This is a genomic window from Caldisericum sp. (assembly GCA_022759145.1).
Lineage (GTDB): Bacteria > Caldisericota > Caldisericia > Caldisericales > Caldisericaceae > Caldisericum.
In genome coordinates this window covers 1,864-59,534 of the sequence record JAEMPV010000016.1, presented here as the reverse complement: position 1 = coordinate 59,534, position 57,671 = coordinate 1,864, and the positions used below count along the sequence as shown (strand labels likewise).

The 57,671-nt window shown below is 36.9% G+C and carries 52 protein-coding genes, 5 tRNA genes and 3 pseudogenes (1 of these 60 running past the window's edge); 40 read left to right on the top strand and 20 right to left on the bottom strand.

Annotated elements, in window-relative coordinates:
* From JHC30_00950 to JHC30_00920, 7 genes are all read left to right on the top strand, one after another.
* Nucleotides 1-858, top strand: the 3' portion of a protein-coding gene (locus JHC30_00950) for a DUF763 domain-containing protein (GenBank protein MCI4462721.1). 207 nt of this gene lie to the left of the window's left edge; 858 of the gene's 1,065 nt are visible here — the last part of the coding sequence; its start codon lies beyond the left edge, outside the window; its stop codon occupies nt 856-858.
* On the top strand, nt 855-1,448 hold the full coding sequence (locus tag JHC30_00945; protein ID MCI4462720.1) for a YigZ family protein: 594 nt from the start codon (nt 855-857) through the stop codon (nt 1,446-1,448). Before JHC30_00950 ends, JHC30_00945 begins: the two co-directional genes overlap by 4 nt.
* Nucleotides 1,449-1,516: 68 nt before the next feature.
* Entirely contained in the window at nt 1,517-1,789 is a 273-nt protein-coding gene (gene rpsP / locus JHC30_00940) for a 30S ribosomal protein S16 (protein ID MCI4462719.1), read from the top strand.
* Nucleotides 1,786-2,034 (top strand): KH domain-containing protein, encoded by a 249-nt coding sequence (locus JHC30_00935; protein MCI4462718.1) that lies wholly within the window; start codon nt 1,786-1,788, stop codon nt 2,032-2,034. Before rpsP ends, JHC30_00935 begins: the two co-directional genes overlap by 4 nt.
* Before the next feature lie 16 nt (nt 2,035-2,050).
* Nucleotides 2,051-2,470 carry a YlqD family protein gene (locus JHC30_00930; GenBank protein MCI4462717.1) on the top strand — a complete coding sequence of 140 codons (420 nt, stop codon included), beginning with the start codon at nt 2,051-2,053 and terminating at the stop codon, nt 2,468-2,470.
* Nucleotides 2,471-2,488: 18 nt separating this feature from the next.
* Nucleotides 2,489-3,241, top strand: a complete 753-nt coding sequence (gene trmD, locus JHC30_00925) for a tRNA (guanosine(37)-N1)-methyltransferase TrmD (protein MCI4462716.1) — start codon at nt 2,489-2,491, stop codon at nt 3,239-3,241.
* Nucleotides 3,238-3,822, top strand: a complete 585-nt coding sequence (locus JHC30_00920) for an RNA methyltransferase (GenBank protein ID MCI4462715.1) — start codon at nt 3,238-3,240, stop codon at nt 3,820-3,822. The genes trmD and JHC30_00920 overlap by 4 nt, the downstream gene beginning before the upstream one ends.
* Here the strand turns inward: JHC30_00920 and JHC30_00915 are convergent.
* Nucleotides 3,794-4,687 carry an EamA family transporter gene (locus JHC30_00915; GenBank protein ID MCI4462714.1) on the bottom strand — a complete coding sequence of 298 codons (894 nt, stop codon included), beginning with the start codon at nt 4,685-4,687 and terminating at the stop codon, nt 3,794-3,796. The two genes, JHC30_00920 and JHC30_00915, sit on opposite strands and share 29 nt — an antisense overlap.
* Nucleotides 4,688-4,805: 118 nt before the next feature.
* Between JHC30_00915 and rplS the strand changes: the two genes are divergently transcribed.
* From rplS to JHC30_00895, 4 genes are read left to right on the top strand one after another with little or no spacing between them, the layout of a single operon-like run.
* Nucleotides 4,806-5,198 (top strand): 50S ribosomal protein L19, encoded by a 393-nt coding sequence (rplS, locus tag JHC30_00910; protein ID MCI4462713.1) that lies wholly within the window; start codon nt 4,806-4,808, stop codon nt 5,196-5,198.
* A gap of 3 nt (nt 5,199-5,201) precedes the next feature.
* Nucleotides 5,202-5,735, top strand: a complete 534-nt coding sequence (lepB, locus tag JHC30_00905; protein ID MCI4462712.1) for a signal peptidase I — start codon at nt 5,202-5,204, stop codon at nt 5,733-5,735.
* Nucleotides 5,719-6,327 carry a ribonuclease HII gene (locus JHC30_00900; GenBank protein MCI4462711.1) on the top strand — a complete coding sequence of 203 codons (609 nt, stop codon included), beginning with the start codon at nt 5,719-5,721 and terminating at the stop codon, nt 6,325-6,327. The genes lepB and JHC30_00900 overlap by 17 nt, the downstream gene beginning before the upstream one ends.
* Nucleotides 6,320-6,562, top strand: a complete 243-nt coding sequence (locus tag JHC30_00895; protein ID MCI4462710.1) for a YraN family protein — start codon at nt 6,320-6,322, stop codon at nt 6,560-6,562. The genes JHC30_00900 and JHC30_00895 overlap by 8 nt, the downstream gene beginning before the upstream one ends.
* A gap of 93 nt (nt 6,563-6,655) precedes the next feature.
* On the opposite strand, the gene JHC30_00890 is transcribed toward JHC30_00895, so the two are convergent.
* Nucleotides 6,656-6,730, bottom strand: a tRNA-Gln gene (locus JHC30_00890).
* A gap of 41 nt (nt 6,731-6,771) precedes the next feature.
* On the opposite strand from JHC30_00890, the gene JHC30_00885 reads away from it, so the two are divergent.
* Together JHC30_00885 and JHC30_00880 are read left to right on the top strand one after the other, a co-directional pair.
* Nucleotides 6,772-8,436, top strand: a complete 1,665-nt coding sequence (locus tag JHC30_00885) for a ribonuclease J (GenBank protein MCI4462709.1) — start codon at nt 6,772-6,774, stop codon at nt 8,434-8,436.
* Between the two features lie 6 nt (nt 8,437-8,442).
* Nucleotides 8,443-8,526: transfer RNA gene (locus tag JHC30_00880), tRNA-Leu, on the top strand.
* A 370-nt stretch (nt 8,527-8,896) separates the two neighbouring features.
* On the opposite strand, the gene JHC30_00875 is transcribed toward JHC30_00880, so the two are convergent.
* Nucleotides 8,897-9,697 (bottom strand): metallophosphoesterase, encoded by an 801-nt coding sequence (locus JHC30_00875; GenBank protein ID MCI4462708.1) that lies wholly within the window; start codon nt 9,695-9,697, stop codon nt 8,897-8,899.
* 275 nt (nt 9,698-9,972) lie between these two features.
* On the opposite strand from JHC30_00875, the gene JHC30_00870 reads away from it, so the two are divergent.
* The 3 genes from JHC30_00870 (at nt 9,973) to lexA (ending at nt 13,277) form a co-directional block, all read left to right on the top strand.
* On the top strand, nt 9,973-11,310 hold the full coding sequence (locus JHC30_00870) for a TrpB-like pyridoxal phosphate-dependent enzyme (GenBank protein MCI4462707.1): 1,338 nt from the start codon (nt 9,973-9,975) through the stop codon (nt 11,308-11,310).
* On the top strand, nt 11,303-12,598 hold the full coding sequence (locus JHC30_00865) for a DUF1015 domain-containing protein (GenBank protein ID MCI4462706.1): 1,296 nt from the start codon (nt 11,303-11,305) through the stop codon (nt 12,596-12,598). Before JHC30_00870 ends, JHC30_00865 begins: the two co-directional genes overlap by 8 nt.
* An 85-nt stretch (nt 12,599-12,683) precedes the next feature.
* A complete protein-coding gene (gene lexA / locus JHC30_00860; protein ID MCI4462705.1) occupies nt 12,684-13,277 on the top strand; it encodes a repressor LexA in 594 nt (197 codons plus the stop codon).
* Here the strand turns inward: lexA and JHC30_00855 are convergent.
* From JHC30_00855 to JHC30_00825, 7 genes are read right to left on the bottom strand one after another with little or no spacing between them, the layout of a single operon-like run.
* Nucleotides 13,270-14,046 (bottom strand): PD-(D/E)XK nuclease family protein, encoded by a 777-nt coding sequence (locus tag JHC30_00855; protein MCI4462704.1) that lies wholly within the window; start codon nt 14,044-14,046, stop codon nt 13,270-13,272. The two genes, lexA and JHC30_00855, sit on opposite strands and share 8 nt — an antisense overlap.
* On the bottom strand, nt 14,027-16,009 hold the full coding sequence (locus tag JHC30_00850) for an ATP-binding protein (protein MCI4462703.1): 1,983 nt from the start codon (nt 16,007-16,009) through the stop codon (nt 14,027-14,029). Before JHC30_00850 ends, JHC30_00855 begins: the two co-directional genes overlap by 20 nt.
* Nucleotides 15,988-16,674 carry a hypothetical protein gene (locus JHC30_00845; GenBank protein MCI4462702.1) on the bottom strand — a complete coding sequence of 229 codons (687 nt, stop codon included), beginning with the start codon at nt 16,672-16,674 and terminating at the stop codon, nt 15,988-15,990. The genes JHC30_00850 and JHC30_00845 overlap by 22 nt, the downstream gene beginning before the upstream one ends.
* 9 nt (nt 16,675-16,683) lie before the next feature.
* Nucleotides 16,684-17,196, bottom strand: a complete 513-nt coding sequence (locus JHC30_00840; GenBank protein MCI4462701.1) for a cysteine hydrolase — start codon at nt 17,194-17,196, stop codon at nt 16,684-16,686.
* 4 nt (nt 17,197-17,200) lie between these two features.
* Complete coding sequence (gene bcp / locus JHC30_00835; GenBank protein ID MCI4462700.1) at nt 17,201-17,665, bottom strand: thioredoxin-dependent thiol peroxidase; 465 nt, start codon at nt 17,663-17,665, stop codon at nt 17,201-17,203.
* Nucleotides 17,666-17,686: 21 nt separating this feature from the next.
* Nucleotides 17,687-18,637: a P1 family peptidase gene (locus tag JHC30_00830; protein MCI4462699.1), complete on the bottom strand. Its 951-nt coding sequence runs from the start codon at nt 18,635-18,637 to the stop codon at nt 17,687-17,689.
* A complete protein-coding gene (locus JHC30_00825; protein MCI4462698.1) occupies nt 18,637-20,223 on the bottom strand; it encodes an OPT/YSL family transporter in 1,587 nt (528 codons plus the stop codon). Before JHC30_00825 ends, JHC30_00830 begins: the two co-directional genes overlap by 1 nt.
* A 130-nt stretch (nt 20,224-20,353) precedes the next feature.
* On the opposite strand from JHC30_00825, the gene JHC30_00820 reads away from it, so the two are divergent.
* The 8 genes from JHC30_00820 to htpX are packed head-to-tail and all read left to right on the top strand — an operon-like array spanning nt 20,354 to nt 28,753.
* Nucleotides 20,354-21,523, top strand: coding sequence for a hypothetical protein (locus JHC30_00820; GenBank protein ID MCI4462697.1), 1,170 nt, complete (start codon nt 20,354-20,356; stop codon nt 21,521-21,523).
* A gap of 23 nt (nt 21,524-21,546) precedes the next feature.
* Nucleotides 21,547-23,577 (top strand): NAD-dependent DNA ligase LigA, encoded by a 2,031-nt coding sequence (gene ligA, locus JHC30_00815; protein MCI4462696.1) that lies wholly within the window; start codon nt 21,547-21,549, stop codon nt 23,575-23,577.
* A 5-nt stretch (nt 23,578-23,582) separates the two neighbouring features.
* A complete protein-coding gene (gatC, locus tag JHC30_00810) occupies nt 23,583-23,864 on the top strand; it encodes an Asp-tRNA(Asn)/Glu-tRNA(Gln) amidotransferase subunit GatC (GenBank protein ID MCI4462695.1) in 282 nt (93 codons plus the stop codon).
* A 1-nt stretch (nt 23,865) separates the two neighbouring features.
* Nucleotides 23,866-25,290, top strand: a complete 1,425-nt coding sequence (gatA, locus tag JHC30_00805) for an Asp-tRNA(Asn)/Glu-tRNA(Gln) amidotransferase subunit GatA (protein MCI4462694.1) — start codon at nt 23,866-23,868, stop codon at nt 25,288-25,290.
* Complete coding sequence (gene gatB / locus JHC30_00800; protein MCI4462693.1) at nt 25,283-26,731, top strand: Asp-tRNA(Asn)/Glu-tRNA(Gln) amidotransferase subunit GatB; 1,449 nt, start codon at nt 25,283-25,285, stop codon at nt 26,729-26,731. Before gatA ends, gatB begins: the two co-directional genes overlap by 8 nt.
* The gene (locus JHC30_00795) at nt 26,728-27,240 is read left to right on the top strand and encodes a nitroreductase family protein (GenBank protein MCI4462692.1); all 513 of its coding nucleotides are present in this window, start codon (nt 26,728-26,730) and stop codon (nt 27,238-27,240) included. The genes gatB and JHC30_00795 overlap by 4 nt, the downstream gene beginning before the upstream one ends.
* Before the next feature lie 41 nt (nt 27,241-27,281).
* On the top strand, nt 27,282-27,830 hold the full coding sequence (locus tag JHC30_00790; GenBank protein ID MCI4462691.1) for a LemA family protein: 549 nt from the start codon (nt 27,282-27,284) through the stop codon (nt 27,828-27,830).
* Nucleotides 27,831-27,853: 23 nt separating this feature from the next.
* On the top strand, nt 27,854-28,753 hold the full coding sequence (gene htpX / locus JHC30_00785) for a zinc metalloprotease HtpX (GenBank protein ID MCI4462690.1): 900 nt from the start codon (nt 27,854-27,856) through the stop codon (nt 28,751-28,753).
* A gap of 45 nt (nt 28,754-28,798) precedes the next feature.
* Here the strand turns inward: htpX and surE are convergent, their stop codons facing one another.
* Genes surE through JHC30_00765 form a run of 4 tightly spaced genes read right to left on the bottom strand, consistent with a single transcriptional unit; the run spans nt 28,799 to nt 32,594 of the window.
* Complete coding sequence (gene surE / locus JHC30_00780) at nt 28,799-29,578, bottom strand: 5'/3'-nucleotidase SurE (GenBank protein MCI4462689.1); 780 nt, start codon at nt 29,576-29,578, stop codon at nt 28,799-28,801.
* Entirely contained in the window at nt 29,575-30,288 is a 714-nt protein-coding gene (locus JHC30_00775) for a glycosyltransferase (GenBank protein ID MCI4462688.1), read from the bottom strand. The genes surE and JHC30_00775 overlap by 4 nt, the downstream gene beginning before the upstream one ends.
* Before the next feature lie 43 nt (nt 30,289-30,331).
* Nucleotides 30,332-31,657 carry a type I glutamate--ammonia ligase gene (gene glnA, locus JHC30_00770; GenBank protein MCI4462687.1) on the bottom strand — a complete coding sequence of 442 codons (1,326 nt, stop codon included), beginning with the start codon at nt 31,655-31,657 and terminating at the stop codon, nt 30,332-30,334.
* Between the two features lie 55 nt (nt 31,658-31,712).
* A complete protein-coding gene (locus JHC30_00765; protein MCI4462686.1) occupies nt 31,713-32,594 on the bottom strand; it encodes an asparagine synthetase in 882 nt (293 codons plus the stop codon).
* A 284-nt stretch (nt 32,595-32,878) separates the two neighbouring features.
* On the opposite strand from JHC30_00765, the gene JHC30_00760 reads away from it, so the two are divergent.
* Entirely contained in the window at nt 32,879-33,883 is a 1,005-nt protein-coding gene (locus JHC30_00760; protein ID MCI4462685.1) for a hypothetical protein, read from the top strand.
* On the opposite strand, the gene JHC30_00755 is transcribed toward JHC30_00760, so the two are convergent.
* The 5 genes and pseudogenes from JHC30_00755 to JHC30_00735 form a co-directional block, all read right to left on the bottom strand.
* Entirely contained in the window at nt 33,884-34,900 is a 1,017-nt protein-coding gene (locus JHC30_00755) for an AI-2E family transporter (GenBank protein ID MCI4462684.1), read from the bottom strand.
* 1 nt (nt 34,901) lies between these two features.
* Nucleotides 34,902-37,337 carry a DNA gyrase subunit A gene (gene gyrA / locus JHC30_00750; GenBank protein ID MCI4462683.1) on the bottom strand — a complete coding sequence of 812 codons (2,436 nt, stop codon included), beginning with the start codon at nt 37,335-37,337 and terminating at the stop codon, nt 34,902-34,904.
* Between the two features lie 8 nt (nt 37,338-37,345).
* Nucleotides 37,346-37,750, bottom strand: a pseudogene (locus JHC30_00745) (DNA topoisomerase IV subunit B).
* A pseudogene (locus JHC30_00740) lies at nt 37,751-39,346 on the bottom strand (hypothetical protein).
* Nucleotides 39,332-40,861: pseudogene (locus tag JHC30_00735) on the bottom strand (DNA topoisomerase IV subunit B). The pseudogenes JHC30_00740 and JHC30_00735 overlap by 15 nt, the downstream one beginning before the upstream one ends.
* Nucleotides 40,862-41,050: 189 nt before the next feature.
* Here JHC30_00735 and JHC30_00730 point away from each other — a divergent pair.
* The 3 genes from JHC30_00730 to hemW are packed head-to-tail and all read left to right on the top strand — an operon-like array spanning nt 41,051 to nt 46,425.
* Nucleotides 41,051-43,495, top strand: a complete 2,445-nt coding sequence (locus JHC30_00730) for an ATP-dependent Clp protease ATP-binding subunit (GenBank protein ID MCI4462682.1) — start codon at nt 41,051-41,053, stop codon at nt 43,493-43,495.
* Nucleotides 43,488-45,284, top strand: a complete 1,797-nt coding sequence (gene lepA, locus JHC30_00725; GenBank protein MCI4462681.1) for an elongation factor 4 — start codon at nt 43,488-43,490, stop codon at nt 45,282-45,284. The genes JHC30_00730 and lepA overlap by 8 nt, the downstream gene beginning before the upstream one ends.
* The gene (gene hemW, locus JHC30_00720) at nt 45,265-46,425 is read left to right on the top strand and encodes a radical SAM family heme chaperone HemW (GenBank protein MCI4462680.1); all 1,161 of its coding nucleotides are present in this window, start codon (nt 45,265-45,267) and stop codon (nt 46,423-46,425) included. The genes lepA and hemW overlap by 20 nt, the downstream gene beginning before the upstream one ends.
* On the opposite strand, the gene JHC30_00715 is transcribed toward hemW, so the two are convergent.
* Nucleotides 46,422-47,183 (bottom strand): DUF4388 domain-containing protein, encoded by a 762-nt coding sequence (locus JHC30_00715; GenBank protein ID MCI4462679.1) that lies wholly within the window; start codon nt 47,181-47,183, stop codon nt 46,422-46,424. The two genes, hemW and JHC30_00715, sit on opposite strands and share 4 nt — an antisense overlap.
* Nucleotides 47,184-47,273: 90 nt before the next feature.
* Here JHC30_00715 and rapZ point away from each other — a divergent pair, with 90 nt between their 5' ends.
* From rapZ to JHC30_00655, 12 genes are all read left to right on the top strand, one after another.
* Nucleotides 47,274-48,158, top strand: a complete 885-nt coding sequence (gene rapZ, locus JHC30_00710) for an RNase adapter RapZ (protein MCI4462678.1) — start codon at nt 47,274-47,276, stop codon at nt 48,156-48,158.
* A complete protein-coding gene (gene yvcK / locus JHC30_00705; protein ID MCI4462677.1) occupies nt 48,142-49,452 on the top strand; it encodes a uridine diphosphate-N-acetylglucosamine-binding protein YvcK in 1,311 nt (436 codons plus the stop codon). Before rapZ ends, yvcK begins: the two co-directional genes overlap by 17 nt.
* A gap of 104 nt (nt 49,453-49,556) precedes the next feature.
* Entirely contained in the window at nt 49,557-50,279 is a 723-nt protein-coding gene (gene whiA / locus JHC30_00700; protein MCI4462676.1) for a DNA-binding protein WhiA, read from the top strand.
* On the top strand, nt 50,269-51,507 hold the full coding sequence (gene rpoN / locus JHC30_00695) for an RNA polymerase factor sigma-54 (protein ID MCI4462675.1): 1,239 nt from the start codon (nt 50,269-50,271) through the stop codon (nt 51,505-51,507). Before whiA ends, rpoN begins: the two co-directional genes overlap by 11 nt.
* A gap of 123 nt (nt 51,508-51,630) precedes the next feature.
* Nucleotides 51,631-52,641, top strand: coding sequence for a type I glyceraldehyde-3-phosphate dehydrogenase (gene gap / locus JHC30_00690; GenBank protein ID MCI4462674.1), 1,011 nt, complete (start codon nt 51,631-51,633; stop codon nt 52,639-52,641).
* 17 nt (nt 52,642-52,658) lie between these two features.
* Nucleotides 52,659-53,849 carry a phosphoglycerate kinase gene (locus JHC30_00685; GenBank protein MCI4462673.1) on the top strand — a complete coding sequence of 397 codons (1,191 nt, stop codon included), beginning with the start codon at nt 52,659-52,661 and terminating at the stop codon, nt 53,847-53,849.
* A 137-nt stretch (nt 53,850-53,986) separates the two neighbouring features.
* Entirely contained in the window at nt 53,987-54,220 is a 234-nt protein-coding gene (secG, locus tag JHC30_00680) for a preprotein translocase subunit SecG (GenBank protein ID MCI4462672.1), read from the top strand.
* A gap of 10 nt (nt 54,221-54,230) precedes the next feature.
* A tRNA-Leu gene (locus JHC30_00675) sits at nt 54,231-54,315 on the top strand.
* Between the two features lie 3 nt (nt 54,316-54,318).
* Nucleotides 54,319-54,393, top strand: a tRNA-Val gene (locus JHC30_00670).
* 3 nt (nt 54,394-54,396) lie between these two features.
* Nucleotides 54,397-54,472, top strand: a tRNA-Phe gene (locus tag JHC30_00665).
* 285 nt (nt 54,473-54,757) lie between these two features.
* A complete protein-coding gene (locus JHC30_00660) occupies nt 54,758-55,246 on the top strand; it encodes a DUF2726 domain-containing protein (protein ID MCI4462671.1) in 489 nt (162 codons plus the stop codon).
* 367 nt (nt 55,247-55,613) lie between these two features.
* The coding region (locus JHC30_00655; protein MCI4462670.1) for an AAA family ATPase at nt 55,614-57,671 on the top strand (2,058 nt) is incomplete at its 3' end.

Below are 57,671 nucleotides of genomic sequence, written 5' to 3'. Positions count from 1 at the left end.
ACTACAACGACAACTGGTGCAATAATTTCAGGATTTGGAGAGGAAAGCAAAAATTATGGCGTATTTTTTGCAGGGGGGAAAGGGGCAAGGGCTTTAGATACACCAGTAGATATTGATTTTATATTAGAGAAGGGCTATGTAAGTGAAAATATTGCAAATACCTTAAAGAGGACTTCTCGTTTAGTTGCAAAGATTGACTCTTCCTGTGTGCAGGATGGTTATAAACTTTATCATCATTTCGTTGTATTTGATAAATTTGGAAACTGGACAATTGTGCAGCAGGGAATGAAAGAGGAAAATCGTTATGCACGGAGGTACCACTGGAACTCTTTTGGGCTTAAGAGTTTTGTAAAAGATCCGCATAAAGGAGTTATTACTGTAAAGTTTGAAAAGCCTCTGAACCTTGTTGATGCTACTATCGGAGAAACACAGGAGAAGATGGTTTTCCTTGCAAATGATGGTAATTTTGTAAATGAAATAAAGAAAATAAAATTTCCTTCACACCATCCTATTTATGAAAGTGATTTTGATAGAGAGCGTCTTTCTAAGATTTTTAGTTTTGTAAAAGATGTAAATCCTAAAGACTTTGAAGAATTATTGCTTGTTAAAGGGCTCGGAGAAAAGAGTTTAAGGGCATTAGCACTTTCCTCGCACCTTCTTTTTGGAACGCCTCTTTCCTACAAAGATCCTGCGACATTTTCCTTTGCGCACGGTGGAAAAGATGGCTATCCCTATCCTGTTATGAGAGATATTTACGATAAAACTATCGAAGTTTTTGAAACATCAATTAAGAAGGCAAAACTTGATGAATTTGAGAAGGAAAAACTGCTTACAAAGTTAAAAAGCCTTGCAATATGAAATTTAATACAGTAGAAAAAGATATCGTAGTAAAAAATGTTATTAAAAGGTCAATTTTCATAGGGACCGTAAAGAAGGTTTCGAATTTAAAAGAGGTGGAAGCTTTTTTGGATGTTATAAAAGAAAAATACAAAGATGCGAACCACAACCCGTATGCATACAGGCTTGTAACGCGTGAACAGTATTATTCGGATGATGGGGAGCCAAGTGGTTCTGCAGGAGTTCCTATTTTTAATGCGATAAGACATTTTGATGTTTACAATATTTGTGTTGTTGTAACACGTTACTTTGGTGGTGTAAAACTAGGCATCCCTGGTTTAATAGAGGCGTATGGATCGACTGCGGAATTTGCAATAAAAAGTGCAAATATTGTAGAAGAGAAGACAACTAAAACTTTAGAGGTTAGGTTTCCATACTCCTCCTTCAATTTTGTGAACTACGCTTTGAGTAAGATACCGCACAAAATTGTAAAAAGGGAATTCACAGAGGATGGTTTAATAGTAGTACAAATTGATGAAGATCTATTGGATGAATTTTCTTCACTTCTTAAAAAAGATGTAAGAATAAATTTTTCTGTTTTAAATTTTTAACTTGCAAACGATTTTGATTTTTGTTATAATAAATTGATTTAGACGAAACTGATTTTAGGAGGCGAAAGTTGGCTACAAAAATTAAGCTTGCAAGAGTTGGAGCACCTCATCGAGCATTCTACAGGGTTATAGTTTCCGACTCGCGTTTTGCAACTGATAGCAAGGTTATTGAAATTGTTGGACACTGGAATCCAGTTGTGGAACCAGAAGAACTTGTTTTCGACAAGGAAAAGGTTCTTGAGTGGTTAAAGAAAGGCGCGCAGCCTACAGAAAGCGTATTGAATCTTCTCAAAAGAGCAAAAATTTGGGACGAGTACCTAAAACTCAAAGGAGGTAAGTGATGAAAGAACTTATTGAAACCATTGTTAAAGCATTAGTTGATAACCCAGAAGAAGTTAAGGTTACAGAAGTTGCAGGTGAAACTGCAGTTATTTACGAAATAAAGGTTGCAGATTCCGATATCGGTAAGGTTATCGGAAAGCAGGGTAAAACCGCAAACGCACTAAGAACTATTGTAAAAGCAGCATCCTCTAAGATTGGAAAAGCAGCAAGCATTCAGATCAACTCCAAGCCAAGAGGAGCATAACCTAAAGGAGTGCTCGATGAGTGTGCTTCACCTTAAGCAAAATGTAATAGTCAAAGTTATAGTAACCGAAAAGTTTAAAGAAGATTTTAAAAAAGAAATTTCAAGACAATTGGAAGCAGCAGAGGGCAAGGCGCGTGAGTTAAAATCGTCGCTTGCGCGCCTTGTTATTGAGAGTGCAGGCATTCAAAATCCAACCTATGTTGAAAGTTTAAAAGCAAGAATTGAAGAAGAAAGGATGCTTCAAGAGGCTATTGCTGCCGATTTAAGAGAAAAGATCAAAGAAATAGAAGCATTACCGCTTGAAAGCATTTATCCGTATACGGTTATTGAGGGCCTTGTGGATGTTGATGTGGGTGACAATCTCTTCAAGAAGATTGCAGGTGTTGAGGTCCTCGTTAAAGACGGTGTTGTAGTAGAGATTAAAGAAGGCACCTAAGGGTGCCTCTTTTACTTTATGGAAGCTCATTTTCTCACCATATTCCCTGAGTTTTTCGAATGTGCAAGGTCCTTTGGTTTGTTTAGAGTTGGAATAGAAAGAAATATTCTTTATTACTATGTTCATAACCTTAGGGACTTTACAAAGGACAAGCATAAAACAACCGACGACACGCCTTATGGTGGTGGAGCGGGTATGGTAATGCTTGTAGAACCAATCGTGAAAGGGGTAGAGTATATTGAAGAAAACTATGGTAAACAATTCAAAATACTTACCTCTCCACAAGGCATAAAACTCGATCAGACACTTGCAAAAGAATTATCTTCCAAGGAGAAAATCCTTTTCATACCAACCCATTATGAAGGTGTTGATGAAAGGGTTATGAATTTTGTCGATATGGAAGTTTCAATTGGGGATTATGTTTTAAGTGGTGGTGAAATAGCTTCACTTGTTATCCTTGATGCAGCATTAAGGTTAGTTGAGGGATTACTTCACAACAAGGAATCTCTATCGGAAGAAACTTTCGAAAGTAACCTCCTTGAGTATCCTCAATATACACGCCCGTTTGATTTTAGAGGGGAAAGTGTTCCAGAGGTTTTACGGAGCGGAAACCACAAGGAAATTGAAAGATTTAGAAAAAAGGAATCTCTTAAAAGGACTTTACTTAAGAGACCAGATTTGCTTTTAAAGCACGAATTTACCAAAGAAGAAAAAGAACTCTTAAAAGAAATCGGATTGGAAATTGAGGAGTTAATAAGGAGAATAACATGATTAAACTTTATATGGCTCTTCTTCATTACCCAGCATATAACAAAAATAGAGAAATTGTTGCAACAAGTATCGTTATCCATGACCTTCATGATATGTCGAGAGCAGCAAGAACCTATGGAGTTAAAACCTTTTATGTAGTGCAACCTATGGAAGAGCAGAAGAAGGTCGTGTCCAGGATTGTCCGGTTCTGGCAAACTGTTGGCTATGAATACAATCCTAATCGATTAGAGGCAATTTCAGTAATGGATGTTAAGGATTCACTTTTCGATGTAATTAAGGATATAGAATCAAAGGAAAAAGAAAAGCCTTTCATTATCGGAACATCTGCAAAAGAGCGTAAAAACAAGGTTGATTATGACTTTATTGCAAAGAGGCTCATAGAAGACAAGCCTGTGCTTGTTTGCTTCGGGACTGGCTGGGGAATACCTGAGGACTTTGAAGTAAACTTTGATGGCTTTTTACCGCCAATAGTAGGCATTACGGACTTCAATCACCTCTCGGTGAGGAGCGCTGCATCAATCGTTCTTGATAGAATTATTCTTTCTTTTAAGGCTATTTCTTCTGCATCTTCAACGGATTAACAAAGAACAAGCCAAGAATTATTGTAATTCCACCTATTATCATTGTTATATTCATTGGTTCTTTGAGGAATATTACACCGCTTAAACTTCCTATTATTGGGTTTAAATATATAAATGTTGCGGTTGTCGAAGCTTCTTTATATTCGAGTGCTTTAAACCAGACTGCATAACCTATAAGGATACACAGCACTCCAAGATACAAGACAGCGATAAGAGTTTGCGTATTCATGCTTAGAATCTGTTCAATGTAGCTTCTTTTTATGAAAGGTGTTAGTGCAAGAGTCCCAAAGAAAAGGCCGAGTGTATTAACTTCAATTGGCTTAAACTTGTTGTAAAGGGACTTCGATGTAACTGTTGCAAGAGCCCAAGATGTAACTGATGTCAAACTTAAAATAACGCCTAATGTATTCTTGATTTCAAATTTGTGGGAAATACCATAGGTAAGAAGTATAACTCCTAAAAGAGAAATAAAAAGACCTAAGATTCTTTTTCTTTCAAGTTTCTCTTTGAGTATCAATGATGAAAAAACGCCAGTAATAACGGGGCTAAAACCAGCAACAAGTGCTGCAACTGATGCGTTAATCATTGTTTCAGCGGTATTTAGAAATATGTGGTATGAAGGAACTATGAGGAGCCCAACTAAAAATATCTTTAAAAAGTCGTTAATTGAATTTATCTTTTTTAAACCGGAATAAAAATCTTTAAAAAGAAATAAGAAAGGGAAAATTATAAAAAATCTTGCTATAACAAGTGCAATTGGTTCAAGTTGTCTTTCTGCAATTTTAATAAATGTGTAGGAGTTTGCCCACACAAGAAAAAGAAGAAAAAGACTAAGGTTTACAATTAATCCAGTTTTCTTTTCCATAAGTGCCTCCGGAAGTTTTTAAATTATTATAGCAAAAAGCTTTAAAATTTGTTGCAAAAGTATTCGAAATCTGTATAATATTTTGGTATATTTGAAAATGTGAAAGGGGTTGATTGATATGAAGGAAATTTTGAAGGAAATTGAGAAGGAATACCTTAAGGAAAGGCCCGACTTTAGTGTTGGCGATACAGTCAGAGTCCACGCAATTGTAAAAGAAGGTGGAAAAGAAAGAGTCCAGGTCTTCGAGGGTATCGTTATAGCAAAGAATGGCGGCGGCATTAACGAGACTTTTACTGTTAGGAAAGTCTCCTATGGTGTTGGTGTAGAGAGGGTTTTTCCGTTGCACTCACCTCTTGTAAAAAAAATTGAAGTAAAGAGAAAAGGTGATGTTAGAAGGGCAAAACTCTACTATCTTAGAGAAAGACTTGGTAAAGCCCAGAATGTAAAAGAAAAAGTTGAAAATACCGAGAAGGTAGAAACTACTAATAACTCAGAGGAAAATAACGCTTAATAAATGAGTGATTTTCAGAAAGAACTTAAAAGCTGGATTGTTTTAATAGTAGTTGCTTTTGCTATTTCTTTCTTGCTCAGGGCTTATGTTATTCAGCCCTTCAGGGTTCAAATGACCTCAATGGTTGCAACCCTTGAGCCGAACGACCTTGTGCTTGTAGAGAAAATTACTTACAGGTTTTCGAAGCCCCACAGGGGGGATGTGGTTGTGTTTATCCCCCCTAATAATCCAAATGATAAATACATAAAGAGGGTAATTGGACTTCCAGGAGAAACTGTTTCAATCCAGAATGGCGTTGTTTATATTAATGGCAAACCTCTTAAAGAGCCTTATGTAGATTCTCCAATGTCTGATATGCCTGAAGTGAAAGTCCCTTACGACTCTGTTTTTGTAATGGGTGACAATAGGTCTGTTAGTCTTGATTCAAGGGCATTTGGTCCTATAAAAATTTCAAGCATTATTGGACGTGCTGTACTTGTTTACTGGCCTATAAATCATATACAGAGTCTTATTGCTTACAGTGGGGAAAATCCTTAAAATAGGGATTGATGAAGCGGGAAGAGGACCTCTTGCAGGTCCAGTTGTATCGGCTGCTGTAATCATAGAGCACAGAATAGAAGGCGTAAAGGACAGTAAAAAACTTATCCCAAAGAAAAGATTTTTACTTTTTAACGAAATTATAAATCACGCAATTGCCTTTGGTGTAGGTACCGCATCCGTTGAAGAAATAGAATCCTTAAATATTTTGAATGCAACTTTTCTTTCAATGAGAAGGGCTATTGACAGCCTTCTTCTGAGTTATACAAAACAATTTGGAGAAATCTATCCAGAGGATTTCATTGTCCTTGTTGATGGTAACAAACCTATTCCTGATATCCCCTTTAAAGTAAAGGCTATCGTGAATGGCGACAACCTCATATATGAGATAAGTTGCGCTTCTATTATTGCAAAAGTTTACAGGGACAATATTATGGTTGCTCTTGCAAATGCATACCCTCAATACGGATTTGAAAAAAATAAAGGATATGGAACAAAGGAACACTTTGAAGCTTTGAAAAAATTTGGGATAAGTCCTGTCCACAGAAAAAAATTTGTTAGGGGTCTTGAGAATGTCACGCTCTTTGGGTAAAGAAGGGGAAGATATTGGCGCAAGATATTTGCAAAACAACGGTTTTAAAATTGTTGAAAGAAATTTTAGGACTCCTTTTGGCGAAATCGATATAATTGCAAGAAAAGGTAAAAAACTCTATTTTGTCGAAGTGAAAACAAGGACTTCCTCTGAATATGGAAGAGGAGTTGAAGCGGTAAATAAAAGAAAAAATAAGCCATATAGTGAATTCTATCAATTTTTACTTAGGAAATAAAAATGTTGATTACGAAATTGGAATTTTGGATATACTTAAAGTGGGAGATGAATTTGAAATTACTTATATTAGAGATATTTTTTAATTATTTGCTGGCTGGGGCGGAAGGATTCGAACCTTCGAATGACGGATCCAAAGTCCGTTGCCTTACCGCTTGGCTACGCCCCAATGCCTTTATATTTTAATGATTTTTAAGGAGAAGTCAAGAGATGAAAAACGAATTTAAGATTATTCCGTTAGGCGGAATTGGTGAAATTGGCAAGAACTCTACAATGCTTGAGTACAAAGGGGATATTGCTGTTATTGATTTTGGATTTAAATTTCCACCACCTGATTTGTTTGGTGTTGATTTTATAATCCCAGATTATAGTTATTTATTAAAGAACAAGAATAAGATTAAGGCAATCGTGCTTACACACGGACACCTTGACCATATTGGTGGGCTAAGGTTCCTTCTTGAAGAAGTAAAACCCTCAGTTATATTAGGTTCTGATTTAACCTTAGGACTTGTTAAAGAAAATCTTCCACCAAAACTAAAGAGTGCTTTGAAGTTTGAGGTTGTTAAGCCAAGAGAAACTATTAAAGTTGGTAATTTTGAATTTACCTTCATAACCGTTACTCACAGTATTCCTGCAAGTTTTGGAGTTGTAGTAAAGACAGACGAAGGAAGGGTGTTTTTTACGGGAGATTATAAATTCGATGCAACTCCAATAGATGGAAGGCAGATGGATATAGAGAAACTTGAAGAACTTTCCAAAGATGGCTTTGATGTGCTTTTCTCTGATTCCACAAACGCAGATGAAAGTGGACTTACTGGGTCTGAAGCAATAGTAGGGCAAAGTTTGTTCAAAATAATGGAGTCTGCGCCAGGCAGGGTTATTGTTGCAACATTCTCAACAAACATCCATAGAATACAACAGGTTGTTGATATTTCCGAAAGGCTTGGAAGAAAAGTTGCATTCGACGGAAGAAGCATTATAGAATCAGTGAAAATTGCCTCTAAACTTGGTTATCTCAAAGTTAAGGATGAGAGCGTTATCGAACTTTCCGATATAAGTGCACTTCCAAAGAAAATGGTAACAATAGTAACAACCGGAACACAAGGCGAGCCAATGTCTGGTCTTGTAAGGATTTCAAATGGAGAGCATAACGGCATTAAAATAACAAAGGGCGATATCGTAATAATTTCAGCGGATCCAATACCTGGGAATGAAAGATTGGTTTCGGAGGTTGTTAACAAACTCTTTAAGTTAGGTGCTTTTGTTTACTATCGAAAAGAGGACGGAATCCATGTTTCGGGGCACTGTTCTCAGGAGGACATTCGCTTTATGATAGATGTTGTGAAACCTAAATATTTTGTTCCTGTTCATGGCGAGTACAAGCACCTTGTCTATGCAAAGAAAATTGGAGAAGAAGAGGGTATTCCAAAAGAGAATATTTTTATTGTAGAAAACGGTTTGGGAGTTGCTCTATTAAACGGAAAATTGAGAAAATTGCCAAAGATTTCAACTGGCGAAGTGCTTGTAGAAGGCAATATGAAATTCCCCGTTAAAAGCGAGGGAGATTTAACTCATATTGGCGAGAGAAAAGAACTTGCAACAAAAGGCATACTTCTTATAATTGTTTTCTTAAAGAAAAATAGAGAGTTTGCACGTCCTATACACATTGAGACTCGTGGCTTTGTTTTGCCCAGGGGGCAGGAGGGCGAAATCTTGCGAGAAATAAAGGCAGAGGTTGAAAAAATAGTAAAAACCTTTGCAAAAAAGGGAGATTTTGGTAATATATCTAATGAAATTGAGCGGAGCGTGAAAAGCATTCTCAAAAAGAGTGTAAAGCCTCCGATGGTAATATCTTCTGTTTTAACAGAAAAATAGTTTCTTGCGGGAGTGGCGGAACGGCAGACGCGCTGGATTCAGGTTCCAGTGGGGCGACCCGTGAGGGTTCAAATCCCTCCTCCCGCACCAAATTGCCATTCCTATAAACCGGACTTTTCATGCCGTTTTTGAATTTTTATTGCTCAAAAACCACCCCTTTAAACCACGCATTTTTTCGTAGAGACTGCATCAATACTTATCTAAAACCGTGCATTTAAAGCGTCGTAGAGCGTCAATTTTACCTCAAAATGGGTATTAGTACCTACGAACAAAATTTTGTCTCTCTAAACTCAAAATCTCAAGGGTTTATAAAAATTTAAGAAACAGCCTTTTAAAAGGGTTCTGTTAGTATAATTAACCCCTTATTTAATTGGTTGTTTTTGTCATTTTTTATCTCATGAATTCCTTATTATTGTTAATAAGAGTTATCTTCTTTGAAATTATGCGAAAAATCCAATTTTTAATCTTGTTTCTTTAGTTTAATAACTGTAAGTTCAGGCGGACAAAATAATCTTAAAGGTATAATAGTTGTTCCTACTCCTCTATTCACATACATTGTCCCAAATTCTGTATTATATAAACCTCTTATATAATCTGTTGATGTTGGTGCCAATTTCCTTGCTATAAATGGGATACCAATTTGACCGCCGTGCGTATGTCCTGTTAGTATCAGGTCAAACTTTGTCCCATTTTGAAACTTGTTTACTATATCAGGTGCGTGTACTATTAGCAAATTGAATAAATCTTGGTTAACTCTGAAAAGTGCTGCATCAAGATCATCATGCCCTGTAATGGGGTCGTCAACTCCTATTATGTAAAACTTGTTGTTTCCGTACTCGTAGTAGATATTTTTGTTTTTCAATACTTTTATGTCGTAATTATCTAAAAGTTTTATAACTTCGTCAGGCTCAGTGTTATAATCCCAGTTTCCCAAGACTGCAAAGGAGTCACCTTCATAAGATGCTCTAAATGCTTTTAGAAAATCATTTAAAGTATTAATATCGTTTTTGTTGTCTATGAAGTCTCCTGTAAAAACTACCAGATTAGGCTTTATTGTTAAAAGTGATTTTACTACAAATTGCTCTTTTATGCCGTATTCCTTTATGTGCAAGTCCGAAATCTGAACTATTGTGAAATTGTTTATGGTTTCGTCAAATTTTGAAGAGGCGATTTCTATATTTGAGATTTTAACCATATTAGGTTCAATCCAGAATCCGTAAACAGCTATCAAAATTAAAAGCAAAATTATAATATATTTCATACTTAATTATACAATTGTTAACATTAAAAACAAATTGCAAATACTTGACTGAAAATATTATTTTTGTATAATTGCCCAAAATGGAAAAGAAAGTTCATATTGAAGTAAGGTTTGTTGGTTGGGCTTGGTGGTGGCGCTCTGGAAACGGGTTTACCCTCCAGGGCGGATATGACTTTCTTATGAAAAGTTAATCCGTAATTATAGATAAATCCTGATAGGAGCCCTGGAAGGGGCTCCTATTTTTATTTATAAAAATAATTTTTAAGGAGGTAAAGATGAAAAAAGTAGTAGTAAGCGAAGAAGAACTACCGAAGTACTGGTACAATGTACTTCCCGATTTACCCGAACCTGTTCCACTTCCCCTTGATCCAGTAACCAACGAGCCGGTAAAACCTGAACAACTTGAGGCTATTTTTCCTAAAGAAAGCGTTGAACAGGAAATGGCTTTCGAAAGATTCATTGAAATTCCTGAAGAGGTAAGAAATGTCTATGCAACATGGAGGCCTACCCCACTTGTAAGAGCGGAAAATTTAGAAAGAGCTATTGGCACGAAGGCAAAGATCTTTTACAAGAACGAGTCCGTCTCCCCTCCTGGTTCTCACAAACCTAATACAGCAGTTGCACAGGCTTATTATGCTAAAAAAGAGGGCGTAAAAAACCTCGTAACTGAAACTGGCGCAGGACAGTGGGGTTCAGCCCTATCATTTGCAGGTGCCCAATTTGGGCTGCAAGTAAAAGTTTATATGGTTAAGGCAAGTTATGAGCAGAAGCCTTATAGAAGATTACTTATGGAGGCCTGGGGAGGAAAGTGTTATGCGTCTCCAACCGAAATGACTGAAGTTGGAAGAAAAATTAGAGAGCAATTTCCTGATACAACTGGAAGTCTGGGTATTGCAATTTCAGAGGCAGTAGAAGATGCATTGACTCACAAAGATACAAAATATGCTATTGGAAGTGTATTAAATCATGTCTTACTCCATCAGACGGTTATTGGGCTTGAAACAAAGATGCAATTACAGAAAATTGGAGTTAAGCCGACGATTATGATAGGTTGTGTGGGTGGAGGAAGTAATTTTGGTGGGTTCATGCTTCCATTCCTTGAAGACAAATTGGAGGGGAATAATATTCGGTTCATAGCAGTGGAGCCGACTGCTTGTCCAACATTCACGAGAGGAAAATACCGATACGATTACGGAGATACAGGAAAAGTAACACCACTTCTTAAAATGTTTACACTTGGCAGTTCATTTATTCCATCGCCAATACATGCTGGTGGTTTGCGTTATCATGGGGATTCTCCTATTTTGAGTCTTCTTTTGAAGCATCAACTTATAGAGGCACAAGCATACTTCCAGCGAGAAGTTTTTGAGGCAGGTATACTTTTTGCAAGAACCGAAGGTATTTTACCTGCACCGGAGACAAATTACGCAATAAAAGCGACAATAGAAGAAGCAAAAAAGGCAACAAAGGACGATGTTATCGTGTTCAACTTTTCTGGTCATGGGCATTTTGACCTTGCGGCATATGATGCCTTCTTCCAAAATAAATTGCAGGATTACGAATATCCAGAAGAGGAGATAGAAAAAGCAATGAGAGAACTCCCCAATGTATAAAATCGAGAAAGGACCGCCTGAAATGGCTCTTATAAAACCATTTAAAGCATTTTATTACAATTTAGATATTGTAAAGGACTTTAGTAATGTTGTAACTCAGCCTTTTGATGAGATTACTTTACGGATGGAAGAAGAGTATAGAAAAAGGAGTCCTTTTAATGCTGTAAGAATTATAAAAGGGGACTTTAATTACACGAATAGAGTTTTAAATGAATGGATTAAAAAAGGTGTCTTTGTTCAAGAGACGGAGGAAAGTATTTACGCTTACGACAGGATTTATTCTTTAAGGGGAGAGCTGAAAGTCCAGAAAGGCTTTATAGCGCTGGGGAGGCTCTCCCCTTATAATACAGGGATTATACGACCTCATGAAAAGACTTTCCCGGATGCTGTTAAACTTCAATTTGATTTTCTAAAGTCTACACATGCACATTTAGGACCAATTTTCACGCTTTACAAGGATGAAAGCTACTCAGTTGAATCCCTTATTGAGCCTTTTAAGAAAGTTTCTCCAGTTATTGAGGCAGAAGATTGGTATGGAAATATTCATAAAATCTGGCGAGTAAGCGATTTGAAAGTTATTTCAAAAGTACAAAAAATAATGAAAGATAAATATCTAATTATCGCTGATGGCCATCACAGGTATGAAGCATCTCTAAGGTACGCAGAGTATAATAACTTTGATGAGGTTTTTAGTTTTCGCATGATGGCTTTTGTGAATGTTTATCCCAGGGAAAATATAAGCATTCTTCCAATTTATAGGCTTGTTAGCGTTTCTAATATGGATGATTTTTCGAGAAAGCTAAATTCAATCTTTTATTTGCATAAGAAACCTTTAGAGGATTTAGAGCAAAGACTTTATCCTGATGAGGAAGATTTTGCTATTTATTTAGGAAACAATTACTATTTTGTCCTGAAAAAGAAACAGCAAAGTTTTGACGAAATTTCTTTCAAAGGAGTACCTAAAAAGTTTAGAAATTTAAGTGCGGTAGTTCTTGAAAAGCTTATACTCCCTCTTATAGATATTGATAATAGTATGATTTCTTACGAAACAAACCTAAAGAGAGCAATTAAAGAAGCAAAGGAGAGCAAAAAGATCTTGTTTATCTTAAAACCCCCGACTATTGAACAAATCGATAATATCACAAAGGCTGGGCTTCTTATGCCAGAAAAATCTACAAATTTTTATCCAAAACTTTTAAATGGTCTTTTACTTAACCGATTCGAAGGAGATATAAGCTTAAAGAGGAGTGAAATTTATGTTGAAGAGTCAAGTTTGAGAGAAATTTAGGGACCGTTCCTGCGCGTACTATAAAATTAAACTATTATCTACTTGACAACTGAAAAAATGTTCGTATAATATGCTGAGGTGGAATATGGAAAATAAACTTACTAACAAGCAAAAGAAAGTTCTCGATGCTTTGATTGAACTTTTAGGTGAGGGAATAACCCCTACCTACAGAGACCTTCAAGAGAAACTTGGTTTGCGCTCGATTGCAACAGTTTACGACTATGTAAAGAGGCTTGAGAAACTTGGTTATGTTAAAACTGAAGGCAAAGCCCGCTCTATAAAAGTTGTTGCGCCTATTATGAATAAGTTTCCTCTTGTTGGTGCAGTCCACGCAGGTGAACCTACCGTAGCGGTTGAAGAAATACAGGGCTTTCTTCCATTTCCTGTTGATCCAAGGCTTCATCCCCACGCCTTTGTGTTGAAGGTCAAAGGCGATAGCATGATTGAAGCACACATTGAAGATGGAGATCTTGTTATAGTTGACCCTGACATACCTGCTTCCGTTGGTGATATCTGTGTTGCTGTCATCGGAGACGAGGCAACAGTTAAGAAAGTTGAGAAGATGAAAGATGGTCTTTATCTTATGCCTGCAAATCCAAAGTACAAACCGATTTTCATAACAAGGGATGTGAAGATTATAGGTAAAGTAATCGGCTTATACAGAGGGATTTCTAAGTAAACTTACAAAAAGAGTATTTGTGCATATTACATTGTTTGCAAGTATCTCTATTTTGCGTGGGTTTGATTTCGCTTTTTTCAAACTCGGTTATAAATTCGTTTACAAGGTTTTTAATTACCTCAAGCGTTATTTCCATTTCTTCTCTTGTATAAGTTTCTGTTAAAATCTTCCCGTTCTCAAAATACATCACCACGGGCTCAGGCTCTATCCCAAATGTCTTTTTCACTGCTTCATAGTATAATGCAATCTGGAATGTATCGCGTTCAAAATCTTCATTTCTTGTTTTGTAATCAATTATTTTTACTTTATTTCCACTTTTTAAGAGAACATCATACCTTCCGTAGATCATTACATTATCCATCAACTTAAATTTAAAAGGTCGTTCTGATTGCAAAAATATTTCTCTCAGGTTGTCATTGCTATTTTCTAATAAGGTAAAAAGAAGTACTGAAAAATCTTCAAGGTAATTCCAGACGACATCAAGCGATGATTTTCTATCTTTTTCTATTTCTTGAATAAATATCTGGTAAAGCCTATCTTTTATGAATGCTAATAAGTTTTCACCTTTGATATTTGTTTCGTTAAAAAGGTTGTTTTCCAAACTTTTTGCAAATTTATTTATTACATTGTGAAACAGTATGCCTGTATAGGGGGGATTCTCATATCCAAAATTTACTTTATAGCCCTTGCGTTTCAGCTCAAGTGCCTTTTTGCATTTTGACATCAAAAGAATTTCTGAAACTGAAAACTTATGAAGGTTTTTTTGCAATAAAAATTTCTCCATTTTCTAGTTCCCGGATCTTAATAAACGGTATTGTCCCAAGGAGTTTTAAAATTTCTGGAACAAGTGAAGATTGGTCTTTCGAAATGTATTGAGATAATCTTGCAACTTGTATTTTTCCTTCTTCAAATTCGCTTCTTATTCTTTCAACAATTTCTGCAACAGTTTTGTTTCCTTTTGTTTTTATTTGTCTTTCTTCTTTGGACTTACGAATTTGTTTAAAATCTTCCTGTTTATCGATAGATTTATTCAACTCTTCTAACGACACAACATCTTCAAAGAAATTCTTCAGTAGATCCATTGCGAATTTCAAAACATCTTTCAAGTCAAGGTCAATATCTTTAGACTCAGTGTAACTTATAAGTTTTTGCAGAGCCATTAACTTTTTCCCGGCTTCCAGCGTGTAGTACTTTAGTATTATGTTGTTTTTACGTATAAGCTCGATTGATTTTGTTCCTTCCCTTACGGGAATTTTTTCGTCCCTAACGAAAATTGCTTTGTTAAGCCCTTTCTTTCTTAAAGCGCTTGAAAGTTTTCTTGTCGTTGAGTAGTAGTTTTTCGAATTGTCTATGCCTATAGCAATTTCTCCTACACGGAGCACGAGTTTCTTACCACGAGGCGAAAGATTTACTGCATTAAAGAGGGTTGCAAGTAATTCACCCAGAGAGTCTTCAAAATCATCTTTATTGTATATTTGTTTTTTAAGGATGTTTTCAAATTCTTCTTCAACGCCTTTTTTCTCTGGAAGTGCTCCCTCAAGGATCGCATTTGCAAGTTCAATTACTTTTCGTGGCGATCTTAGTTTGTTGTCCTTTATTTTTTTAAGTAGATCATCTTTATCAAAGGGGAAATAGGGGTCGTCTAATTTAACTTCGAGTTTTTCGAAGAAATACTTGTTCCTTACTTTTATTATTTCAAGTCCTTCTTCTGAGCTCATTCCTTCAAGAGATGCCGTATTGGAAAATCTATCCTTGAGATACTCTGGTAAAAATGATCTCCATTTGTTGAAAATTGCCGTTTGGGCACTCAAAAGTAAAAGCACATTTTTTGTGTTTGCAACTAAATTGTAAAGGTCCTCAAGAAAGTTAATAATTCCATCTTTGTCAAGATGCCTATCGAAATGTTCTATCTGGTCTATTGAAAGTAAAATTGGAAAAGGTGAAAGGACAAAAATCGATTGTATAATTTCAAACGCTATATCTTCGTTAATGGAAAATCCTGTCGTTAAATTTAGTTTTTCTGCATCCTCTCTGGTTAAACTTCCTTCACTTATCAGTTCTCTTAAGACGGGGTATTTATTTTCATCGATAATTGCTTCAATTATTGCTTTTAGGTACTTCTTTCCAATTTTAAATTCTGTTTCCTCCCTTACATATTGAAGCGCCTCTTCTGCTATAATTTTTCTCAATTTTTCCTGAATGTTTGCTGGCAAGGCTCTAAAGCTTTCGTACAATGCATATGGGACAACTGTTTTCCTGGGATTTTTTATTTCCTTTATTAATACTTGGATTCTTGGCTCTTCCTGTGCGTTGTAGTTTCTCAATCCAATCTTTACTATCTCTCCTCTAATATGATTTATTGGCTTTGATTTGAGTTCTGAGTGTTTTCTTTCAAAGCTGTCAAAAAGACTTCTCAGAAGCGATGAATATGTTGCGCCACTTTTTACTAAAAGAGGGTTGTAGAGTGCAAAGAGAAACCTTTCAATTTCTGCGTACCTGTAAATTCTTGCAAGAAGGTGAGACTTACCAGAGCCAGGTTCCCCCTGCAAAATAAGGATAGAAGATTTTTTTGACTTCTTAACAGCAACAAGTTCATTTATAACTTTGTCAAATGCACTTTTATTTATGCTTTCTACATCAATTATTTCGTTTCCAAAAGGATCTTTAATTACATTGTCTTTGTATGGTTGTAGTTTTTTAAATTCTTCTATCAATACTCTCTTTTCGTCCATGTTATAAAGTAGAGTATCCTTCCCTGAAATTTTATTCCCCTATCACTGTCGCTAAAATCGCCTGGGTTATCAAGTGTCTGTAGATAAATAATTTCTTTGCTATCGAGGTCTAAAAGTATTTTGTCTATTTCCTCATCGGAAATAGCAACATGCTTTTTAACTTCGTCCTTAAAAATCGGGACAGGAACAGAATCACCAAAGTGGCGAGTTTCGTTGAGATTATCGTAAATCATCTTTAAAAGATCTACGTCCACTGAACCCACTTTTTCATGGCTTGGCTCTTTAAGGTATATAAATATGTCGTTTATGTAGTCGTAGGCTCTGTCTATTTCACTTTTGAACTGGTATATTAGTCCTCTTAATTCTTTTACTTCTTTTTTTAGACTCTCTATCTCTTTTGAAAACAACTCCTTTAATGTGAGGAAATCCTGCATTTTGACGAAGCCTTCGCCTGCTTCTTCCTTCTTTACAGGAAGTTGAGAGACTTGCTCTGCTCCATATAGCCTCTTACCTTTCTCTAAAATCTTCCCCTCTTTTTTTAGTTCGTCAATAATTTTTTCGAGTGTTTCTTTTTCGCTTGTTTTCTTTCCGTATATGTCGCTTCTCGTTTTCCCCTTTGTTCCGCTTTCTAAAATCTTCTTTAAAACGGTATCCTTTGTAAGCACATTACCCTCCTAAATTATGGTTACCTTTAAGACATTCTCGAAGTGTTTTTTCATATATGCTTCGTCTTCTTCGGTTACGCCTTTTGTACATTTCCATGGAATCACAACTTTGTATCCTCTGAGAACTGCATCCGATGCTGTGTAGTGGACACATATATTTGTTGCAACACCTACGATATAAACTTCATTGACATTAAGAGACTTTAGAGTTTCGTCCAAATTTGTGTTGAAAAAGCCTGAATAAGTTTTCTTTTTTATTAATATATCACCTTCTTCAGGTTTTAGTTCGTCAACAACCTCTGCTCCGACAGTTCCTTCTACACAATGTGGTGGCCAGATAGCGAATTCTTTGTCATATTTGTCGTGCGCATCGGCAAGATAGATAACCGGAAGATTTTCCTTTTTAAATTGGTCTTTTAATTCCTTTATATAAGGGATAATGGTTTTTGCACCGTTTATTTTAAGTGCCCCCCAGTCTTCAACAAAGTCCTTAAGCATATCAACGATTATAAGTGCCTTCATACTCTCACCCCAATTTTTTAATTTCTTCGATTACTTCTTTTACATGGTTTGGTACCTTAACCTTTCTCATTATTTTTCTTACAATACCATCCTTATCGATTATGAAAGTTGACCTTTCTATGCCCATATACTTTTTTCCATACATACTTTTCTCTTTGTATACTCCGTATTCGGTTGAAACTTTGAAGCCTTCGTCACTAAGAAGAATAAATGGAAGATTCTCCTTTTGCTTGAATTTTTTTATCGTTTCCACCTTGTCACCGCTAACGCCAATAACTTCTGTTCCAAGTTTTTTAATCTCTTCGTAATTGTCTCTGAAGTCCTGGGCTTCTTTCGTGCATCCTGAAGTAAGTGCCTTTGGATAGAAGTAAAGTATTACAGTTTTTCCTCTAAAGTCGCTCAACTTAACTAAATTGCCTTCGGAATCTTTCAATTCAAAATCTGGCGCTAACTTGTTTTCTTCAACCATTTTAAGCCTCCTTTATAAATATTATATTCTAAAATCGGCAAATGCCTTAATGTTTCCCAGACTTTTTGCGTTAACTACCGCTTTTATTATCGCTTTTTCAAGCACACTCTCAAAAAGCACACCAAGGGTTAAGAGGTCTTCAAACTCAACTTCATTTGTTGCAATAGTAAATATGGTATCCCCGTCGAAGATTGTATGGGACGGCTTTATTCTCCTTCCAATTGCATCATGCGAGATTATAGCAAGTCGCTTAAGTTTGCTCTTCGTGAGTTTCGCATTAGTTGCAACTACTCCAACTGTTGTGTTTTTGAAGGGAACCTGTGTTGAGTGAGCCTTGAGAATAAATTCCTCAGTATTTATGAAGCCGTCTTTCTGGTCGTTCAAGGCACCTGCAATAATTTTGTTGTCAAAGTCATAGATGTCTCCAAGCGCATTTATGACAACAAGAGCCCCAACAACAAGATCTCCAAGTTTTATGCTTTCAGTCCCAAGTCCGCCTTTCATTGCAAATTCCATTCCTCTTATTTTTCCAACGGTTGCACCAACGCCAGCACCAACATTTCCGTTCAGGTTAAAATTATCCGTTGCGTTTTTTGCTGCAATATACCCTGCATTTAAATCAGGATAAACGGGATTTCCAATTGAAAGGTCAAAAATAATTGCACCGCTTACAATAGGAACCTTTTTTACGCCGGTATCGAAACCTATATTTTTCTCTTCTAAAAATCTCGATACCCCACTTGCACCTTCAAGACCCAAAGCGCTTCCTCCGCCAATATAGATTGCATTAACATATTCGACAAGATTTTCCGGGTTTAGAAGGTCTGTTTCCCTTGTGCCGGGAGCACCCCCCCTTACATCTACAGAGGCGGTTGCTCCTTTCTCAATAATGATTGCGGTTGCACCAGTTATATTATTAAAATCTTCATAATTTCCAACAAGAACACCTTTTACATCTGTAATGCTTCCCATTAGAGCCTCCAAATAAACTTAACAATTGCAACAATTGTTCCTGCGAACCCTTCTCCACCTAAAAGTCCAGAGGAAACAAGAGTGAGGTTTTCGCTCTGCTTCGGGAAGAACTTATCAATAATAACTCTCAAAGAGCTTCCAAGGAATGCAGTAAGTGAGATTATAAAAGGAAGATAAATACCTATACCAAGAATCATAGATGGAACTTTGAAAAAGTACAGGACAAACCCAGTCAAAAGCCCGAAAGTGAAACTTCTTGGATCCGAAAGTCCCTGTATCATCTGCGACACTGCATATGCTTGTGGTGCAACAAGAAATGTATTGGGTCCCATTTTTCCGTATGCAGCGTGAAGGATAAAAAGCGCAAGAGAGCCGAAGACTGCACCAACAATAGCACCTACGAGTTCAGAAATAACCTGTGCGTTTGGATTTGTCCCAATGATCGAACCTGTTTTAAAATCCTGTAAATTGTCTCCAGCAACTCCGCTTGCAACCGCAACAATGCATGCAACAGCAAATAGTGGAAGATATGAAAGCGTTTTTGCACCTACCACAAGTTTAATGAAAAGGAGGATAATAATTCCGAAAATCTCCATTGGAACTATTCCAGTTGCACCATCAGTGTATGCAGCCATTACTACGGAAACAGAAGCACCTACGAGGGTTAATATGCTTGCTACAATGCCCAATTTAAGGAAATAAATTTCTATACCGAGGATTGCAACCAAAACAACTGCAAGTATCTTATAAGACACATTTAATTTTTGAAAGGCGTTTTTAAAAATTGTGTCAAGTTTTGGAATAATGTCCTTTATGAGTAGTGCGATACCTCCACCAATAATCAAACCTATACCAAGATTGTTCTTGAAAATAACTGCCTTATCAATTCCTCCAAGGGAGGTTGAGAAGAATACAGGGATTAAAATATTACCGATGACACTGCCTACAAACCAGATGCCCATGTAAAAGATACCAATTATGTACCCGATGCCGAAAGCCATAGGTGACATAAAAAAGCCTATCCCATAGTTTTCGAGGCCCTTTATCATAATTGCCTGTGGAATTTTCGAAAAACCATCACGCAAAAAGGTAAAAATTGCGGATAACGTTAACGAAGAAAAAACAATTTTTGATTTTTTTCCACCTTCGTCGCCAGCAATAAGAGTTTGTGCGGTTGCAACACCGACTGGATACGGCAAGTTTGACTTTTCGATGAAGAATTCTCTTATCAGGACTACCATAAAAACGCCTATAAGCGCCCCGATAAGTGAGGTAAGAAAGACATAAAGAAAATTAACCTGTACATTTTCGCTGATCATCCAGATACCTGGGATTGTGAAGGCAATACCTCCTGCAACAAGTGCACCTGCAGACATTCCTGTATGAGCAACATTAATTTCTTTGAGATTTGTGTTCTTGAGGGCTTTTAATACAGCCATTGAAACAATTGCAACAAAAATAGTTGGCCAGGGAAGCGCCCCCATTCTTAGTGCAACATAGATGGAACTCATTGAGATTACAGCACTGCCTAACGCAGCAATAACAATAGTTCTAAGTCTTAATTCCTTTGCAAGTTTTTCCTGCATTAAACTTCCTCCGCATTATTTTTTCACCCAAACCCGCTATATTATAGCAAAAAGTTACTTTTGAATAGCATATTTCAAGGCAATTGAATATACATCTTGACTAAAAAGCAAATTCACATACAATTGAAGCATGAAAAACAAAAATACAAAACAAGTTAAGAGGCTTTCTAAAAAGCAGATAATTTTAATTTTGTTGACTTTTTTCCTTTTAATTTCTGCAGGACTTATAATCTACAGGCTTTTCTTTATTAAGCAGATTGTTTTAAACGAAAAAACATTAAAAGCTTTTCAGGAGCCGCCCACTGCCGCAATTTCGTATAAGGATGGAGTTTTAATAGGAAATTCTCAAGGCTACATTGCCTATGTTGATAATTCGGGGAAAGTGCAGTTTAGCAAGAAAATTGATGATAAAATATTCGGTCTTGTTTCTAATCCTTCCGATGGATCTGTTTTTATTGCAGGTGTTAAGTTCCACATTCTTGATAAAGATTTCAAAGAACTTTTCAATGTGGGCTTTGATAACTACATACCAAGAGATCCTTTTGCTACTTTTTTAAACGACGGTGGTACGAAACTTCTTTTCCAATCTCTTAAAGACCTTTCATACTTAATAGTAACCATTGATAAAAGCGGCAAAGTAGTTGCAAAGGATGTTGTTCCTGACATGGGTCAGAATTCTCAAATTTCAATAGACTCAACCGGTGCTGTTGCATTCATTCTTGAGGGAGGAGACTTATATCTCCTTAATGGTTCAAGAATTGTAGCTAAAACCTCAATTGGAGAAAAACAAACAAGTTCCATAAGCAATGCTTTTGCGTATTTCACAAATGGAAATATAGTTGCAGGGTATAAAGTAATTAACGCAGAATCTTCCCAAAATGGTAATGCAAAAAGTACTTTGCCTGTATATTTCTATACTAATTCTCTTTCACAACTTGCAAAGACGAGTTTTGACAGTAACATTAACAACATCTTCATAGGTAATAAGAAAGTAGTCTTCGCCACAAACTCGGGTTTCTACTTCTACGATTCAAGAGGGAATCTTTTGAATAACTTGCCAAAAACGGATTTTACACCTTATGAGTATCTTGAAGGAGCTAAGGTTAAGGCGTTTATATACAAAAACATTAATCCTCAGGGGACAATTTTTTATCAGGCGATAATAAAGGATTCGCGGGATCGAGAGATTGGACGTTTCATAAAGGCTTTCACTACCGATAATCCAATTTTTATAGTTTCTCAAAACTCACAAAATGTTTATATCATTGAGGGGGTTGAACTTAAAGTACTCACAAAGTAGTGAATAAGTAAGGAGGTGGGTATATGAAGATAGATGTCTCTCACTTAACAAAGGAAGAGGCAGCGAAAAGGCTTAAAGAACTGAGGGATCTTATAAACTATCACAATTACCGTTACTATGTCCTTGACTCACCCGAAATAACCGATGCCGAATACGACAGGCTTTTCCAGGAACTTCTTGCAATTGAAGAGCGTTTTCCAGATCTTGTTACGCCTGACTCTCCATCTCAAAAGGTTGGAGCGCCACCTCTAAATGAATTTCCAGAAGTCATACACACTGTTCCTATGCTTTCCCTTGCAAACGCTTTTGATGACGAAGATCTAAGAGAGTTTGATAGAAGGGTGAAAAGGGAATCAGGGCAAAATAAAATTGAATACGAAACTGAACTAAAGATGGATGGACTTGCAATTTCTATAAGGTATGAGAATGGAATACTTGTAAGGGGTGCAACTCGTGGTGATGGCGTCCGTGGTGAGGATGTAACGCCTAATGTTAAAACTGTTAGAGGAGTCCCTTTAAAACTCCTTATAGATAATCCTCCGCCTGTAATTGAAGTGCGTGGCGAAGTAATAATGTATAAAGAGGATTTCGAGAAACTAAACAAAGAAAGAATAGAAAAGGGTGAGCCTCCTTTTGCAAACCCGAGAAATGCTGCTGCAGGTTCTATAAGGCAACTCGACTCCAGGATTACTGCCCAGAGAAAATTGCATATGATTGCCTATGGTATAGGTGAGGTTGTAGGTGTCGAATTTAAAACACAATATGAACTTCTTCAGTACCTTAATAAAATTGGTTTTAGGATTAGCCCCGAAGTTAAAGTACACGAGGATATAGAAAGCGTCATAAGTGAAGTTAAGCGCCTCACTGCAATCAGGGATAGTTTCCCATTTGGGGCAGATGGTGTTGTTGTTAAGGTGAATGATTTAGACCTGCAGAAAAAATTAGGGGCAACATCTCACGAACCACGCTGGGCAATTGCATATAAATTCCCCGCAGAGGAAGCAGAAACTGTTGTTAAAGATATTATGTTTAGTGTTGGAAGAACCGGTGCAGTAACGCCTGTTGCAATTTTTGAGCCTGTCGAGATTGATGGCTCTGTGGTAAGCAGGGCATCTTTACATAATGAAGATATTGCAAGAGCACTTGACATAAGAATTGGTGATCATGTTATAGTTCATAAGGCTGGCTCAGTTATTCCTGAAGTAGTAAGGGTTGTAAAGGAAAAAAGGACAGGAAACGAAATTCCTTTTAAAATGCCGGAAAAGTGTCCTGTTTGTGGTGGGCCTCTTGTTAGGGAGGAAGGTTTTGCAGTCACCCGCTGTATTAATGTAAGATGTCCTGCACAGGTTAAGGAGCGTATAGTCCACTTTGTTTCAAGGGATGCAATGGATATTGAGTCAATTGGCGAAAAACTTGTTGATCAGATGGTTGATAAAGGACTTTTGACTGATTATGGCGACTTATACTACCTTACAAAGGAAAAACTCCTAACTCTCGAAAGAATGGGACCTGTGCTTGCAGAAAAGATTTTGAGAAACATAGAAGAGAGCAAATCAAGGCCTTTAGCGAATCTAATCTATGCACTTGGTATCTTTAATGTTGGCAAAAGAACTGCCGAACTGCTTGCAGATCACTTTAAGTCACTTGACAATTTAATGAATGCAAAAATTACTGATATATTGCAGATTGAAGGAATCGGACCGGTTACCGCAAAATCTATAGTTGAATTCTTTGCGTCTGATGAAAACAGAAAAGTTATTGATAAACTTGTGAAAGCAGGAGTAAATACAAAAGAGGTTGTAGAAGAGCATAAAGAAGGTCCTTTAAAGGGGCTTACATTTGTTTTTACAGGGACTCTTAAATCATTTACAAGAAGCGAAGCAAGTGAGATCGTAGAAAGGCTTGGTGGCACGGTGTCTGATACTGTAAGTAAAAAGGTCGACTATCTTGTTGTTGGTGAGGACCCTGGGTCAAAACTTGAAAAGGCTAAAAAACTTGGCATAAAAATCATAAACGAAGATGAATTTAAGAAACTCATAGGATATGGAGGATAAAACTTATGAAAATTGACCTTGAAAGAATAGAAAAACTTGCTGCTCTAAGGTTGGATGAGAGCGAAAAAGAGTCAATTGCAAAAGATCTTGAAGAGATTATAAGTTATTTCGAAAACCTCAAAGAAGTCGATACTACAGGTGTTGAGCCTATGGTGTACGGTGAGAAAATAGAATTGGTTCTAAGAGAGGATGTTGTAAAAGATGGATTAACCATAAAAGACCTCGAAAGACTTAGAGAACTATTTGGCGATGGATACTTCAAGGTGAAAAGGATTATAGGAGAGTAATATGGAAATAACAGAATTAAGGATTGCTGAAGTTGTCTCAAAAATAAAATCAAAAGAGTTAAAAGCAAAGGAAGTTGTTGAAAGTTACTTAAAAAACATAGACAAACTCGATAAAGACATACAGGCATTTCTAAGTGTTTTCTCTGATTATGCAGTAAAGAAGGCAGAAGAGATTGATGAAAGCGATAACAAGGTTGGGAAACTTCTTGGTGTGCCTATAGCCATTAAAGATAATATCTCTGTAAAAGATTTTGAACTTACGGCAGGTTCGAAGATCCTTAAAGGTTACATTGCACCATATGATGCAACTGTTACCGAAAAGATAAAAAATGAAGGTGCTATTATCATTGGTAAAACGAATCTCGACGAATTTGCAATGGGGTCATCAACTGAAAACTCGGCTTTCTTCAAAACAAAGAATCCTGTAAACCTTGAGTATGTTCCTGGTGGTTCTTCTGGTGGTTCTGCTGCTTCGGTTAGGGCGAAGGAGGCACTTGTTGCGCTTGGCTCGGATACGGGGGGCTCCGTTAGGCAACCTGCATCATTCTGTGGAGTTGTAGGGCTCAAGCCTACATACGGAAGGGTTTCAAGATATGGTCTTGTTGCATTTGGTTCCTCTCTTGATGTTATTGGTCCGATTGGAAGAAGCGTTGCGGATGTTGCAAGATTACTTTCTGTCATTTCGGGTTTTGATCCTCATGACTCAACTACTGCAAATGTTCCGACTGAAAACTTTGAGGAGTATCTTACGGGTGACATAAAAGGTAAAAGGATTGGTATAATTAAAGAGATAAGAGATTTTTCTATTCAAGAGGAAATAAGTGATGCCTTCTCTTCCGCTCTTAAGGTATTTGAAAATAATGGTGCAGAGATTGTAGAAATTTCTCTTCCTCATCTTAAATACGCTCTTTCAGTTTATTATCTTATTGCACCGTCAGAAGCCTCAGCGAACCTTGCTCGATACGACGGTATACGCTATGGGTTTGAGGGAAGTGGCGAAAACTTAAGAGATTTCTACGAGGATACAAGGACAAATGGTTTCGGTAAAGAAGTAAAGAGGAGAATTCTTATTGGGACGTTTGCTCTTTCGGAGGGTTATTACGATGAGTATTACCTTAAGGCATCAAAAGTAAGGAGACTAATTTTTGAGGAATTTAAGAAAGCCTTTGATGATTGCGATGCAATTCTTACGCCTACAACACCAACAACTGCATTCAAATTTGGAGCAAAGGCAACGCCGCTTGAGATGTATTTGAGTGATGTTTTTACAACTCCTATTAATCTTGCATATCTCCCTGCAGTATCTGTTCCTTTTGGATACGATAAAACAGGACTTCCTATTGGACTCCAGGTTATTGGTAAGTGGTTTAATGAGGGCGAGCTTTTGAATTTTGCATATGTCCTTGAGGAGGAAAGCCATGTATAAGCCAACAATTGGCCTTGAGATACACATTCAACTTTCAACAAAATCAAAAATGTTCTGTAGTTGTAGCACTGAATTTGGCGATCCGCCGAACACACATGTTTGCCCGGTTTGTCTTGGGCTTCCTGGTGCTCTTCCTGTTATAAATAAAGAGGCGGTGAAATATGGAATTAAACTTGCTCATGCCTTGAACTTAAACATAAACCTTACTTCCACTTTTTACAGGAAAAACTACTTTTATCCCGATCTTCCGAAGGGGTATCAAATAACTCAGTACTCACTTCCTCTTGGCTTTGAAGGATTTCTTGAAATCCCTATGGAAGGAAAAGTTAAGAAAATAAGAATAGAAAGAGGGCATATCGAGGAAGATTCAGGAAAATCAATACACATAGGCGATATTACTGAATCAGAATATTCTTTTATTGATTTTAATAGGTCTGGGGTTCCCCTTATGGAAATTGTAACATATCCGGACTTTGAATCTGGTGACGAAGCATATGAGTTTTTAACTCTTTTACGAAGTATTGTAAGATACCTTGGTGTATCTTCTGGAGATATGGAAAAAGGTGCGCTCAGGTGTGATGTAAATGTCTCTGTTTCTAAGGACGAAAATAGAGGCACGAAGGTTGAAATAAAAAACCTTAACTCGTTTAGAAGTGTAAAAAGGGCGATTGATTTTGAGATAGAAAGGCAAGTGAAAGCGCTTGAAAATGGGGAGAGGATAGTCAGGGAGACCCGTCACTTCGATGAGAAGGAAGGGACGACTAAACCTATGAGGGTAAAAGAAGAGTTAAATGACTATAGATACTTTCCAGAGCCAGATTTACCACCGCTTGTTTTATCAAAGGATTATGTTGATGAACTGAAGAAAGAAATTCCAGAACTTCCTCACAAAAAAGCGATTAGATACATTGAGACCTACGGGCTTCAGGAGGATTATGCAAGAACAATTGCCTACAATAAGAAGTATGCAGATTACTTTGAAAATATAGTAAGAGAGGTTTCTCATCCTAAAGAGGTTGCAAACTTTTTCCTTGTTAACATTCTCGGGATTCTCAATAAGATTGGTTTGGATATTGAAAACCTCTCGTTTGGGGTTGATTCCTTTAAGGAACTATTTTCCTATCTTGACTCGGGACAGATTTCCACAAACATTGCAAAAAGCGTCATCGAAGAGAGTGTTGAAACTAAAAAATCCGTAAAAGAAATTATTGAAAGCAAGGGATTGATACAGGTTACCGATGAAAGTTACTTAAGAGAGGTTATTATAAAGGTAATTAATAATAATCCTACTCCTGTATCACAGTACTTGTCTGGGAAAAAACAGGTATTCGGATTCTTGGTAGGGCAAGCTATGAAAGAATTAAAGGGAAAGGGCAAGCCAGAACTTGTGAACAAAATATTAAATGAAGAATTATCGAAGCTGGAAGGTGGTAATGTATGATATTGGAAGCAATTTTGAAAAGAAGGTCTGTTCGAAGCTATCTAAACAAGGAAGTTGAAGAGGAAAAACTTAGAGAAGTGCTTGAGGCTGGGCGTCTTGCGCCGTCTGCCTGTAATATCCAGCCGTGGAAGTTTGTTGTTGTAAGAAACGAGGAAACCAGAAAAAAGATGGTTCGTGCTTGTGCAAATCAGAAATTTGTAGGAGAAGCCCCAGTATTAATAGTTGGTTGTATTACGCAAAAAGGGTATCTTATGGGCGGATGGTATGACTCTAACATCCTTGACCTTGGCATTGCGCTTGACCATATGACGCTTCAAGCGGCACATTTGGGACTTGGCACTTGCTGGATTGGTGCATTTAACGAAGATGAGGTAAAAAGTATTTTAAACATTCCGAAGAATGTTAGGGTTGGCGCAATTCTTACACTTGGGTATCCTAAAAATGGTAATGTATTTGAGAAAGATAGAAAATCATTTGATGAGGTTGTGTCTTTTGAAAAATTTTCATAGTTTTTTCACAAATTTATGTATAATCTAAGAGGAGGTGTAAAATGGGAATTTGGATTTTGATAGGAATTTTAATCCTGGTTGTTTTGTGGTTTATTGCAACCTACAACAGTTTCATTAACCTTAAGAACCGCGTTGAAAATGCGTGGGCACAGATTGATGTCCAACTAAAGAGAAGATATGATCTCATTCCAAATCTTGTTGAGACAGTAAAAGGTTATGCAGCGCACGAGAAAGAAATCTTTGAAAAGTTAGGTGAACTCAGAGCAAAGGCGATGGGTGCTACATCCGTAAAAGATATAGGTGATGCAAACAACCAAATTTCTGCAACACTAAAGACTCTTTTTGCTATTGCAGAAAACTACCCTGAACTTAAAGCAAATGAGAACTTTTTAAAGTTGCAGGAAGAATTAACAAACACCGAGAACAAGATTGCTTTTGCAAGGCAATTCTACAATGACATAGTAATGCAATACAACGCAAAGCAACAAAGAATCCCGGATATGTTTGTTGCAAGAATGATGAACCTTACGCCAAAAGAATACTACCCTGTTGAGGAGGAAGCAAGAGGTCCAGTAAAAGTTCAATTCTAATTTTGTAGTTTAAGGAAGGTTATATGGAAAGAAAAACTTTGTATGAACTTCAAGCAGAAAATGTAAGAAAAACATACTTCTTTATGGCTATTTTTTCCCTGATACTATTTGGGATAGGATATTTCTTTGTGTGGTACTTTGGTGGTGGGACAACATGGATTGTTGCGCTTGTTGTTTTCATATTCCTTTACAACTGGTTTGCTTACGAGAATTCCGATAAAATTGCGCTTGCCTCAGTTAATGCACGCCCTGCCGACCCAAACGAGTATTATGTTTTACATAATGTAGTTGAAGAGGTTGCGTTGGCTGCGGGTATTCCAAAGCCAAAGGTTTATATAATGGACGAGATGCAGCCAAACGCATTTGCAACGGGAAAAGATCAAAATCACGCTGCAATATGCGTTACTACAGGCTTGCTTTCAATGATGAATAGGGAAGAACTCCAGGGTGTAATTGCCCATGAGACGGCTCATATAAGGAACAGGGATATACTTCTTATGACTGTAATTGGTGTTGTTGTCGGGCTTGTGCTTATTTTAAGGGATATAATGTTTAGAAGCATGTGGTGGGGGGTTGGTGGAAGAAGGCGAGATAGAGATGAAGGAGGATCGGCGATACTTGTTATTATCGGGCTCATCCTTTCGATACTTGCTCCACTAATTGTTGCGCTAATTAGGGCTGCAATCTCAAGACAGAGGGAGTTCCTTGCCGATGCAACTGGTGCCTATATAATAAGGGATCCAGAAGGGCTTGCAAGTGCACTCGAGAAAATTGGAAGTTATACAAGACCGATGAGAGTAGCAACCCAGGCAACCGCTCATATGTTCATTTCAAATCCTTTTGGGAATATTAATCAAATGTTTGCAACACATCCACCGATTGAAGAGCGTATAAGAAGACTTAGATCGTTAACAATAAGATAAGAACTTATTAAAAATTTGATGGGGCACATCTGTGCCCCCATTTTTTTACACTGTAAGTTTTGGAAGGATTCTTTTGAGTTTTCCAATTAGTGCATAATTTGTAAGGTCAATATTTATTGGTGTTATCGAAACATATTTATTTGCAACGGCAAAAGAGTCTGTGTCTTCCTCAAGTTCGTGAGGAGGTCTGTCTCCCCCGATCCAGTAGAAAATTTTTCCCTGGGGATTAACATACTTTTCAAGGTAGTTTTCGTATTGCGTTTTTCCCTGTCTTGTAATCCTGAAACCATTTAGTTCTTCATAAGGCACATTGGGAACATTAACATTCAGTATTGAGCGCTCTTCTACAATCCCTTCAAAAAGTTCCGGTGTTTGAAGTATTTTCTTAGCAACTGTTGCAGCAGTTTCAAAATGTCCTTCATCGCTATGAACATCGAGCGAAATTGCAACCGATTTAAAACCGTTTGCAAGTCCTTCAAGTGCACCTGCAACTGTTCCTGAATAGAGAATGTCTCCTCCCAAATTTGCTCCGTGATTTATTCCTGAAACAACAAAATCTGGTGGTTCGTCTTTCATTATGTCTTTTACACCTACAAGAACGCAATCGGTTGGTGTCCCATCGACAACTGCAATTCCCTTGAAGCCTTCTTCTATTTCGACTTCCTTAATGAGAAGCACATCGTTAATTGTAAGAGAATGTCCTGCTGCGCTCTTTTGCCTGTCAGGTGCAACAACTACCACATCCCCCAATTCTCTAAGGAATTTTGCAAGAATCCTAATTCCCTTTGCGTAAATGCCATCATCATTAACAAGTAATATCCTCATCTTATCACCTCGTAATTTACCTTTCTTTTATACTTCTCAGGCAATATCCCCCAATATATAAAGAGAATTAGTTGCTTGAAATATCCAACAGAATCAAATCTTCGGGTGGAGGTGTAAACTTTATCTGTCCACATAAAGAAAAATCTGCCAAAACGTTCTGCATTTTTCATCATCTTCCAATCTTCAGTATACTGTAAATTCTCGTCATACCAAACTTTATAAAACACATCTTTTCTTACAATCTGGATACTTAAAGATGCATGAAGCAATATATGCGCTATATCGTAAAATCTAAACCAGAGTTTTGCATAAAAGGAATTGCTGAGAGGTGTTAACGAGGTTGTGCCTACAACAATGTTTTTACTTTCGTTTTTTTGAATGTAGGTATTTAAGTCATCTAAAAACCCATTTTTAAGGTGTGTATCTGCATCGAGAAATATAATCCAATCCGAATCTTTTGAAATTTGCTTTGCTCCAAAATTTCGCGCAATGGATACACCTTTTTTATCGATAGAAAAAATCTTAAAATTTTCTCCTTCGAATTTTTTCGCAACCTCATAGGTTTTATCCTGCGAGCCATTTTCGACAACAATAACCTCATAATAATCCTTTGGATATCCAACATCCTTTAGATGCTTTAATGTTTCCTCTATGTACTTCTCCTCATTATGGGCAGGAATTACAATAGAAAACTTTATATACCTTGTCATCTCAAATCATTATATGTTCAGGACCTATTTTTTCAAATAGCCTTTAATATAGAGGGAGTATTTTATTAATTTCCCAATCAGTTACCGCAATTCTGTACTCATCCCACTCTGCTTCCTTTGCCTCGATGTACTTTTGTGCAATTTGACTCCCCAGTGCTTCAAGTATAACATCATCCTTTTTGAGTGCCTCAATTGCTTCCTTTAAGGTTGCAGGCAAAGTCCTGAATTTATTTGGGAATTTTTCGTTTTCTTCGAAGATGTTTACTTCATTTGCAGGCTCACCTGGGTCAATTTTATTGCTTATTCCGTCAAGTCCTGCTTTGAGGATTACTGTAAAAAGAAGGTATGGGTTTGCAGTTGGGTCAGGGCTTCTAAACTCAATTCTTTTTGTCTTTTCGTTTGCCTGAGGAATTCTTATGAGGGCGCTTCTATTTTTAACAGCCCAGGAGACATAAACAGGTGCTTCAAACCCTGGGACGATTCTTTTGTATGAATTTACTGTTGGATTTGCAATCGCAGTAATTGCATCAATGTGCTTGAAAATTCCTCCTATAAAATACCTTGCTATGTGAGAGAGTTCAAATTCCTCATTTTTATCAAAGAAGAGGTTGTTTCCGTTATCATCTATAAGGGAAATATTTGTGTGTGCTCCAGATCCATTAACTCCAAAGAGGGGTTTTGGCATAAATGTTGCGTAAAGTCCGTTTATTAATGCGATAGTTTTTGCGGCAATTTTAAAGGTTATAATACGATCTGCCGTAGTAATGGGATCTGCGTATTTGAAGTCGATTTCGTGCTGTGAGGGTGACACTTCGTGATGTGAAGTCTCAATTTCGAAGCCCATTTCCTCGAGGGCTTTTGCTATGAGAGCACGTGTCTTTTCGCCTACATCCTCAGGAAGCATTTCAAAATAACTTCCTTTGCTTACAAGTTCTGTTGAAGGATTTCCGTCCTTAAGTTTAAATAGGAAGAACTCTTCCTCTACCCCATTTTGCATAAAATAGCCATTTGAAGCAGCCTCTTTAAGGACTTTTTTAAGTCTGAAGCGCGGGTCTCCCTCAAAAGGCGTGTTCTCATCTAAATAAACATCGCAAACGATTTTTCCTATTTTAATGTCGTTTTTAAGCGTCCATGGGAGTACTGAAAATGTTTCTGGGTTTGGTTTCAAAAGCATATCCGATTCCTCTATTCTTGCAAAGCCCTCAATCGAAGAACCATCAAATGCAATGCCTTCGGAAAGAACTTTGGGGAGCATTTTTGATGAAATTTCAACAAGTTTAGGAAATCCCAGAATGTCAGTAAACTGGAGCCATATAATATCTATCTTCTTTTCATGTACTTCTCTTATTAAATCCTCTGTATTTTTCATTTCCGCCTCCTCCTTTTAATAATATGCAAGTTAGTTACGAATTCAAAATATATATTTAAAGGGCTATTTCACCTGGCAATTTTGCAAAAAGCCTCGTATCTTTGACGCTTGGTAAATTCAAGACAAAACGCACAAACCTTTCAATTCCTATACCACATCCTGCAGATTTTGGTATGCCTTTTTTCACTTCCTCGAGATACCACTTCCAATCCTCAAGGTTCATATTCTTGTACTTCATCCTCATAATTATCCTATCAAGCTCGTATTCTCTTTCTCCACCAGACATACCTTCTCCAAATCCATAAGGATAAATAAGGTCCATATCAACAAGCGTTTTTCCATCGTCGCTTAATCTATCGTAAAATTCGCGTTCTTCAATAGGAATGTCAATTAAGAAAAACGGATCTTCTTTTTCTTTTGAAAGCAATAACTCAAAATCTCTTCCAAATTTTTCCTTTGCTTCGAGGTATTTTACTCTTTCAAATGGTGTTTTTGGGATATGGAAGTTTGGGTTAACTGATTTTATAAATGAACCGAATTTTTCTTCAAGTTTTTGCATTGTGTAAACAAGAAGCCTTTCTACAAGGTCTAAAATGTCTTCTCGGGTTGCATCTTTTACTTCGAGGTCAAGTTGAACAAATTCAATAAGATGCCTTCCTGTATGCTTTTTGTCCTCAGTTTCAAGCCTTACATTGGGTGAGAAAATGAAAATTTTTGGATATTCTCTTAGGGCAAGTTGCTTGTGAAATATCATTGACTTCGTAAGTGAATAGTAGCCATTACCATAAGGAATCTTAGCATCGTAAACAGAGTGGTTCAAAGGATCGGTTAGCGGGGAAATAATTACAGGTAATAACTCGACAAAGCCTTCGTTTCTCAAAAACTCTCCCATCCTGAAGATGGCTTCACTTTGCACTTCTAAAACTTCCTTTTTCATTCTTACCTCCTAAATTTTGTTTTTAAAATTTAAAAAGGCCGGCTTCTTTGCCGGCCTTTGGGTAAAGATTAGCAGTAGCTACCCAAACCGACCGGCGCCGGGCAGGTTATTATTATTGTTATTATTTGCTACTGCTAATCTAACCCTTTCCATACTTTGGATGTATTATAGATATCTTTTTTTCCTCTGTCAAGAGTAGAAATCAATTTTTAAGAAAATTTAATTTCATTCTTTTTGTAACATTTTCGACACATAATACATATTATTATGTGGAGGTGATAAGGATGAAGAGATTTTTGGTTTTTGTATTAGTTTTGCTTTTGATTGTGGCGCTGTTACCAGTAAGCGCAGGTGCAAAGACTACGCTACCGAAGGTTGAAGTCGTTAAGGGCGCAATAGAATCAATTTCTGCAACTTCTATTAAAATTGGAGGCAAGGAAGTTTCGATTAAAGACGATACTGTGTTGAGGCTTAACGGGAAGTCTGCAACAATAAATGATATTAAGGTAGGCATGCAGGCGATTGCGATGTGCGAGAACCTCGACAATAAACTTGTTGCAAGACTTGTACTTGCATTCACCGACTTATCTATTGCAAAGGTGTTTACTATTTCAGGTGAGGTCTCATCTATTTCACAAAATGCAATAGTCGTTAACGGAAAAACAATTGTTGTAAATGCGGATACTAAAGTAAGGTTCAAAGGGAAATTAGTCAGTTTTTCTGAGATTCAGGTGGGCGATAGGGTTGTAGTTCACGGTGAATACTCGCAGGATGTGTATGTTGCAAAGGAAATTCTGATAATTTCACATAAGGAATTTGAAATGAGGACCTATATAACAGAAATCGGTTCTAACTATGTGAAAGTAAAAGACTTTGATTATCAAATCTTTGTAAACGATAAAACTTCAATTACAAAGGTCGGAACAGGTCGTATCAAATTTGCTGATTTAAAGGTTGGAGACCCAGTTCAAATTCATGCAAGGCTCGATGCAGCATCAGGCAATTACTTTGCAACATCAATAGTTGTCCTTGCCTTTAAACCGAATACAGCAGTTGCAGTGGGCGGAACAGTTTCCTTTATTGACCTTGAAAACAAGACTTTGAAGTTATCAGAACTACCACTTATAACTTTCAAGTTTCCTCAGGACTACAAAGGTAAAGTAAAAATTACAGACCTAAAAGTTGGAGATAGGGTTCTTATTCTTGGCAAATATGTCGATGTTAGCACTGTTGAAATTTCGAACATTATTACTTTCAAAATTAAAGTACCAGCACCTAAAAAGCCATAATTAACTAAAGATTATTCTTATATTCCTCAAAATAAGGAATGTGGGGGTTGCGATAAGGACTCCGAGAGGACCGAAAATCGCGCCCCCTATTGCAATCATAAGGATTATAATTACAGGTGGAACTTTTAATTTGTCACCAACCATATGAGGTAAAATGCCATTGCTGAATAAACCTTCGACTATAGAGAATACGATGATAAACGCAAGAAATGTTTTGAAGCCCTGGGTAAGAGATAGAAGTGCGCCTGTTAAAAATACAATTGTTGGTCCAATGTAGGGAAGCATCTCAAGAAAAGAATCAATAAAACCTATAAAAACAGCATACTTTACACCAGCGATAAAACTTCCAAGCCCCATAAAAAAGCCCACAATAATTGAAATAATTACGAGTGTTGAAAAGTATGTTCGCATTTCACTATTTGTTCTATCAAGGTATTGTTTAATCTTCACTCTTATTCTTGGGTCAAATCTTCTTAAAGTAATTCTATAGAGTGCTTTGGAATCTTTCATAAAAAAGTACGCAAGAAGAAAGGAAATTACAAGAGAACCTATATTTGATAGCGTTGAACCTGCTTGTTTTGCAAAGTTTGATATGAAATTAAGAATTACACTCTGAAGTGTTGTTGTTGCATTAGATATTATATTTCGGACAAAAGCGCTCTCAACTTGGGCGTTGAGAACCTTTCCTAAATTTTCAAAAAAAGAAGATATGTTTTCCTGTAGGTTTGGTATTTTGTGCCCGAGTTCTATAAGTTCTCTTAAGATGAGAGGCAGAAGGAAGTAACTGAGAAGTATTATTACAAAGAAAAAGAGAAGTAGCGTTACAAAAGAAGCAAGGGATCTTGGAAACTTGAGTTTCTCAAAGAAATTTGTTACTGGTAGTAATACATAAGCAATCACTGCGCCAAATATTATCGGTGGTATTACACCTCTTACAGTGTACAGTAGGTATAGGATCACTACTGCAACAACCAAAACAAAACTTGTAAAAAGCGCATTTTTTATTTCTTTATTCATCTTACTCTAACGCAATTGCAGAAACTGTATCTTCTCCTTCCTTAAATCTGACAAGAATTACACCTCTCGTATTTCTACCCAACTCCTTTATATCTTTCAATTCTATTTTAATAACATTTCCCGATTTTAAAAGTAGGTAAACATTTTCTTCGTCATGTATAACCTTTACTGCAACAAGATTTCCTGTCTTTTTACTTAATTTTATGCACTTAACACCTTTTGCACCTCGTTTTGTTTTTCTTATTTCTTTAACGCTTAATATCTTTCCGTAGCCTTTTTCGGTAACAAGAATTACTCTGTCATCTTCTTTGAGAATCTCGGCATCGACAACGAATTCTTCCTGTTTTACTCTCATTCCTATTACTCCTGCCGATGCTCTTCCCATCTCACGAATTGTCTTTGTGTCAAAACGCACCGCAAGACCTACATTAGAAATTATCATAACCTCTGCTTCTTCTGCAAGAGGTATAACTGTCTCAAGTTCATCGCCATCTCTTAGCTTTAAAGCAATTTTACCAGCAGATGTAATTCGTTCGAACTCTTCCATTTTTGTTTTCTTTACAAGACCGTGCCTTGTAACAAAAAGCAAACTCTTTATCTTGTGTTCCTTGTCTATTGAAATAACCTTACTTATGTTCTCGTTCGGTGACAGTTTTAGAAGCCTGTGTATTGGAGTTCCTTTTCCAGTTCGCTCGAGTTCTGGTATTTCGTATGTCCTAAGAGAGTAAACCTTTCCAAGATTTGTAAAGAAAAGAATTGTACTCTTCAATGTTGTGGGGAGTATTTCAATTGGGTAATCCTCTTGCCCTACTGATTGCCCTATAACGCCTTTTCCTCCGCGTCTTTGTACCTTGAATACATCTTCTCTCATTCTTTTCAGGTATCCACCACGAGTTACAATTACTATTACATTTTCATCTGGTATTAACTCTTCTTCGTCTATTTTTTCATAAGAGTGAAGAATTTCCGTTCTCCTTGCGTCTCCGAATTTGTTGCCTATTCTCCTCAGGTCTTCCTTAATTTCGTTATAGAATCTCTCTTTGTTTGTAAGAATTTCATTGAAGTTCTTGATAAGTTCTTCTGTTTCCTTTATGTCTGCATCAATCTTTTCTACTTCAAGGCTTGTCAGTCTTGCAAGCCTCATATCGAGTATTGCCCTCGCCTGCTCCTCCGAAAGAGCAAGGAATTGCATTAATTTATTGCGTGCAACTTCCGTATCTTGCGATTCCTTAATGAGAGGAATAACTGCATCTATATTAAGTATTGCCTTTCTTATTCCGCTTAATATTTCGAGGCTTCTCCTTGCTTTTTCAAGTTTAAACTGTATTTGTCTTCTTAAAACATCGCTTCTAAATTTCAAGAACTCATTAAGAAGTTCCTTTATTGTAAATACCTTTGGCTGGTTGTCGAGAATCCCAAGAAGTATGACGCCGTATCTAATTTCGTATCTTGTAAATTTTGTAAGTTCTGCTTCGAAAATTTCAGGCTTAACATCTTCCGATAGTTTTATAACAATTCTAATACCTTCCCTATCTGACTCATCCCTTATGTCTTCGATACCTTTTATTTTCTTTTCTTTTGCAAGATTTGCGATTTCTTCTACGAGTTCTGCCTTATTTACTTCGTATGGAATCTCAGTTATTACAAAATACTTTCTTTTGTGCTTTCCTTCCTCTATTTTGTACTTTCCTCTTATGGTGACGGATCCCTTGCCTGTTTCGAAATACTCTTTTATTCCAGTTGTTCCAAGTATCGAACCACCAGTTGGGAAATCCGGTCCTTTAATGAAGTGCCTTAGTTCTTCCGTTGTTACAATGTTACCTTTTATAATTTCCGTATCAATAAGGTATATTAACGCATCGATTACTTCTCTAAGGTTGTGCGGAGGGATGTTTGTTGCCATACCAACAGCAATACCAGATGAGCCGTTAACAAGAAGATTAGGAAATTTTGCTGGAAGGACAACTGGTTCTTTAAGGGTGTTATCAAAGTTGGGAACAAAATCTACCGTATTTTCATCAAGGCCGTCGAGCATCTCCATTGCGATGTGCGAAAGTCTTGCTTCTGTGTATCTCATTGCAGCTGCAACATCTCCATCGATCGAGCCAAAATTACCGTGACCGTCCACAAGCGGATACCTAAGTGAAAATGGTTGTGCCATTCGAACGAGTGCGTCATATACGGATGCATCTCCATGTGGGTGATACTTTCCAAGAACTTCTCCAACGATTCTTGCGCTCTTTTTGTATGGTCTATTTGGAAGGCATCCAAGTTCATTCATTGCATATATGATCCTTCTATGGACTGGTTTTAGTCCGTCTCTTACATCTGGAAGCGCCCTTCCTATGATAACACTCATTGAATAATCGAGATAAGATTTCTTTACCTCTTCTTCAATTGGTATATTTATTACTTTTTCATGAAATAGGTCTGCCATATGCCACCTCAGATATCAAGATTGTTGACTTCTTTTGCGTGATCCATAATGAACTCTTTTCTTGGTTGCACTTCACTTCCCATAAGGAGTTCGAAGAGCTTGTCTGCTTTTTCCGCATCTTCAATTGTTACTCTTTTTATGATTCTTCTTGCTGGATCCATTGTTGTTTCCCAGAGTTGTTGTGGATCCATTTCGCCAAGACCTTTGTATCTTTGGACTTCTGCTTTACTCGGATCTTTTAGTTTTCCTAAGATGTGTTTCAACTCTTCATCTGAGTATGCGTAGTGAACTTCCTTATCGTAAGATACCCTGTAAAGAGGCGGTTGTGCTATATATAAGTATCCTTTCTCTATGAGAGGTCTCATATACCTGAAGAAGAAAGTGAGGAGTAATGTTGCAATGTGGGCGCCATCTGTATTATGCAACAAGAAGCCTCCTAATCCTGCAACAAAATTCTCATCCTTTTCGATACTAAAATCGTAAACATAAGGTTTGTCGTATTTCACTTTTTTAATTGATGTTATCGGCAGTAAGACTGCATCTCCTACGAAAGTCTTTTTATAACTGCTCTTACTCTTATCAGATTTTGAAAGATAGTCTTCTAATACCTTGCTTTTCTTATGCTCACTCCAAACTTCCTTTAGTGATTCTATTTGTTCTACGCCTTCGATGGAAATTATGTATCTAGGGTAATTACTCTTAATAAGTGTGCCGTCTTTTCTTGGATGATCCTTTGATATTCTTTTTGAAATGCCTGGAAATATTCCAAGTTGCCTAAAAAGGAATACAATGCCATCTCTCAATGCTTCAGACGCTGTGGTGAATGTTAGTTTTACGCTTTTCTTACCTTTATAAGATTTGACAACTATACTTCCGTCGCTTTCAAGATAACCCTTAAGGAATGACTTTTGAATATTTTCTTCAACATTAAATATTTCGTCTGGAACAAATTTTTCGAAAGATTTCTTTTCAAGAAGGCCTAATGATTGCAAAATTAACCTGAATTCAAAAGAATGGAAGGTAAGTTCACTTATATTACCATTCTTACTTTCAAAAACCTCAGCATTTAATACAGATTTTATTGCATTGCTAATTTTGTTTGCATAATGCGACCTGTCTTTGCCTAAGGAGATAACAAACCTGTTTGGGTTATCTTTTGTCCCCGCAAAATATCCATCACCAATATAGAAGCCTAAAAGATATGCAAGTTTTTCATCAAGATCGAATATGACTTTTAATTTTCTTGTATGATTTTTGTAGTAGTATTCTAAGTTGCCTTCGGTAAGTGGGTCTTTTGTAAGATGTGTTATAGGTATATATAAGTAGGCATCCTGTAAGATTTCTTTCTCGTCTAAACCTAACGAATTAATATATTTTTTAAATTCGCCATATTTAGGCATTACATTGTCAATTTTTTGTTCCCATTGTTCTATTACGGTATGATAAATGCCAATATCATCTGCCAACTTTTCCCTTGAAATTTTCTTTTCTTTTCTCTTTTCCTCAATTTCCTTCCATTCATCTAAACTCAAATCAATCCATGCACTTTCTGGAATTTCGCTTATCTTACTTCTATGAATCCTTACCTGTATATCATCTCCATATTCTTTTAATAAAGGAGTAATATCGATTTTCACTTTTTTGTCTACCCTCGGCATAGAGGAAGGCAAAACAATACTATCCCCAACCTTTAATTCTTCTGTGGGTATTGTTTCGAACTCGCCGTTCCTATAAGTAAACACATTGTGATAAGCAGTAACTTTTACACTATATCCAAAGCGAGTTTTTACTTCGTATAGGTCTGTTTTTAATTGATGCCGAATTGTTTCTTTAATGTCTCTTAAAGAGAATGTCTTTTTGTCAAGGTTGCAGGCAAATACCTGGTAATCTTTTGGATCCTTGCATTGATTCTCTATGAAATCACCAACTTTTACCAATTTGAGCATTTCGCTCTTTTTATCGAAAACAAATGTCGGGGTATCGTATGTTACGCTATCTGCATCCGTCATTATTATTATCTTGTGGTATCTTAAATGTTCTTCTTTAAAATCTTCTCCTACACCACAACCAAGTGAGGTAATGAGGTTTTTAATCTCTTCTGAGGAAAGTGCATGGGCAAGATTTGCTTTCTCGACATTTAAGATTTTTCCCCTGAGGGGTAATACTGCTTGAAATCTTCTATCTCTTGCTTGCTTTGCGCTTCCACCTGCAGATTCTCCCTCGACTATGTATAACTCAGTTTGTGCAGGATCATTTAGAGAGCAATCTGCAAGCTTACCAGGAAGTCTTCCGGAGAAGTCAAGCGCTCCTTTCCTTCGAACAAGTTCCTTTGCCTTCTTTGCTGCAATTCTCGCTGACTGAGCAAGTAAAACTTTTTTGAGGACTTTTTCAAGCTCGCCAACATGTTTGTCGAAATAGAGAGTCAGTTGGTCTTTTACTATGTTGTAAACCTTTGTTTTAACTTCCGCATTGCCTAATTTCGTTTTAGTTTGTCCTTCGAACTGTGGTTCAAGCATCCTTACATTTATTACGGCAACGAGCCCTTCTTTCACATCATCGAAAGTAAGTGCTTCGTCTTTTATCATCTTGAGCTGTATTCCTTCGTCATTTAAAAGTTTTGTTAGTGCCTGCTTAAAACCTAATTCGTGGGTGCCACCTTCTGTAGTCCTTATATTGTTTACAAAGGAGTGAATTTCAGATGAGAATCCAGAGTTGTACTGCATTGCAATTTCAACGAAGAAATGGTCTTCCTCGTAACTAAAATAAATTGGATTTTCCGGGATAACCTGCTCGTCTTTGTTTATATCCTTAACGAGTTCAACTATTCCTTCTTTTGACTCGTAAACTTCTTCAACACCAGTCTTCTCATTTATGAATTTGATTCTTAATCCCTTGTTTAGGTACGCTAATTCCTTCAACTTCTCTTTTATGATTTCCTCTTTGAACTCAACAGTTTCAAAGATTTCATCGTCTGGTATAAAGGTAATTTCTGTGCCTGTATTATTAAAGAGCGAAGAACCAACCTCCCTCAAAGGATATTGTGGCTTCCCTCTTACATATTCTTGTTCGTATATCTTTCCATTTCTGTAGACTCTAACCTTTAGGTACTTAGAAAGGGCGTTAACAACAGAGACACCAACTCCGTGCAATCCTCCTGAAACATGGTAAACCTTTCCTTCGAACTTGCCGCCTGCGTTAAGTTTTGTGAGAGCAACCTCAACACCTGATATGTGAAGTTCTGGGTGTTCATCAACAGGGATACCTCGACCGTTATCAATTACAGTGATTGAACCGTCTTTTCCCATTTTTACGACTATTTCTGTGCAGAAACCAGCCATTGCTTCATCGATTGAGTTATCGACGACTTCAAATACCAGATGATGGAGCCCGGACTCAGAAGTAGAGCCAATATACATAGAAGGACGCTTCCTTACATGTTCAAGCCCCTCGAGGACCTTTAAAGCCCCTGCGTTATATTCAATTGTTTCATTTGTTTTGTTATTCTTTTCGTTGTTTTCCATCATTACCTCCAAACATTTTATTGTATCAAAAAATGCAAAAAATCCAAATTCAAATCTATGCAAGTTAAATTTTTTTAACATGCGCATTATCAAACATTTATTCGCTTGTAATTTCAGAAAACACGAATATAATTTCTAAATCCACTTTTAAAAAATCAAAAATTCGCTACAATATTATTAGGAGATGATTTTATGAATTGGAACAATTTAACAGAAAGAGCACAAAAAGCGATTTTAATTGCCCAGGAAGAGGCACATAGTCTCGGGAATGATTATCTCGGGACGGAGCATCTATTGCTTGGGCTTATTAAAGTTGAAGAAGGAATTGCTTACAATGCAATCCTCAGTATGGGGGTTGATCCTGAAGAGGTTATAGAGCGTATTGAGAACTTTATTAAGGAAAACAGGAATTTCTCAGGTAAGACAAGCGATGAGATAATTCTTACTCCACGTGCAAAAAGAGTCCTTGAACTCGCTGAGAAAGAAGCAATAAATCTTGGTGATAATTATATTAGCACTGAACATATCCTTCTTGCAATCCTTCATGAAGGGGGAGGCGTTGGGATAAAGATTCTCCAGGATTTAGGAGTTGATATCCAGAAGTTCGAAGAAACTATTTACTCAATGATTGGTGAAAAGGCGACAAAAGAGGCAACGCAGACCCGTGAGTTTAGAGAAACAAAGACACCTACTTTAGATCAGTTTTCAAGGGACCTTACATATCTTGCAACTCGTGGCGAACTTGATCCTGTTATTGGAAGAGAAGGCGAAATTGAGCGTGTAATAGAAATCCTTATGAGAAGGAAGAAAAATAACCCGGCAATAATAGGAGACCCTGGTGTTGGTAAAACCGCAATTGTAGAGGGGCTTGCCCAGAAAATTGCCGATAACGATGTGCCGGACCTCCTTAAAGGCAAAAGAATTGTATCATTAGACCTTGCCTCTGTTATTGCAGGAACGAAGTACCGTGGCGAGTTTGAAGAGAGAATGAAAAAAATCCTTAAAGAGGTTGCGAAAACAAACAGAAATGTAATTCTCTTTATAGACGAATTCCATACACTTGTGGGTGCAGGTGCTGCAGAAGGTGCAATTGATGCGTCAAATATTCTTAAGCCTTCTTTAGCAAGTGGAGAGATACAGGTTATTGGTGCAACAACACTAAAGGAATACAGAAAATATGTTGAAAAAGACCCTGCTCTTGAAAGAAGGTTTCAGCCCGTTTATGTAAAAGAACCGAGTGTAGAAGAGGCAATAGAAATTTTGAAGGGAATCCGTGAGCGATACGAAAAGTTCCATGGAGTCCGAATACCTGACGAAGCGATTGAGCTTGCCGTGAAACTCTCCGTAAAGTACATTAATGATAGATTCCTGCCTGATAAGGCGATAGATGTTATTGATGAAGCCTCAGCAAGATTAAAACTTCAACTGTCCAAAAACTCTGAAATAAAGGAACTTGAGAAAAAGATTAGGGATATAAAAGATAGGAGATTCCAGGCTATAAGGGAAAAAAGGCTTCTCGAGGCAGAACGCTTAAGGGAGGAAGAAAAGAACCTTCTTAATGCACTGAGGCTTATTGCAAGTGAAAAGGAAACGGAGATTCCAGTTTTGTCTGAAGACGATATAAGAAAAGTGATATCCTTATGGACCGGTGTCCCTGCAGAAAAAATGGTTAAGGATGAAAAAGAACGTCTTGTTCATATGGAAGAAGAACTCCACAAGCGTATAGTCGGGCAAGAAGAGGCGGTAAAGGCAGTATCTCGTGCTATAAGGCGTGCACGTTCTGGTTTGAAGAACCCTAACAAGCCTATTGGAACTTTCCTTTTCCTTGGTCCAACTGGTGTTGGTAAAACAGAACTTGCAAAAACTCTTGCAGAGTTCCTTTTTGGTAACGAAAATGCTCTCATCAGGCTTGATATGTCTGAATATATGGAGAAATTCACCGTTTCAAGGCTCATTGGCTCTCCTCCAGGTTATGTTGGTTATGAAGAAGGCGGACAATTAACAGAGGCAGTTAGAAGAAGGCCGTACTCTGTCGTTCTTTTTGACGAGATAGAGAAGGCACACCCTGATGTATTTGATATTCTTCTTCAAATAATGGATGAAGGGCGTCTTACTGATTCTCAAGGAAGGACTGTTGACTTCAAAAATACCGTAATAATTCTTACTTCAAACTTTGGGACCGAGGGATTAAGAGAGAAAAATGTAGGATTTGAACTTGGAGGAAGCGAAGCAACATTTGAAGAAAAGAAAAAGAAGTTATTGTCGTCCTTAAAGGGATTGTTTAAACCTGAATTCCTGAATAGGCTTGACGACATAATAGTTTTCTATCCTCTCACACTTGATGAGATTAAGCAAATTGTTGATATCATTATGAAGAGGATTGAAAAGAATGCATCCGAAAATAATATTGAAATTGAACTTACCGAAGCGGCTCGAGAATACCTTGCAAAGACAGGTTACAACCCTGAATACGGCGCAAGGCCTCTACAAAGGCTCATAGAAAAGGAAGTTGAGGACCCAATTGCAGTTAAAATCCTGCAAGGAGAAATAAAAGAGGGAAGCCTTATAGTAGTTGATTACAAAGAAGATACTGGCATCGTATTCGAAATAAAAGAAAAGATTCCGTCGCATGGATAAAATTAGAAACTTTTCTATAATTGCACACATTGACCACGGTAAGTCAACGCTTGCAGATAGATTTCTTGAAAGAGGTGGGCTTGTTGTAAAAGGCGAGCAGATGCTCGATAGTATGGAGCTCGAGAGGGACAGAGGGATTACAATCCGAGCCCACCCTGTAAGCCTCGATATAGAAGTAAACGGGGAAAAGTATCTTTTTAACCTTATTGATACACCGGGTCATGTTGACTTCTCTTATGAAGTGTCAAGGAGCCTCAAGGCATGCGAAGGAGCAATACTTCTTGTGGACGCAACACAGGGTGTCGAAGCGCAAACAATTGCAAATACATATCTTGCTCTCGAAAACGACCTCGTAATAATTCCCGTAATAAATAAGATTGATGTTAAAGATGCAGACATTGAAGGCACTGCAAAGGAAATAAAGGATATCCTTGGCTTTAATGAAGAAGAAATCCTCAAGATAAGCGCAAAGACTGGAGAAGGTGTAGATGAACTCATAAAGGCAATAGTTGAGAGGATCCCCCCTCCTCAAGGTGATCCAGATCTTCCCTTAAAAGCCCTTGTTTTTGATTCTCACTTTGATACCTACAAGGGAGTTGTTGTTTATGTGCGTATAAAAGACGGGACAATCAAAAAGGGCGATAGAATAAAATTTATGTCCACAAATAAAGAGTTTGAAGTTGAAGAGGTTGGGATATTCAGGCTTAAAATGGAACCTGTGAATGAACTTAGAGCAGGTTTTGTCGGTTATTTTACAGCGCTTATTAGAGACCCACTTGATGTCCAGATTGGAGATACGGTAACCTCTGCAGTAAATCCAACAAAAGAGCCTATCCCTGGGTTTAGAAAAAATGTGCCAATGGTTTTTGCAGGCATTTTCCCCCTTAATACGAACGAGTTTGAAGAATTAAAAAAATCTCTTGAAAAACTCCATCTAAATGATCCTGCTTTTACTTTTGAACCTGAATCTTCTGAAGCGCTTGGATTTGGTTTTAGATGTGGTTTCTCAGGACTTCTTCATATGGAGATTACAATCGAGAGACTCAGAATTGAGTTTGGGCAGGATATTATTGCAACCGTTCCAAATGTTGAATACGAAATAGTGTTAAGAGATGGAAGGACTATCACAATTGACAACCCTGCAAAATTCCCTGACCCTTCGAAGATCCTTGAAATAAGAGAACCAATAGTTGATGCATCAATAATGATTCCGCCAGATTATATCGGAAATGTAATGGAACTTATTACTTCTCGAAGGGCGATTTACAAGGATATGCTTTACCCAGAGGAAAAGAGAGTTATCATTCGTTTCGAAGTTCCGCTTCAGGAGATTATTACGGATTTCTTTGATGCACTTAAGTCGGTAACTCGTGGTTACGGAACACTTGATTATGAGTTTATTGGCTTTAAGAAGGCTGATATCGTTAAGGTCGATATTCTAATAAATAAGAAACCTGTTGATGCTCTTTCTTTTATGGCACATGAAGATAAAGCGTATTACATTGCACGCTCTATGCTTGAAAAGATGAGAAAAGTTATTCCAAGGCAGATGTTCGAAGTAAGTTTGCAGGCCGCAATTGGAGGAAAAATTATCGCAAAGGAAAGGATTGTTCCATATAGAAAAGATGTCCTTGCAAAATGCTACGGTGGAGATGTAACCCGTAAACGAAAGCTTCTCGAAAAGCAAAAAGAAGGAAAGAAAAAAATGAAAATGGTTGGCAATGTCGAAATACCACAGGAGGCATTTTTCTCGATACTTTCAGTAAAGAGTGGAGAAACCGAAGATTAGCTCTTTCAAAGGCTTTCACCTCTATATTCATTTTCCTTTTTGTGTAAGTAAGTGTATTTACTGTGATTTCGTATCTTTTAAATTCCAAAAGCCTTTGTATAGAAAATATTTTGATTATCTTAAAAGAGAAATTGACTTATTCCTTGAAAAGTTTCCTGATAATTCAGAAAAACGCATTTCGACGCTTTATCTTGGTGGAGGGACGCCCAGTCTTATTGAGGAAGATTTGTTATCTAACCTTCTTTCATTTTTAAGAAGTCGTTTTGATTTAAGAACTCTTTCTGAATTTACAATAGAGGCAAATCCCGAGAGCATAGAAAAAACTAAGTTTGAAGCCTTTAAAGCGCTCGGAGTAAATAGAGTAAGTATTGGGGTTCAGTCGTTTAACGATGAAACGCTAAGGATTCTTGGGCGAATTCATGATAGCAAAACTGCCATTGAAAAATTTGAACTCCTTCGTGAAATCGGTTTTTCAAACATAAATCTTGACCTTATATTTTCTCTTCCAAATGAAACCTTTGATATGCAGGTCAGATCTCTTAAAAGTGCAATTCAATTGAATCCAGAACACATTTCCTATTATGCGCTTATGGTAGAAAGAGGAACGCTCTTAAACAGGATGAAGAGTAAATTTAAGTTTGTGGATGAAAAAATCTGGTTAAAGGAGTTTGAATACGGGGAACGCTTGTTAGAGGATGCAGGTTTTATACATTACGAGATTTCAAACTATGCAAAGAAATCCTACGAATGTCTCCACAATATTTCATATTGGAAAAGTTATCCCTACCTTGGGTTTGGTATTTCTGCAGGTGGTTTCTATAACGGCATTCGTTATGTGAATGTTAAGAGTTTTGAGAAGTATTTCGAAAAAATCGATAGAGGAGTTTTGCCTTATTCATTCAAAAAACGACTTCCTGTTGATATTGCAAAAGGTGAATTTATAATGATGGGGCTTAGACTTCTTGAAGGGATCGGTTTTGATGAGTATTATCACAAGTTTGGAAGTTTCATAACTGAGGACTTTAAAAACGAAATTTCGAAACTCAAGAAACTAAAACTAATAAAAGTAGACAGTAAAAAAATTGCACTCACCAAAAGGGGAGTGCAATATGCAAATATTGTATTTAGGGAGTTTATTTAGGCTTTTTTTCGCAAAGAAATCTTACCGTTACTTACAAGATATCTTAGAATTTGTCTTCCTTCTCTTAATGTAATGCCCATTTCCTTACAGATTGTGGGGAAGTCTTTTCTCCCATCAATTTTTTTGTAAAAAGCGATGTTCCTTTCCCCGTATATTGGTGTATTGACTGCGTACCAGCCTGTTTCTTTAACAGGAATTACAAGGTCTTCGTCCTTTAAAACATCCTCGGTTTCAAAACTCATAGTAATGAGTCCTTTGTCAAAAAGAGATGCAAGGAGTTCAAGTGTCTTCATCTCACCCATAGGAGAATTCATAAGTAACCTCAAAAGCGTTGTTGGTTCTCTAACAAGCGATAGGATTTTCCATTCATCAGGTGTTAATTTTACTTCTTCAGACTTTGCTTCACCAATGTCAAATACCACATCGTAATTCGGAAACTTCTTTCTAATTTCTTCCCACCTTTTTAAAATTGAGTCAATGTCCTGTGCAAGCGCCTTAAGTTCTTGTGCTTTTTCACTCTCTTTTACATCATCCATCTTTATAAATTCAAATTTTCCAGAAGTGAGTCCTACAGCTTTTTCAAATGATGAAATTGGATCCTTATCACCCTCTGCGTTCACAATTACGCCATTCTTAAAGTAAAGGAAGACATGAGTTGAATCATTAATAATCTCTAATTTACCTGTACCTTTCATTGATTGAATTAAATTTAAAATACCCCTTAAATCGAGTTCACTTAAATCTCCTGTTAAAGCCATCTTTGGCCTCCATTTTAATAAAAGAATTTACTTGCTCTTAATTATTATAGCGATTTTTTACAAAAGTCAAATAAATTGTATAATATTCTGATGAAAGAACGAATTAATTTTGTAATAATAACAGGACTAAGCGGTGCAGGAAAAACAAAAACCGTTGGTGTAATGGAAGACCTCGGTTATTACTGTATTGATAATATTCCTCCAACTCTTATAAACGATTTTATAAGGATTGCACAAAGCACTGAAGGAAAAATTAACAAAATATGTGCTGTTATTGATATAAGGAGCAAAGATTTTCTACAACAGTTTCCCCAGATTGTAAAGGAACTTAAGAATAGAGAGGATATAAACCTTAAAATAATTTTCCTTGAAGCATCGGTAGAGACCCTTGTAAAAAGATTTTCCGAGACGAGAAGAAAACACCCCTTCGACGAAAGTGTATCTGTAACACTTGAAGAGAAAATAAAAGAAGAAATGAATTGTCTTGCGCCAATAAAGGAAATGGCTGATATAGTTATAGATACTACTCACTTCAAGGTGCAGGACTTGAAGAAAAGAATTATCGATATTCTTACCCTTCCAGAAGAAAAAGCGCTTCACATAATGATAATAACTTTTGGCTACAAGTACGGAGTTCCACTTCAATCTGATATCGTTGTAGATGTCCGTTTTATCCCCAACCCTTACTATGAGGAGGAATTGACAAATAAGTCAGGTCTTGACAAGGAGATACAGGATTTTGTTATGAGCTTCCCGGAAACAAGGGAGTTTGTTCAGAAATTTATGGACTTTCTCCTCTTTCTTATACCTTACTACATAAGAGAGGGTAAATCCTATCTTACAATTTCCCTGGGCTGTACTGGTGGACATCACAGGTCAGTTGCAATAGGTGAAATTATTGCAAATATGTTGAAGGAGAAAGGTTTTGTTGTTGCAATTGAACACAGAGATTTGAAAAATGAAGATAGAAAATAGCAGGCTTCGGTTTTTATTACCGGGGCTTCGCCTCAAAAGGTTTATTCTCTTAATTGTTGTTTCTATCCTTCTTCTTATTTATGGTATTTTCTTGCTTTCTACTGTTCTTTCTGATAATGAGTATTTTATGAATAGCTCACTTTACATAGGAAAATACTTTGATGTCCCTTTTGAAAGTTTTTACATACAACTTTTTGCAGTAGCCCTGATCGTTATCTCTATAATTTTGATTTATGTAGGTATTTCTCTTCTGATCCAATCTGTTGCAAAGGCGCTTGTCCCTGACAAACCTTATAGCGAAATTATGGATCTTCTTTTCGAAAGGCGAAAGGATGGCCTTAAAAAGCGTGTTGTTAATATCGGGGGTGGCACAGGGACGACCTCAGTCCTTGAAGGATTGAGAGGAAAATTTCTAAAGATTTCTGCCGTAATAACAGTTGCGGATTCTGGTGGCTCCTCTGGAAGACTAAGAAGAGAACTTAATGTTCCCCCGCCAGGAGATATAAGGAACTGTCTTATTGCGCTTACTGAAGAAAACTCTCTTTCAAGAAAAATACTTTCGTATAGATTCAATGCACCTGGCTCCTGTCTTGATGGTCATAATCTTGGGAATATCCTTATTACTGGTCTTACTAAAGTTACAAATGATTTTGGAGATGCTGTATTGAAGCTATCAAAGCTCCTTAATATTGAAGGAGAGGTCTTACCTTTTACGGAGGAAGAGGCAACTCTATGCGCAGAATTTGAAGATGGTGAAATTGTTGAGGGAGAGGCTGAAATTACCGCAAGAGGAAAAAGGATTAAGAGGGTTTTCTTGAAAGATGATTCAATAAAGCCTTATCTTCCTGCGCTTGAAAGGATAATAAATGCTAATGTTATTGTAATTGGTCCTGGAAGCCTATTCACAAGCATTATGCCGCCGTTACTTCTTCCCTCTGTCGTTGATACTATAAGAAGGTCGCATGCAGTAAAGATATACATCGTTAACGCAATGACAGAACATGGAGAAACGGATAATTTTAAAGCATCGGACCATGTAAAGGTAATCGTTGATACGCTCGGAGAAGGAGTCCTTGACTATGCTATTGTAAATACGAAACAGTTTTCTCCTGAGACCCTTTCACGTTACAAACTTTCGAATTCTGAGCAAGTATTAGCAGATGTTGAAAATATTGAAAAATTAGGCGTAAAACCAGTTTTGGGTGATTTTGCAAAGGAAAGAGGTGGTCTCATACGACACGATCCAGAAGCCTTAGGCGAAATAATAATGAAGTTAGCGCGGTCGAGAGTTTAAACATACGTCTTAAAAGAGAACTTGCAAGCATAAACGAAGAGCCTCTTTTTGAACTTTATGGATTTATTGTTGGAAACGCTAAAGTCATTTATTCAAATGAGAAGATGCTTAAGTTCTCCTCTCGTGAATTATTCGTGATAAGAAAGATCCTAACTCTTTTTAATGAACTTAAAATAAAAAGGGAGAAAGATATCCTCTCTTCCGAAAGGGGAATTCACGAGTTGTTTTTGACGGGGTTTGATCTGGATTTCAATTTCGAAAACATTTTTTCGTTAGTTAAAAAAGCGTTGGTAAATGAGAAAAAGGCTTTCTTGAGAGGTGTTTATCTTGGCTGTGGCATTATTTCGAGTCCACCTTCGTATCATCTTGAGTTCAGATTTGAAAAGGAAAGCGAAAGGGACCTTGTTTCTTCAATCCTTAACCATTTTAGAATCAAACACTCTGTAAGAGAAGGAAGAATTTTCATTAAAGGGCGTGAGAACATAAAGGATTTTCTTTACACCGTGAAGGCTTTTGGAATTTATACAGAATTGGAGAATGATGCTATTGAAAAATCGGTATCAAATGAAGTGAATCGTCTTGCTAATTTCGAGTTTGCAAACCTGAAAAGGCTTACAAACTCTGCATCGAAAGAGATAAAAGCGATAAAATCGATTATTGAGAAAGGAGAGTTCGAAAAACTTGATTCTGAACTTAAGGAAGTTGCCCTTTTAAGGCTTAACAACCCTCTTTCGTCACTCAGGGAACTTTCAGAAAAATCTAAAGGAAGATTTTCAAAGCAAGAAATATATTACAGGTTAAAGAAGATTGAATCCTATGGAGAATAGAGTAAAAGCAAAACAAGTTTTAAGGCAAAAGTTTCTTCCATATCTTGTTTTGAAGTCCCGCATTCTTGAACTTCCAAATCCTGAATTAAACAAGTACATAGAAGAACTAATTGAGAGTAACCCATTTGTTGACGAAGGAGATGAAATTGTTTACGAAGAGTTTGAAACTTTCCCCGATAATCAAGAAGATGACATATACTCATTTCTAAAGATACAAATTGAGGTGTCGCCTGTTGAGGAGGAAATTAAAGAAGTTGCGTATAAAATCGTAGATAATCTCGATGAATGCGGTTTTTTGTCTAAGGATGAGAGTACTTTGATAAAGGAACTTGGCATTAAGAAAAACCTATTCAAAAAGGCGCTTGAGTTTCTCAAAACCCTTGACCCCATTGGTGTTGGCTCAAGAAACATACAGGAGTATTTTGTAATCCAACTTGAAAATGAAGGAGAACTTCCCAATACCTATAGAAAGTTAATTCAGGACGACCTCGAATTACTTATGAAAGAGGACTATAAAGCGCTTGTAAAAAAATACAAGATATCTAAGGAAGAACTTTTCGGACTGAGAGAAAAATTGCTAACGCTCGACGTATGCCCTGGAAAGGACTTTAAGAGTGTAAAGTTTATTACAAAATTCCCTGATATTATTGTTGAGAATGACGGGGAAAATTACAGTGCCTTTGTGAATAGGTCTTCAAGAAGGGTTATTCGCCTTGTTGAGGATTACGCAAGACTTATAGACAAACTTCAGGATAAAATAGAGAAAGAAGAACTTGAAAACTTGCTTGCAAAAGCTCAGTGGTCAATCCACGCAATCGAGGAGAGGGATAGACTTCTTGAGGAAATCGGAAAAAGGATAGCAATGGAGAATGTAGAGTTCTTCAAGGGAAATAGTGAAGTAAAGAAAATATCTTTTGAAGAATTTGAAAATGAAAATTTTGACAGAGCGACACTTTCACGTCTTATCCAGGGGAAATACATCCTTACTCCTTGCGGAATTTTCCCTTTGAGGTATTTTTTTAAACACAAAAACGAAAAGTTTGGCGAAGAAAAAGTTCTTAAATTAATTAAGGAAATTGTTGATAGCGAAGATAAAAGACATCCTTATACAGACGATGAGATATGCGACATGCTAAATAAAGAGGGTTATGATATAAAGAGGAGGACAATTACCAAATACAGGGAAAAACTTAATATACCGAGTTCTTCCAAGAGGAAAATTAGTTAAGTTGGTATTCAATTTATTAGTTATTTTTTACACAATATTGTAATTTCTGATATTGACATAAATTAGTATTTTGCTAAAATTAACATAGTTTATAAATTTAGTAAAAATATACAGGAGGTAAATATGGCAAAAGTAGCAATTAACGGTTTTGGTAGAGTTGGAAGACAGGTTTTTAAGAGACTTACAGAAGTCTATCCAGAAATCGAAATTGTTGCAATTAACGACTTATTCCCGCCAGATCAACTTGCATTCCTTGCAAAGTATGACTCAAATTACGGCATCTGGCAAAGGGACATTAAACTTGAAGGAAACGAATTAGTTGTCGATGGCAGAAGGACAAAGATGTTTGCAGAGAAAGACCCTACAAATCTCCCATGGAAAGATCTTGGAGTTGACATTGTAATCGAATCATCAGGTGCATTCACAAAAAGAGACAAAGCAATGCTTCACATCCAGGCTGGTGCAAAGAAGGTAATTATTACAGCCCCAGCAGAAGGAGAAGACATTACCGTTGTTCTTGGTGTAAATGAGAACCTTCTTGATATGGAAAAACATGTAATTATTTCAAATGCATCATGCACAACAAATAGCATTGCACCAGTTATTAAAGTAATCCATGATAAGATTGGTATCGAAAAGGGGTTCCTCACAACAACACACTCATACACACAGGACCAGAGGCTTCTTGACTCGCCCCACAAGGATCCGAGAAGGGCAAGGTCTGCTGCAACCAACATTATTCCTACAACAACTGGTGCAGCTAAAGCAGTTGCACTAACAATTCCAGAACTTAAAGGAAAGCTACATGGTTTTGCCTTGAGAGTGCCAACCCCAACAGTTTCAATTTCAGTATTTAACGCGGTATTAAAGAGAAATGCAACAGCAGAAGAAGTTAACGGTTATCTTAAGGAAGCATCCGAAACCTATATGAAAGGTATCCTTGGATATACTGAAGAGCCGTTAGTGTCCTCCGATTTTAAAGGCATTACATACTCAGGCGTTGTTGATGCACTCTCAACAATGGTAGTTGATGGGAATCTTTTGAATGTTGTAAGCTGGTATGATAACGAGTGGGGATATTCCTGTAGAGTTGCAGATCTCACTAAACTTGTAGTCCAAAAGGCAGGTTATTAATTATAAGGGAGGCATAGATGAATAAAAAAACCTTGAGGGATGTTGATGTTGTTGGTAAAAGGGTCCTTGTAAGGGTTGATTTTAATGTCCAGATTACTAAAGACGGAAAAGTTTTGGATGATTTTAGGATTTTAAGTGCCCTTCCTACAATCAATTACCTGAGAGAAAGAAACGCAAAGGTTATCTTAATGAGCCACCTTGGGCGTCCAAAGGGCAAAGACGAATCCCTCAAAATGGACCCTGTTGCAAAAGCCCTTGAGGAACTTGGAGGATTTAAGGTTTATAAACTTGATGATTGCATCGGCGATAGCGTCAAGAAATTTATCGACGAGACTCTTAAAGAAGGCGAAGTTGTTCTCCTTGAGAACTTGCGTTTCTATAAAGGCGAAGAGGACAATGATCCCGAATTTGCAAAAGCACTTGCAAGCCTTGGTGATATTTTTGTAAATGATGCATTTGCAACAGCGCATAGAGTTGCAGCCTCTACAGTTGGAATTACGCAGTATCTTCCATCGGTTGCAGGGCTTCTTATGGAAAAGGAGATTACAATTCTTTCGAACCTACTTGAATCCCCAGAACACCCTTACATTGCAGTTTTAGGGGGAGCAAAGGTATCGGATAAGATTGGTCTTATAAGGAACCTTCTCGGTAAGGTCGATGAACTCCTCATAGGCGGTGGTATGTGCTTCACATTCCTTAAGGCACAGGGCTATAATATCGGAAGATCGCTTTGCGAAGATGATAAACTCGATGTTGCAAAAAGTCTTTTAGAAGAAGCGAAGGCGAAAGGGGTAAAAATTGTCTTGCCTGTCGATATTGTTGCCGCAACTGATGTAAAAGAAGAGGGCTATGCAGGGATTTTTGATATTGAGGATATGAAAAGCGACCTTGTTGGCGTAGATATCGGACCAAAGACGGTAAAGCTGTTTGAAAACGAATTATCTAAGGCAAAAACAATTGTATGGAATGGACCTCTCGGCGTATTCGAAATTGAGAAATTTGCACAAGGCACTTTTGAGATTGCAAAATTTATTGGAAGTCTTTCAGGTGTTACAACGGTTGCAGGTGGTGGTGAAACAGTTGCAGCATTCAGAAAATTCAATCTTCAGGACAAAATTACACACCTTTCAACTGGTGGCGGTGCTTTCCTTGAATTCCTCGAAGGAAAAGTTCTTCCAGCGGTTGACGCATTAGACAATAAGGAATAAATATTGAAGTTTTTTAAGAGCCTGCCTTTTTTTGGGCAGGCTTTTTTGTTTTTATAGAGTTTTTATATAATTTTTCGTAAAACTACTTGAAATTTATTCTCAAATCTATATAATACATATGGAAGAAGGTAAAGGATATGAGTACATTTGCGATTGTATTGATAGTATTGGACTTGATTTTTGCAGTTGGCACCATTTTATCGATTTTGTTGATGGATCCGAAAGGTGCTGGCTTAGGTGCTATTTCTGGTGGCGCAACAGTCTTCCACAATAGGACTGCAAAAGATATTTTGTTAGAGCGTTTGGCTACCGTATTTGGTATACTATTCGTCCTTACTACAATATTTTTAAACGTATTTAAAGTCTTTTAGGCTTTTAAGTGCTGGGATGGCGGAATTGGCAGACGCGCACGTTTGAGGGGCGTGTGGGCACTCCCGTGTGGGTTCGACTCCCACTCCCAGCACCATGTGGGCGGATAGTTCAACGGTAGAACGCTTGCCTTACACGCAAGAAGTTAGAGGTTCGAATCCTCTTTCGCCCACCATGTGCCGAGGTAGCTCAGTCGGTAGAGCAGTGGACTGAAAATCCACGTGTCGGCGGTTCAATTCCGTCCCTCGGCACCATCCGATATAAAACCTTTTTTAAGTCATATCTTTATGTGCTAATCCCATAATTTGGTGACTCCTCTTTTTAAGGTATAATATCTTGTTCTATATGAGGATTTGCACAGACTTTTTTCTATAAGAACTCGAAAGCACTACAAGGAGGGCAGCAATTTGCTTCTTGACAAAATCTTTAATTTTGATACAAACAAAAATCTAAGAGGTGCAAGTAAAGATGAAAGAGTGTGTAGTCACACGATTTAGGGAACAATACATTAACAACAAATACTGCACGGAGGTAATAGCATGACTACATTATTTTTAGTGCTTATCATTTTAGTGGCAATCATTTTTGTTCTGAGGTTTCTTTCATCTTCAAAAGGAGAGAAAGAGGAGATTGCTGCTTTTCCTTTTTATGCAAAGAAACCTTTAACGCCTGTAGAGCAATCATTGTATTACAAACTTGAAAAAGCACTTCCTGAATATGTGATTCTTTCCCAAGTTTCATTGTCAAGATTTCTCGGTGTAAAAGAAGGTGCCAATTATATGGAATGGCTTAATAAAATTAACAGAATGACCATTGATTTTCTTGTGTGTAAAAAGGATTTCAGTATTGTAGCAGCAATTGAACTTGACGATTCTTCCCACAATAGTGAGCGAAGGCAAGAAGCTGATGACAAAAAGAATAAAGCACTTCAGTCAGCAGGTATTCGTATTATAAGATGGAATGTCAAGAATGTGCCTGATACAGATAAGATAAGAGAAGAAATTATACAAACAAATCCAAGAATCTAGGTTTGAAATTCGGGTAGGCTATAGTCCTGCCCTTTAATCTTACAATGCTTTATTTTCTTAATAAGGAAAGATACAAGCTAATATAAAAAATAATTTATCTTTGTCCTCTACACTGAACACAAAAGCCTTTTATGTACATCGAAAAAAGGCTAACTTTCTCAACAATTAAAGATACTTTAAAAAACGAGAATTGGAAAGGATTAGATTCTTGAAGAATTGAGAAACAATATAGGCAAATCGAAGAGGTTTAAATAATTTTTATGTTTTAGTATTTAGCGTGATTTATGTTTTATATGAATTAAAAAATTTGCAGAAAAACTAATTAAAGATTAAAATGTATTAGTTTAAATGAATTGGGAATTTGAAAATGCATCCTACAATTAAGGAAATAGTATTAGCATTAGACGCTGAAATTAAAGAGCTAAAAGAAGGTCATAGTGGAAGAACAATTTCCGTTTTTGATGGGATAATTGTTCAAGAGTCTAGCAATTCCTATATTTATCAATTTGTTGTCGATAATGTTTTTTCAACTATGGATGATACTCCAGCAGAAATTGAAGTTAATGGTAAAAATTATAGATGTTATATTGTTACGATAGAAGGTCAAAATGTTGTTCTTTCCTTGGATGAGAATTTAGGGAATAAAATACCCTCTGCTAAACTTAAAATAAATACATGGTATTTGCTTGAAGAACTTAAAAGAAAGTTTGAAGAGAGTGCAGATGATTCAAAGAAGTTTACTTCAAGTTTAAAATTATTTTCCGGTGAAGCAAGTCCTATACACTCAAATATTTATTTGCTTGAAAATGATAATTTTTTTATTGGTAATGAGTTAGATGAGTCACAGAAGGAAGCTGTAAAAGCTTCCCTTCTTAACTCTTTTTGCATTATTTGGGGACCTCCAGGGACAGGAAAGACTAAAACGATAGTAAAACTCATTGAAGGACACATTAAACTTGGAAGAAGAGTTCTTTTGGTATCGCATTCTAATAACGCAGTTGATGAAGCAATGCTAAGAATCGGTGAAAAATTTAGAAAGTCTTCTATTTACGAAGAAGGCAAATTGGTAAGATTTGGTAATATAAAGCCAGAATATTTACAGAAAATTAAAGAAGAAAATTTAGACTTAATTAGATTTGATGAAATTTTTAAAAAGAAATCCGAAAATTTACTGAGTGAGAAAAGTAGACTAACAGGGGAACTTACAACTCTGAATACAAAACTCGAAAAGGCTCAAGAGGCAAAAAAACTATACAATTTCATACAAAATATTGATTACAAGATAAATGCAACTGAGAAGATTTTAAATGAAAAGACTCAAATTCTGTCATATTTAAATGAGCAGATCGAAAAGTTGTTGGAAGTAAAAGCAGAACTCCAAAATAGGCTTTTGAAAGCCAATGAAAGCAACGCACTAAAGAGATTGTTTTTGGGGCTAAATCCTGAAGTTATAAAAGCAAGATTAGAGAAGTTAGAGGAAGAAATAATGTCAAAAAGGCAGCAAGAAAGAGAATTAGAGAATAGCATTGTAAGTCTAAAGGCAGAACTCTCGACTTTACAGATAAAAAAGGGCGAATCTCAAAAATATCTGGAAGATTCGTTAAAAAATCTCAGTGTCAGTATACGGGAGATAGATTCGTATATGGAGAATCTGAAGAGTAAAATAGAAGCGCTCAAGTCCAAGATTTCCGATATTCAAAAAGCACTTGACAAGATGCAATTAGGAATTTTAGAAGAAGCGTTAGTAGTTGGCACAACGCTTACTATGACTTATATTGCAAAGGTTTTTGAAACTTTATCCTTTGATGTGTTAGTTGTAGATGAAGTTAGTATGGCACCCCAGCCAATGTTATTTTGGGCTGCATCGAAAGCCTCAACAGCTATTACAATAGTCGGTGATTTTATGCAACTTCCTCCTATTTCGGTTTCAAAAAATGAATTTGCCCATAAATGGTTAGTAAAAAGTATTTTTGATACCCTTGGAATAAATGATGTTAAAAGAGTGCTTTATGATAATAGAATAAAGCTATTGAAGACGCAATACAGGATGCATCCATCTATATCTAAAATATCAAACAAATTTATTTACCAGGAAGTTATAAACGACAGAAAAACTGATTATAAAGAAGTTGAGGATAAAATTTCAGGTAATAAGCCCGTTATTCTTGTTGACACATCTTCTGCAAATCCCTGGGCAAGCCAGGCATTTTCCGGTGGAAGATTTAATCTTTATAACGCTCTTTTGTGTGTAAATTTAGCTGAAAGTATTCTTCCATCACTTGATAATAACCAAAGAGTTGGCATTGTTACACCATATAGACACCAGGCAAATTTGATCTTAAGGATAGCAAAAGACAAGGGTATCGAGAACAGAGTTAGGGTTGGCGTGATTCATAATTTTCAAGGCTCGGAAGAGGAAGTCATT

Coding starts and splice junctions, on each gene's coding strand:
- JHC30_00945 (MCI4462720.1), top strand. CDS start 855: ATGAAATTTAATACAGTAGAAAAAGATATCGTAGTAAAAAATGTTATT.
- JHC30_00930 (MCI4462717.1), top strand. CDS start 2,051: ATGAGTGTGCTTCACCTTAAGCAAAATGTAATAGTCAAAGTTATAGTA.
- trmD (MCI4462716.1), top strand. CDS start 2,489: ATGGAAGCTCATTTTCTCACCATATTCCCTGAGTTTTTCGAATGTGCA.
- JHC30_00920 (MCI4462715.1), top strand. CDS start 3,238: ATGATTAAACTTTATATGGCTCTTCTTCATTACCCAGCATATAACAAA.
- JHC30_00915 (MCI4462714.1), bottom strand. CDS start 4,687: ATGGAAAAGAAAACTGGATTAATTGTAAACCTTAGTCTTTTTCTTCTT.
- rplS (MCI4462713.1), top strand. CDS start 4,806: ATGAAGGAAATTTTGAAGGAAATTGAGAAGGAATACCTTAAGGAAAGG.
- lepB (MCI4462712.1), top strand. CDS start 5,202: ATGAGTGATTTTCAGAAAGAACTTAAAAGCTGGATTGTTTTAATAGTA.
- JHC30_00885 (MCI4462709.1), top strand. CDS start 6,772: ATGAAAAACGAATTTAAGATTATTCCGTTAGGCGGAATTGGTGAAATT.
- JHC30_00875 (MCI4462708.1), bottom strand. CDS start 9,697: ATGAAATATATTATAATTTTGCTTTTAATTTTGATAGCTGTTTACGGA.
- JHC30_00870 (MCI4462707.1), top strand. CDS start 9,973: ATGAAAAAAGTAGTAGTAAGCGAAGAAGAACTACCGAAGTACTGGTAC.
- JHC30_00865 (MCI4462706.1), top strand. CDS start 11,303: ATGTATAAAATCGAGAAAGGACCGCCTGAAATGGCTCTTATAAAACCA.
- lexA (MCI4462705.1), top strand. CDS start 12,684: ATGGAAAATAAACTTACTAACAAGCAAAAGAAAGTTCTCGATGCTTTG.
- JHC30_00850 (MCI4462703.1), bottom strand. CDS start 16,009: ATGGACGAAAAGAGAGTATTGATAGAAGAATTTAAAAAACTACAACCA.
- JHC30_00840 (MCI4462701.1), bottom strand. CDS start 17,196: ATGAAGGCACTTATAATCGTTGATATGCTTAAGGACTTTGTTGAAGAC.
- bcp (MCI4462700.1), bottom strand. CDS start 17,665: ATGGTTGAAGAAAACAAGTTAGCGCCAGATTTTGAATTGAAAGATTCC.
- JHC30_00830 (MCI4462699.1), bottom strand. CDS start 18,637: ATGGGAAGCATTACAGATGTAAAAGGTGTTCTTGTTGGAAATTATGAA.
- JHC30_00825 (MCI4462698.1), bottom strand. CDS start 20,223: ATGCAGGAAAAACTTGCAAAGGAATTAAGACTTAGAACTATTGTTATT.
- JHC30_00820 (MCI4462697.1), top strand. CDS start 20,354: ATGAAAAACAAAAATACAAAACAAGTTAAGAGGCTTTCTAAAAAGCAG.
- ligA (MCI4462696.1), top strand. CDS start 21,547: ATGAAGATAGATGTCTCTCACTTAACAAAGGAAGAGGCAGCGAAAAGG.
- gatC (MCI4462695.1), top strand. CDS start 23,583: ATGAAAATTGACCTTGAAAGAATAGAAAAACTTGCTGCTCTAAGGTTG.
- gatA (MCI4462694.1), top strand. CDS start 23,866: ATGGAAATAACAGAATTAAGGATTGCTGAAGTTGTCTCAAAAATAAAA.
- gatB (MCI4462693.1), top strand. CDS start 25,283: ATGTATAAGCCAACAATTGGCCTTGAGATACACATTCAACTTTCAACA.
- JHC30_00795 (MCI4462692.1), top strand. CDS start 26,728: ATGATATTGGAAGCAATTTTGAAAAGAAGGTCTGTTCGAAGCTATCTA.
- JHC30_00790 (MCI4462691.1), top strand. CDS start 27,282: ATGGGAATTTGGATTTTGATAGGAATTTTAATCCTGGTTGTTTTGTGG.
- htpX (MCI4462690.1), top strand. CDS start 27,854: ATGGAAAGAAAAACTTTGTATGAACTTCAAGCAGAAAATGTAAGAAAA.
- surE (MCI4462689.1), bottom strand. CDS start 29,578: ATGAGGATATTACTTGTTAATGATGATGGCATTTACGCAAAGGGAATT.
- JHC30_00775 (MCI4462688.1), bottom strand. CDS start 30,288: ATGACAAGGTATATAAAGTTTTCTATTGTAATTCCTGCCCATAATGAG.
- glnA (MCI4462687.1), bottom strand. CDS start 31,657: ATGAAAAATACAGAGGATTTAATAAGAGAAGTACATGAAAAGAAGATA.
- JHC30_00765 (MCI4462686.1), bottom strand. CDS start 32,594: ATGAAAAAGGAAGTTTTAGAAGTGCAAAGTGAAGCCATCTTCAGGATG.
- JHC30_00760 (MCI4462685.1), top strand. CDS start 32,879: ATGAAGAGATTTTTGGTTTTTGTATTAGTTTTGCTTTTGATTGTGGCG.
- JHC30_00755 (MCI4462684.1), bottom strand. CDS start 34,900: ATGAATAAAGAAATAAAAAATGCGCTTTTTACAAGTTTTGTTTTGGTT.
- gyrA (MCI4462683.1), bottom strand. CDS start 37,337: ATGGCAGACCTATTTCATGAAAAAGTAATAAATATACCAATTGAAGAA.
- JHC30_00730 (MCI4462682.1), top strand. CDS start 41,051: ATGAATTGGAACAATTTAACAGAAAGAGCACAAAAAGCGATTTTAATT.
- lepA (MCI4462681.1), top strand. CDS start 43,488: ATGGATAAAATTAGAAACTTTTCTATAATTGCACACATTGACCACGGT.
- JHC30_00715 (MCI4462679.1), bottom strand. CDS start 47,183: ATGGCTTTAACAGGAGATTTAAGTGAACTCGATTTAAGGGGTATTTTA.
- rapZ (MCI4462678.1), top strand. CDS start 47,274: ATGAAAGAACGAATTAATTTTGTAATAATAACAGGACTAAGCGGTGCA.
- yvcK (MCI4462677.1), top strand. CDS start 48,142: ATGAAGATAGAAAATAGCAGGCTTCGGTTTTTATTACCGGGGCTTCGC.
- whiA (MCI4462676.1), top strand. CDS start 49,557: ATGCTTAAGTTCTCCTCTCGTGAATTATTCGTGATAAGAAAGATCCTA.
- rpoN (MCI4462675.1), top strand. CDS start 50,269: ATGGAGAATAGAGTAAAAGCAAAACAAGTTTTAAGGCAAAAGTTTCTT.
- gap (MCI4462674.1), top strand. CDS start 51,631: ATGGCAAAAGTAGCAATTAACGGTTTTGGTAGAGTTGGAAGACAGGTT.
- JHC30_00685 (MCI4462673.1), top strand. CDS start 52,659: ATGAATAAAAAAACCTTGAGGGATGTTGATGTTGTTGGTAAAAGGGTC.
- secG (MCI4462672.1), top strand. CDS start 53,987: ATGAGTACATTTGCGATTGTATTGATAGTATTGGACTTGATTTTTGCA.
- JHC30_00660 (MCI4462671.1), top strand. CDS start 54,758: ATGACTACATTATTTTTAGTGCTTATCATTTTAGTGGCAATCATTTTT.